The organism is Acidimicrobiia bacterium (genome assembly GCA_040881685.1).
Taxonomy (GTDB): domain Bacteria; phylum Actinomycetota; class Acidimicrobiia; order IMCC26256; family PALSA-555; genus SHVJ01.
The window spans coordinates 1-40,538 of record JBBECS010000035.1 but is presented as its reverse complement, the minus strand read 5'-3'; the positions used below and the strand labels follow the sequence as shown (position 1 = coordinate 40,538).

Below are 40,538 nucleotides of genomic sequence, written 5' to 3'. Positions count from 1 at the left end.
CCGCCGCTAGCCGACCAATTCTTCGCTGACGGCCCAGAGCCGGCGGGCGGCTTCGTCGTCGAGCGCCACCTTTGACGGGTCCGCGGCGGTGCACTTGTAGAAGTAGAGGCCGCTCACCCCGTCGACATCGGACGACGACGACAGCCAGATCGGGGTGCGGGCGCCGGCCTCCTGTGAGATCGCGAACGGTCGCACGAGCGGCATCCCGATCTTGCCCATGAGGCCGAGATCGCCATCCCGACCGAAGCGGCTCGCCACGAAGCCAGGGTGCAGCGAGTTGGCGGTGACGTCGGTTCGCTCGAGCCGGCGGGCCAGCTCGCGCGTGAAGTAGATGTTGGCGAGCTTCGACTTCCCGTAGACGTCGAAGGAGCGGTACTTGCGATCGGCTTGAAGGTCATCGAAGTCGAGCCCGCGTCGGGCCGACTTGTGTGCGTGCGACGACACCACCACCACCCGGCTGGGCGCGCTGGCGCGCAGCCGGTCGAGCAACAGGTTGGTCAGCAGGAAATGGCCGAGGTGGTTGACGCCGAACGTGGTCTCGAACCCGTCGGTGGTCTCGGTGCGCCGTCCGACCACGAGTCCGGCGTTGGCCACGAGCACGTCAAGCCGATCGCGCTGCTCGAGGATCTCGGCTGCGCACCGCCGTACCGACGCCAGGCTCGCGAGGTCCAGGGCCACCACGTCCACCGCGTCGCTGCCGCTGCGATCGCGGATCTCGGCCACGGCCGCCGCCCCTCGGGCCGGATCACGCGCGGTGATGAGCACCCGCCCGCCCTGCTCCGCCAACCCGACGGCCGTCTCCTTGCCGATGCCGGCGTTCCCGCCCGTGATGACGACGGTCTTCCCGGCCATTCCCATGCTCGGAGGCTAAATGAGCGGTCCCGGCTCGGCCGGAAAATCTGGGCACCGGGTGTAAGCGGGCCCCCTCCCCGTCGTTTCAGCCCACGTGTGGTGATCCAGCAGGAGGACTCACCGGCCCCGGTCGCGCCGGCTCCGGGGCCGATGGCGCCGTCCGCCCCGCCCCAACCCCACGGACCCTGCGTCATCGGCCCCGGCCGGCACGAAAGCCGAAAATGACCCGTTTCGAGATCTCGAGCGACCCCGGTACGCTCGCATCGGTCGTGGCGTCAGCCCGCCAGACTGAGGAGCGGTGGGGTCAGTCGAGCCGGTGCATCTCGAAACCGAAGACCCAGTGGTGCTGGATGACCGTGAACTGGTCGCCCGTGCCCGTCTCGACCCGAGTGCCTTCGGCACCCTGTACCGCCGCTACGTCGGTCGGATCTTTGCTTACGCGCACCGGCGCACCTGGACCCGCGAAGCAGCCGAGGACGTCACGGCGGCCACCTTCGAGCGGGCCTACCGCAACCTCGATCGCTTCGACGCCGAAGGCGCCGGCTTCGGCCCCTGGCTCTATCGCATCGCCTCGAACGAGCTCGTCGACCATTACCGCCGCGAGGGTCGCAGCCGCTCGCAGCGCGGCCAGCGCGCGCTGCGAGCCCTGGCCGACGAGCACTCGCATGACGACCTCGAGGGCATCGAACGCGACGACGAGATCCGCGACATGCTCACGGCGCTCGACACGCTGCGTCCGCGCTACCAGGCAGCGCTCACCCTCCGCTATCTCTCTGGCCTCAGTGCCGACGACGCCGCGGAGGCCATGGGTTGTTCGAAGCCGGTGCTCGCAGTGACGCTCCACCGGGCCCTGGGAGCCCTGCGTCGCGAGTTCGAGCGCAGCGGAGACGACGGATGAACGCAAGCCGCCGCGACGTCGAGACCTTGCTCGAGACCGCGGGCGCCCGCGCCGCGCCGCAGCCGAGCCCTGAGTTCGTCACCGGACTCGAGGCCCGTCTCCTTGCCGACGCCCGCCCTGCCGCTTGGGCCACCGTGGTCACCCCACTGCGGACCCGGTCGACCGGACGCCTCCGCCCGGCGCTCGCCTCGGTGGCTGCCGCCGCGGCTGCGGTGGTCCTCGTTGGATCGCTCGCCGGATGGTTCGGACGCGACAAGGCTCAGCCGCAACCCGCGATCGCGTCCGCCGTCGACACCACGGTCGTGCTTCCCGACGGCAGCGAGGTGGCGGGCCGCGACGGGCTCGATCTTCCCGACGGGACGATCGTGCGCACCGGACCTGATGGGCACGCCGCGGTGGGCAACGTCGACCTCGGTCCGTCCCAGGTGGCGGTGGTCAAAGCCGGCCGGCTCGAGATCTCGATCCCCGACGTCACCCTCCCGCCCGTGACCCTCCCGCCCGTGACCCTGCCCACGCCGCCGGGTCTCCCGGGCCTGCCGTAGCCAGCAAGCACCAACCCGCACCACCCCCCAGGCGGAGAACGCACAATGCCGGGGATTTTGGGCCTCAACCTCACTGGCAACAGGGCCGATCACGTCCACAGATGACCGCCATGCGCGCGAAGCGCTTCCCTTGGTTGCTGGCCGCCCTGACCCTGAGTGGCCTCGTGACGGTCGGCTGCGGCCGGCTGCCCACGCCGAGCGCCGGCCCACCCCCACCTCCATCGAGCCCGCCCGCGGCCCCTCCGGCGGCCCCGGGTTCCCTGACCATCAAGGGCCCGGCCCTCGTGACCCCGGCCCAGATGGCGGCCTGGTTCGCCGGCCGCCAGCCCCAACCGGGTGGCACCTACGTGGCCACCGTGCCGGTGGCCACGCTCACCCAGCTCTTCGTGGAGGAAGGCGCCTTCGAGGGTGTCCGCGGCGACGTGGCATTCGTCCAATCCATCCTCGAGACGGGTTGGTTCCGATTCGGCGGCAGCGTGCCCGCGTGGAAGAACAACTTCGCCGGCATCGGCGCGACCGACAGCGGCGGAACACCCGCGGCGTTCCCGAACGCGCGCACCGGAGTTCGCGCACAGATCCAACACCTGCTCGCGTACGCGGACGCGACGGCGACCACCTGCACGGTGCCGCCCCTGCATTTCTCGTGCGTGGACCCGCGGTTCCATCTCGTGACGCCGAAGGGCAAAGCCGCAACGTGGAACCAGATGGGTAACGGCAACTGGGCCACCTCCACTACGTACGCGCCGCGCATCCTCCAGCTCTACCGCGAGATGCTGACGTACAACGGAGTCACTCCGCCCTTCTAGGCCGCGCTCGCAGCAATGGGTGGGCGGCTGCCCTCCCTACCAAGAGATCTCGGCGCGGACGGGGCGATGGTCGGAACCAACGTTGCCGAGAATTGTTCCTCGGCGCGCTTTCATCTGCGGTCGTATGAGGATGTGGTCGATCTGACTGTGCGGCGAGCGCGCGGGCCACGTGCGCCCGCGCACTGCTCGACGCCAGCCGCGTAGGTACATGCGAACGCCTGGTCCCCAGAAGTTGCAGTCGCCGGCGATCACCGCGGCGTCGTCGGTGGGCGCGGCTTGTGCCAATTGGCGGAGCTGGAGCATCGGACCGTGGAGCAGGCGCGACGTCAAGTGGACCGCAACGACCTGCAGGGGCGAGCCCAGCACGTCGACCTCCACGTGCAGCGCGGTCCGCGCCGGCGCGGGGTCCCCCGTGGTGGGACCGAGCGGGATCGCACCGATCCGGCGTGCCGGGAGCTGGGTGAGGACGCCGATCCCCACCGTCCCTTCGCCGTTGCGAGCGATGTGCGGCCAGTGCTTGGTTCCTGTCGCCCGGCCGGTGGTCTCGTGGTGCACGGTGAGGCCCAGCGCGACGGCGGCGTCATCGAGTGGGCCGCGGCGCCCGTCGGGCCGCCAGACCTCCTGCACGACGATCACGTCGGCATCGAGCGTCCGCAGCGCGGCTTCCACGTCATAGGGCGTGCGCGGCGGGTGTGGCCGGGTCCTGAAGCCGTAGTGGGTGTTGAACGACGCGATCGACAGCTCGGGCATGTCATCTTTCCCGCTCACGGCCCGATGGGCCGGGCCGCTCGGGCCCCGCTTACGGGCGAGGCAGGGTACCTGCGCCGCCGACGCAAGCTCGGGCGCACCGTATCCGGCGCCGCGGCTTATGCGTGCTCGGAGTGGTCGGCGAGTGGGAGTCGCACGACGAAGCGCGCCCCACCGAGCGGCGCGTCGTCGACGGCGACCGCGCCCCCGTGACGATCGACGATCGCCTTGACCATCGAGAGCCCGAGGCCCATGCCGCCCGCGTCACGAACGCGGCCTTCGTCGAGGCGCGTGAAGCGATCGAACACCCGCGCCCGGTCACCGGCCGGTATGCCCGGGCCGTCGTCGTCGATCGCGAGCCAGGCTGAGCCGTCTCGCGTCGCCAGCGAGACGGCAACCTTCGACTGAGCGTGGCGACACGCGTTGTCGAGGAGGTTTCGCACGATGCGTGCGAGCTGGGGAGCGCTGCCGCTGACGCGGCCGGCCGATACATGACTCGCGTCGATCGGCACCCGCCGCACCCGCTCGGTCTCTTCGAGAACGACCTCGTCGAGATCCACGTCGACCCGCTCCGGCTCGAGGCTCTCTTCCGCGCGCGCGAGCTCGAGGAGCTCGGTCACGGCTTGTTCCAGGCGGGCATCCTCCTCGAGGACGCGCGCAGCGACCTCGGGCCATTCGGCGGCGCTGCCCTTGCGCAACGCCACCTCGACCTGGGCTCGGATCGCGGCGACCGGGCTGCGCAGCTCGTGTGACGCATCGGAGACGAATCGTCGCTGGCGCAGCGACGACTCCTCGAGTCGATCGAGCATCGAGTTCATCGTGCGGGCCAACCGTCCGATCTCGTCATCGGTATCCGGCTCCGGGAGCCGCCGGTGGATCGTGCTCGCGGTGATCTCGGCCGCCTCGGAGCGAATCGCCTCGACCGGGTGCAGCGCCCGTCCGGCGATCCACCATGTGAGCAGTGCGAGCAGCACGACGAGCACGGGCACGCCCACGAGCAGCGCATCGGTGATGCTGTCCACGGTGCTGTCGACCTCGGCGAGGGACCGCTCGGCGATGAGCGTCATCTCCCCGCGGGCCGTCTCGACGGTGCGCCGCGCCTGCACGAACGGATCCGCGCCTGGGCCGCGTGGCAGTGGCGCGCGCCCCGCGCCGGGCGAGCCGGGGAAGTCGATGCTGGCGCCGCCGGGGCCGAGCCCGCGGACGATGGGCTGCCCGCCGGGACCGTTGCTCGGGACGCGCACGTCTTCGGGCGGCGTGCCGGCCACCACCTGGCGCGCGACTTGATCGAGCACCTCCTCGTTCGTCTGCGCGATCTCGTCGGCAAGGTTGTCGTGGACCGACGTGACGAGTGCGAAGGAGGCGAACGCGAGCGCGACAGCGAACACACCGGCGGCCGCGAGGGTCACGCGGAATCGAACGCTCATCTCACGCCGGACTCGCAGCATCGGTGCAGAGCCGATAGCCGGCACCGCGCACTGTGCGGATCAGCTGTGTCGCGAACGGTTGATCGATCTTGCGGCGCAAGTAGCCCACGTACACCTCGACCACGTTCGGGTCGCCCGCGAAGTCCATGCCCCAGACGTGGTCGAGGATCTCCGGCTTCGACGCGACCGCGCCATCGCGGCGCACCAGGTACTCGAGCAATGAGAACTCGCGCGCAGTGAGCGCCACCTCTGCGTCGCCGTGGCTGACCTTGCGTGTAGCCGGGTCGAGTCGGATCGGGCCGAACTCGAGCACCGCCGGACGAGGTGGTGCGCCGCGGCGGAACAGCGCCCGCAGGCGGGCGAGGAGCACGACGAACGAGAACGGCTTCGAGAGGAAGTCGTCGGCGCCGGTGTCGAGCGCCTCGGCCTCGTCGTACTCACCGTCCTTGGCGGTGAGGATCAGGATGGGTGTCCAGACCCCTTCGTCCCGAAGGGTCTTGCACACGCGGTAGCCGTTCATTCCCGGCAGCAGCACGTCCAGCACGATCGCGTCGTACGAGCCTTCTCGGGCCCGCCACAGTCCGTCGACCCCGTCGTGGACCGCGTCGACATCGAAGCCCTCGGCGATCAAGCCTTCGGCGATCGCCTCGGCCAACCGCACCTCGTCCTCGACCACGAGCACCCGCATGTGGGGAATTGTGCCCGTCGGGACGGACGTCGACGGGTCGTTCCTGAGAGCCGTCTCAGGGTGGACTCAGGCGGCAGGCGGGCCGATCAGTTCCCAAAGGTTGCCCGCGGGGTCGTTGGTGAACACATGACGGTCACCGTCGAAGGTCGTCGTGTGCGGCGACTGTCCCGCGGCCTCGAGGCGTGCGATCACCGAGTCGAGCGCATCGTCGAGACGGATCGCCGTGTGTGCCCGGCCCGACGGCTTGTGGTCCGGGTCGACCGTGAGGTGCACCTGGTGTTCGTCGTCGGCCTCGAACCAGCGCAACGTCCCGAACTTCGCCGCCTCCGGTCCGGGGTCGGCCTTCCGGTACCCGAGCACGTTGACGAGCCATTCGGCTTCCGCGTCGACGCCGTCCCGCTCGTCGATCTTCGGTGGTACGCACAGGTTCACGTGGTGCATCGCAGGCATGAACGCGAGGCTACGCCTTAGGGTCGGAACCGTGCCCGAACCCACCGTGCCGGTCACCGGCGACCCCGCGGCAGACTCGCTCCTCGTCGAGAACCCGTTCGCGCTGCTCCTCGGCATGCTCTTGGACCAGCAGGTCCCCATGGAGTGGGCGTTCCGCGGTCCCTACACGCTGAACGAGCGGCTCGGAGGGCTCGACCCCGCGGCCATCGCGGCGATGGCGCTTGAAGCCGTGGAGGGCGCGTTCAAAGCGAAGCCGGCGGTCCATCGGTTCCCGGGATCGATGGCCAAGCGCGCGCATGCGCTCGCGCAGGTGATCGTGGACGAGTACGGCGGCGACACGGCGAAGATCTGGCTCGGCGCGAAGAGCGGCGCCGACCTCTACGCGCGATTGCACGCGCTCCCGGGATTCGGCGAAGAGAAGTCGAAGATCTTCATCGCGCTCCTCGCCAAGCGCCTCGGTTGGCAGCCGCCGGGGTGGGAAGACGCGGCGCGCCCGTACTCCGACGCAACCCCGCGCTCGGTCGCCGACATCGACTCACCGGACACGCTGGCGCGCGTCCGAGACTGGAAGCGCTCGCAGAAGGCGAAGGGCAAGACGAAGGCCGACTGAGCGTCAGCCCGTTCGGTAGATCTCGTCGAAGTGCCGGTACATCGGCTCGCCGTCGAGCACTGCGAGCAGCTTTTCGTGCCAAAGCTGGGTTTCGGGTCGATCGTTGTTCCGCGTGGCCTCCTCCGCAGCCGGCACGTCAGGGTCCACGATGCCGAACTCCGCTACGAGGAGGTACTCGCCCGGGTTCTCACGATCGGCGAGCACGTGACTGCCGATGTAGCCCATGATGTCGGCCGCGGCCTGGTTCTCGTCCCACGCGGCTGCGAGCTCGACGATCTGCTCGGGATGCTCGCATCGGAACGAGATGATCTGCGTGAAGTTCACGGGCATCAGCGGGCTGCCTCCCGTTCCTCTGCAGCGCGTTGCTGCATCTCCGACATGCCGGCTCGCTCGAAGACGCCGGCGGAGCCGCTCTCGCACGCCTCGGGTGACTTCGGCGGGATGCCCAGCTGCCCGCACATCTCGTCGATCGAGCGATCTGCAAGCGCGTGATAGTCGACCATGAACAGATCACGGTCGTATCGCTCGCACACAGCCTTGCCACGCCTGATCGCGTCCGCGATCCGGTAGTGCATCCCCGGAGCCTGGATGTTGTGCTCACGAACGTCGCGCTCGAAGAACCCGGCGTCCGAGATGTAGCCGGTCTCGAACAACCCCACGAGGGTCGCGAGCCACGCGAAGCCCTTCGGATCCGGATCGGCGCGACCGATGAACGCGAACACCTCGAGCTCGCCTTTGAGGTTCGTCCCGTAGTTGGCCAGCACGTGCACGAAGTCGTGTTGGGCGAGGTACGCCGACGCGCCGGTTGGTGCACCGGGAAGGGCGAACCCACGACCCTCGTACATGTCGAAGACGCCCCGGCCGAGGGAGCCGCTGGGCAGCTCGCCGAACGCGGCCCACCGGGCCTCGAGCTCAGGGTCGGGTTCCGGCGCCTCGAAGGGGTTGACCGTGCCCGCCCGGGCGCGGAGCACCTCGGTGTCCGCTTGCTGGAGGTGCTCGGTGAAGCCATTGCGGCGCAGGTCGATCCACGCGAGCCCGTGCGCGCCCTGCGCGTAACGGCGCGCAACCCGCACGAAGCGGTCGTCGATGCCCAGCGCCCGCGCGTAGGTGGCCACACGGAACGCGACTTCGGGGGGAAGCGGGCGCAACACCATCTCTCCGAGCACCATGTGATGAACGATGCGCTGTCGGTATGCCTCGTCGCGGCGCTCGAGGAGCGCGGCCAGCTCGTCCGCACCGAGGGGCTCCAGGTTCAGGTAATCGACTTCCACGCCCGTCAGGGCGGTTGCAATCGCTCGAAGCAACGCGGCTTGTACGTCGGTGAGCCCACCCTCCGGCGCAACCGCCGTCGCGATGCCGCGGGCGACCATGACGACCTCGTCCGCGTCGTCTGCGTTGCTCGGAACGGAGTTCGGAGTCGAGGAGCCCGCGGCCGTCATGCGGCCTCACTCTAGGAGCGCGAGTCACACGCGCAACAGGAGGTAAGATGGGCCTTGATGAGCGCCAGATCGTGCTCATCGGGTCTTCCTCGATTTCTCCGGAGGGTCCGGGCGCTATGCCGGGGACGACCTGAGGCCACGTCCTGTCCCCGCGTGGCTCGCCCGACAGAACCCCATTGGAGAAAGCGAGCTCTTCCCCGTGACCACCACCTTCGAGGCGCTCGGCGTCTCGCGCGACATCGTCGACGCGCTCGAACGCGAGGGCATCGACGCACCGTTCCCCATCCAAGAGCTCACCATCCGCGACGCGTTGGCCGGACGCGATCTGTGCGGCAAGGCCAAGACCGGCTCCGGCAAGACCCTCGCCTTCGGCATCCCGCTGCTCGAGCGCGTGTCGAAGGCGGAGGCCCGCCGACCCACGGGCTTGGTGCTCGTGCCCACGCGGGAACTCGCCAACCAGGTGTACGAGGTCCTCGCGCCCCTGGCCAAGCTCGTCGGCCGGCGTGTGAAAGCCGTGTACGGCGGGGTGGGGTTCGAACCGCAGATCAACGCGCTGCGCAAGGGTGCCGACGTGATCGTCGGCACCCCTGGCCGTCTCATCGACCTCATGGAGCGCGGTGAGGTCTCGTTCGAGGCCATCGACGTGCTCGTGCTCGACGAAGCCGACCGCATGGCCGACATGGGGTTCATGCCGCAGGTGCAGAAGATCCTCTACGGCATCAAGTCGAAGGAGCACCAGACGATGCTCTTCTCGGCCACCCTCGACGGTGCCGTGAAGATTGTCGTGAACCGCTACATGAACGATCCGGTCTTCCATGAGGTCGAGTCCGACGAGCCGACCGTGGAGGAGATGGAGCACCGGTTCCTCTTCGTGCACGAGATGGACAAGGTGAAGGTGCTCGCCGCGATCACCAACGGAGTCGAGCGGACGCTCGTGTTCTGCAACACGAAGCGCGGTGCCGACCGCCTCGTGACAAAGCTCAGTCGTGAGGGCGTGAAGGCTGGCGCGATCCACGGCGATCTCCGCCAGGGCGCGCGCGAGCAGGCGCTGGCCGACTTCATGGCCGGGAAGGTGCCGGTGCTCGTCGCCACCGACGTTGCTGCTCGCGGCTTGCACGTGGAGGGCATCGACGTGGTCGTGCACTGGGACCCGACCGACGATCACAAGAACTACCTGCATCGATCCGGGCGCACGGCACGCGCCGGCGAGTCGGGCGTGGCGGTCACGCTCATGCTCTGGAACCAGGAGAACGCGGTGCGGGTCGTGCAACGTCGTCTCGGGCTTTCCCTGCCGGTGGTGGAGGTCTTCTCCAACGATCCGCGTCTCGCCGACCTCAAGGCGTGGGACCCGACGCTCGAGGAAGCGAAGGCCGTCACCGCATAAGGCACCGCTCCTGGAGGGCCGCCGTGCGAGGATGGGTCCATGAGGCGAGCGCAGCGCCGAGAGTGGGAGTGATGGCCCGCATCTCCGAACGGCTGCGCGTCTCGCGCAAGATCGGTGCCATCGCCGAGTCGGCCACGCTGGCCGTCGACGCCAAGGCCAAGGCGCTCAAGGCCGCGGGGGAGCACGTCATCAGCTTCGGGGCCGGCGAGCCCGACTTCCCGACGCCGGCGAACATCGTCGAGGCCGCGATCGAGGCGTGTCGCGACCCGGCGAACCACAAGTACACGCCCGCGGCCGGTCTCCCCGAGCTGCGGGAGGCGATCGCCGCGAAGACCGCGCGTGACTCCGACTACGCATGCGAGCCGTCGCACGTGCTCGTCACCAACGGCGGCAAGCAGGCCGTGTACAACGCGTTCCAGGCGCTCCTCGACCCGGGCGACGAAGTGCTCTTGCCCGCGCCGTACTGGACGACGTATCCCGAGTCGATCGCGCTGGCCGACGGCGTGTCGGTCGTCATCCCGACGACCGAGGCGACCGGCTTCCGGGTCTCGGTCGACCAGCTCGACGCGGCGCGCACCGAGCGCACCAAAGCTCTGCTCTTCGTGTCACCGAGCAACCCCACCGGAGCGGTGTACCCGCGGGAAGAGGTGGAGGCGATCGGCCGCTGGGCCGACGAGCACGACCTCTGGGTCGTGACCGACGAGATCTACGAGCATCTCACCTTCGGCGAGCACCGCTTCTCGTCGATGCCGGGCGTCGTACCCGAGCTGGTGGGCAACTGCATCGTGGTCAACGGAGTGGCCAAGACCTACGCGATGACTGGTTGGCGAGTCGGCTGGATGATCGGCCCGGCCGACATCGTCGTCGCAGCGAACAACCTCCAATCGCATTCCACGTCCAACGTGGGCAACGTCTCACAGCGCGCCGCGCTCGCAGCCGTGATCGGCGATTTGTCGGCGGTTGCAGAGATGCGGACCGCGTTCGAGCGTCGGGGCCGCACGATGCACGAGATGCTCTCGAGCATCCCCGGCGTGGCCTGCCTCGAACCGCAGGGCGCGTTCTACTGCTTTCCGTCGTTCGCCGGGGTGATCGGCCAAAAGATCGCGGGGAGAACCGTCGACACTGCGCTCGAGCTCTGTGAGGTTCTCCTCGACGAAGCGCGCGTCGCGATCGTGCCGGGCGAGGCCTTCGGAGCTCCGGGGTACGCGCGGCTGTCGTTCGCGCTCGGTGACGACGACCTGGCCGAAGGTCTGGAGCGGATCGCTACGCTCCTTGGCTGACGTGCGCGTGCGTTTCGCGTCCGCAGTGCTGAGCTGTGTGCTCGCCGCCGCCGCTGTGCCCGCGTCGGCGGGGCGGGGCGCGCGCGACGCGAATGCGTGCAAGCTGCTCAAGCCGCGCGAGATCGCCGCAGTGTTCGATGCTGACGTGGGTCGGGGACGCAAGGGCGCGGTCGGCGCATCCTGCCTTTGGATGGTCGCGGGCGGTTCGGGCGAGGGTGGGGGCGAGATCGCCACGCTCGTCAGTCGCGGTTCGAGCGCACGGGAGGCGTTCGAGATCGCCCGCAGCTTCTCGGGTCCCGACGCGATCGCAGTCGATGGGCTGGGCCGCGAGGCGCTCTATGCGGGCGACGTCGCGACGCTCTACGTACTCGAGAGCAAGCGTCTCCTCTTCACGGTGCAGGGCGTCTTCGTCAAACCCAAGGGTCAGGTGGACGCAGCCGGCCTCCAGGCGAAGCTGGTCGCGCTCGCCGAGATCGCGGCCGAGCGCGTCTGACGTGCATGATTGAGGCCCGAACTGGAGGTGACATGAGGCCGAGGACGAAACCAACTGATCGCGTTGACGACGCTGGCCTGATCGCGTTGACGACGCTGGCGGCGATGATGTTGCTGATCGCACCGATCGGGCCCGCCGCGGCCTCGACCATTGGAAGAGCTGGTGGCAGTGACAAAGATCGCCCGCAAGAAGGCATGAGGGGCATACCCTCGACCCCGTGACGACGCGCGTCCTGGTCACCGAACAGCTGGCTGCCCGCGGCCTCGACGCGCTGCGCGGCGCGGGCTTCGAGGTCGATGAACGCCTGGGCCTCTCGCCCGACGAGCTGCGGGAGGCTGTCGCTGGCGCGGCCGCCCTCGTGATTCGGAGCGCGACACAGGTGGACGCCGCCGTCGTGGAGGCGGGCCGCGATCTCGTGGTCATCGGCCGCGCCGGGATCGGGCTCGACAACGTGGACGTGGACGCGGCCACGCGCCGCGGCGTGATGGTGGTCAATGCGCCGCAGTCCAACGTGCTGTCGGCCGCGGAGCACACGGTCGCGCTGCTGCTCGCTCAGGCTCGGAACATCCCCCGAGCTGATGCCGATCTCCGCGCCGGCAGGTGGAACCGGACCCAATGGGAGGGCGTCGAGCTCCACGGCAAGACGCTCGGCATCGTCGGGCTCGGTCGTGTCGGCGTTCTGGTTGCGCAGCGTGCTCTGGCGTTCGGCATGAAGCTGCTCGCGTACGACCCGTACGTGAGCGCCGAGCGTGCCCGTCAGCTCGGACTCGGGCTGGTGAGCGACCTGGAAGAGCTGGTGCGCCAAGCCGACTTCCTCACGCTGCACATCCCGAAGACGCCCGAGACGATTGGTCTCATCGGTCGCGACCTGCTCGCGCACGCGAAGCCCACCCTGCGCATCGTGAACACGGCGCGCGGGGGGATCGTCGACGAGGAGGCCCTCGCCGACATGGTGCGGTCCGGGCGGATCGCCGGTGCCGCCATCGACGTGTTCGAGACCGAGCCAACCACGGAGTCGGCGCTGTTCGGGCTCGACAGCGTCGTGGTCACGCCGCATCTAGGCGCGTCGACGGTGGAGGCGCAGGACAAGGCCGGCATCACGATCGCCGAGCAGGTGGTGCTCGCGTTGCGCGGCGAGTTCGTGCCCTACGCGGTCAACGTCGCCGCGACCGAAGCGAACGCCACGGTGCAACCCTTCCTTCCGCTCGCCGAGCGCCTGGGCCGGCTCTTCACCGCGCTCGCGGGTGGTGTTGTCGACACGTTGGAGGTCTCGTACGAGGGCGAGATCGCCGACTACGACTGTCGTGTGCTCACGCTGTCGGTCCTCAAGGGTGTACTGAGTGCCGTCGTCGACGAGCCCGTCTCGTTCGTGAACGCGCCCCAGCTCGCGGAGGCACGTGGGATCAACGTGCGTGAGTCAACGTCGTCTGCGGCACTCGATTTCATCAACCTCGTCACGCTCCGCGGCCGTACCGGGGATCGCGACGTGCACGTCGCTGGCACGCTCTTCGGCAAGCGCGCCAGGCCACGGATCGTGGGCATCCATGAGCACGACGTGGACCTTCCCCCGTCCAGTCACATGCTCGTCGTGCGCAACACCGACACGCCGGGGATGATCGGCACCGTGGGCTCCATCCTCGGTGCGGCCGGCGTGAACATCGCCGACATGGACGTCGGGGTCAACGCGGAGGGCGCAGCCGCCCTCATGGCACTTTCGACCTATTCGACGGTGCCGCCGGAAGTGGTCGAGCAGCTGCGCGCCGTCGACGGTGTGCTCGACGCCGACGCGATCGAACTCGACTAGCCGATCACGCGCCTTCCTCGTCGTCGGAGCGCGGTTGCGGGGGGAACGGAAACGGCTGCGGCTCCCAGCCGTGGTCGCGCTCCACCCGGTCGGCTTCGACGGCGCGCCAGATCGCGTATGCGGCACCGGCCATCAGCCCGAGCCCGAACATGCGCCGAAGCCATGGGTGCTTTCGCTTGGCCATCACGAAGATTGTCCCATCTGCGCGCGTTGTCGCTTGCCTTTTGCGCTGCGAGCGGCCATCATGGTCAGACCATGACGAAGGAACTGCGCGCCGCCATCTCGACGAGCCTGCTCCTTACGTAGACGCGGGCGCCTTCCGGTGCTCGCGTCCCGCCTCCTCGTGCCCTCGGGCCGGGGAGGTTTTTCGTTGCCCGAGAAGTGAAGGGAAGCGAGAGCGACATGACCCGCAACCAGGTCCGGATCTTCGACACGACGCTGCGTGACGGCGAGCAGTCGCCGGGCATCTCCCTCGACGTGGGCGAGAAGCTGGAGATCGCCGAGCAGCTCGCCCGGCTGGGCGTGGACATCATCGAGGCCGGGTTCCCGATCGCGAGCCAGGGCGATTTCGAGGCCGTGGAGGCCATCGCCAAGACGGTGCGAGGGCCCGTCATCGCCGGGCTCTCCCGCACCGGGTTCAAGGACATCGACCGGGCCTGGGAGGCGGTGCAGCACGCCGAGAAGCCCCGCCTGCACGTGTTCATCGCCACCTCGCCGATCCACATGAAGAAGAAGCTCCGGATGACCGAGGACCAGGTGAAGGCCGAGGTCGTCGCGGGGGTTGCCCGTGCCGCCGTGTACACGACCGACATCGAGTTCTCGCCTGAGGACGGCAGCCGCTCGGAAGTCGACTTCATGTGCGAGGTGCTCCAGCTCGCCGTCGACAACGGCGCGACCACGCTGAACATCCCCGACACGGTCGGCTACGGCGTGCCGGAGGAGTTTGGAAAGCTGATCGCGCACATCATCGCGACCGTGCAGGGCGAGTACGTCGTGTCCACGCACTGTCACAACGACCTCGGGCTGGCCGTGGCCAACTCGCTGGCCGGCGTGGCCGCTGGTGCCCGCCAGGTGGAATGTGCCGTCAACGGGCTCGGTGAGCGAGCCGGCAACGCTGCGCTCGAGGAGATCGTGATGGCGATCAAGACGCGCAGCGACTACTTCGGTCTGGTCGAGACCTCCGTGCACACCGAAGAGCTCGCGCGGACTTCGCGTCTCGTCTCGCGCCTCACCGGCTATCCCGTGCAGTACAACAAGGCGGTCGTAGGTCGGAACGCGTTCGCGCACGAAGCCGGCATCCATCAGCACGGGGTCCTCGAGGACCGCGAGACGTACGAGATCATCGACGCGACCACGGTCGGCCAGGACGCCGCGCAGATTGTGCTGGGCAAGCACTCCGGTCGCCATGCGTTTGCCGACACGCTGGAGAAGATGGGGCTGCACGTCCAAGGCGACGCGCTCAACCAGGCGTTCACCCGCTTCAAAGAGCTGGCCGACCGCAAGGTCGAGATCACCGAGGCGGACCTCGAGGCGATCATCGCCGAAGAGCTCGGCGCCGGCATCGTGCATCGGTACTCGATCGTGAGCTTCGATGTGCACGGCGGCACCACGAGCACGCCCACCGCGACCGTGGTCCTGAACGAAGGCGACGCCCGCGTGGAAGCCACGGCCGAGGGCAACGGCATGATCGACGCGGCGGTCGCGGCGATCGCCAAGGCCACCGGTGTGTCGGGCACGCTGCTGGACTTCAAGGTGTCATCGGTCACCAAAGGCGGTGACGCCCTCGGCGATGTCATCGTCATGCTCGACGCCGACGGTGCCAAGGTGTCGGGCCGCGGTGTGTCGACCGACGTCGTAGAAGCGTCAGCGCGCGCCTACCTCAACGCCGTGAACAAGCTTGTGCGCCTGCGTGATCGTGCCGAGCCGCGAGAGCGCACCGTGGGGCCATGACCGCGGATGTGAACCTCTGGACCTTGCCCCAGCACGCCAAGGACTACCTCCAGCGGCGCCGCGACATCCCGCACCGCGACGAGGGCTACGCAGCGCTGCTCGAGCACCTGCCCAGATCAGCGCAGCGAGTGCTCGACCTCGGGACCGGAGACGGCTACGTGGTCGGCCTGCTCCAGACGTTGCACCCCGAGGCCGAGTTCGTCGCCGCGGACTTCTCACCTGAGATGCTCCGACAGGCGCGCGAGCGCTTCGAGACCGACCCTCGGGTCGAGGTGGTCGAGCACGACTTCGACGTGCCGTTGCCGCCGTCGTGGGGTGAGTTCGAAGCGGTCGTGTCCGCGTTCGCCATCCACCACGTGCACGACGAACGCAAGCGTGCACTGTACGGCGAGGTGTTCAAACGCCTTCGGCCAGGTGGCGTGTTCCTCAACCTCGAGCACGTCGACTCGGCGACGCCCGAGCTCCATCGGGCGTTCCTCGACGCGATCGGATACGGCGTCGAGGGAGACGACCCGTCCAACAAGCTCGCCCCGGTCGAGGTGCAGCTTGGGTGGTTGCGCGAGATCGGCTTCGAGCACGTGGATTGCCACTGGAAGTGGCGTGAGCTCGCCCTTCTGGCGGGCGCGAAACCGGCGTAACATCCTGACCATGTCACGAGTCCAGCTGGCGCTCAACGTCGATGACCTCGACGCTGCGATCGACTTCTACACGCGGCTGTTCCACACGCCGCCGGCCAAAGTGAAGCCGGGCTACGCCAACTTCGCCATCGCCGACCCGCCGCTCAAGCTCGTGCTCGTCGAGGGCTACGGCAAGGGCGGGACGATCAACCACCTCGGTGTCGAGGTCGAGACGACCGACGAGGTCGCCGCGGCGAAGCAGCGCCTCACCGACGAGGGGCTCGAGACGCGCGAGGAAGAGGGGACCGAGTGCTGCTACGCGACCCAAGACAAGATCTGGGTCAGTGACCCCGCCGGCGCGTGGTGGGAGGTCTACACGGTGCTCGGCGACTCGGAGGTCTTCGATCCCCGCGACGCCGAGAAGGCCAACCGATAGAGCGACACGGCGTTGCCGTGCAGGATCGCGCGGGCGTTGTCGATGGGGACGCCGCGGAACTGGTGCTCGATCGTGGCGCGTGAGTTGGGCCAGTCGCACGTGTCGTGTGGGTAGTCGCTCGACCACATCACCTGCGTGGAGTTGAGCCGGTGGAGGTTCTCGAGCCCCACGCGGTCGGTGATGAACGTGGCCCACACGTTGCGGTGGAACAGCTCGCTCGGCAGCGTCTGCATGCGGGTGACGGCATCGGTCGCGAAGCGGTAGCGAAGGAACATGGTGTCGAGCTGCTCGAGCATCGATGGGATCCACCCGATGCCCGACTCGACGAGCACCATCCGTAGGTCGGGGACGCGTTCGAACACCCCGGAGAACAACAGCATCGACGCCATCTCGATCGCACGCGCGCCACCCTTCGACAACCCGGCGAGCGCCATGAAGGACGGCTCGCGCATGTCGGGATAGCTCGTGACCTTCGGGCGCACGAAGCTTCCGAGGTGCACGGCCACCGGCAGCCCGGTGTCAGCGACCAGGGTCCAGAAGCGATCGTCGTCAGGGTCGGGATCGAAGCTCCCGTTCGGGAAACGCGAGAGGATGAAGCCCCGGAGACCCAACGAGACGGCGGCCTCGACCTCGGCCATCGCGTCGTCGACACCCGCCGTGGGGATGATCCCGAGGCCGGCGAGGCGCCCTTCGCTCTCGGCGCAGAACTCGGCAATCCACTCGTTGTAGGCCCGCGCGCAGGCGAGCTGGAGCTCACGCTCCTTCCCGTAGACGCGTGCACCTTCGAGCGCGATCGACGGGTACAGCACCTGGGCATGGATGCCGTCGACGTCGAGGTCGGCGAGCCGGGCTTTCGGGTCAAACGCGCCCGGGCGCATGTCGGCGTACCGAACACCCTCACATCGGAACTGAGCGACGCTGAGCCCGGCGGTGGCGTTGAGGCCCAGAGGCCGAAGCCAATCACCGTTCTCGAAGCTCCAGCAGTCGCCTCCGTCGCAGTCGATGACCTTCGGGGCGCGGTCGCGCCATTTGGCGGGTACCCGGTCCTGCCAGAGGTCCGGCGGCTCGTTCACATGGGCGTCGGCGTCGACGACGGGGACGTCGAGGTCCCGGAAGCAGGTGAACGTGGAGGTCATGCAGGCTTCTCGGCCACGATCAGCGAGTAGCCGGCGATGCCGTCGCGCACGGCGCGCTCGGCCAGCGCCACCCGCTCGAGCGCGGTGTCGAAGTCGATGCTCTCGAGGGCCGCAACCTTTGCGATCCGAAATGCCTTGAGCCGGGCATCGATCTGATCGACCATCTTCGCGAGCGCGGCGTCATGCGCTTCCGTGCGCGTGACGCGCAGACCTGCCTGAGACAGCATCTCCACGTACTGCTCGACCGGACGGGCGTCGGCGATGCACGCCACCCAGCCCGCGAGCGTCCGGAGCTCTGCATCGAGGCGCTCGGAATCGAGCGCCACGTCGGTGATGCCGACCTTCCCACCGGGTTTGAGCACGCGCGCCATCTCGGCCGCGGCCGTGGCCTTGTCGGGGAACGTGCAGAACGCGCACTCGCACATGATCGCGTCGACGGACGCGTCGGCCAGCGGGATGCGCTCGGCGTCGCCGTGGTGAAACCGCACCCGGTCCGACATTCCCTGCTCCTCGGCGAGCACGTTGGCCTTGGCCACGGTGAGTTCACCGAGATCGACGCCGTCGACCTCGACGCCGAACTCGGCGGCGATCATGAACGCGGTCGTACCGGGCCCGCTCGCCACGTCGAGCACGCGCTGCCCTGGTGCCAATCCGATCGAGCGAGCGACGTGCCGGGTGAGCTCGAGCCCACCGGGGTGGTAGCTGTCACCGAGGATCAGCGCGACCGCGTCCTGCTGGTACGAGACCGCGCAGCAGGCCTTGATCTCCTCCGGCGTCATCTCCCCTTGTCGCAACCGCTCGGCCGCCGGGACCACATCCCGGGTCGACTCCGCAGGCTCCGTCTCCTGTGGTGACGAGCGGCGGAGCCCCTCGTCACCCGTCGGCCGCCGTGGCGGGACGCTTGTTGCTCCGATCGTGGTCACGACAGCTTCTTGCCGATGTTGCGGCCGGTGATCTCGACCTTCACGTGCGTTGCACCGTTCCCGTTGCCGCCGTTCCCTGATGCGTACGTCTTCGATCCGTACGGCGTCGGGAGGAGGATCTCCTGGAGCTCGTCGGCGTTCGGAACGATTGTCGGCACCTGTGCACCGCTGAGCTGCTCACGGACCTGCTCCCGATAGCCCACCGAGTTGTACGCGCAGAACGGGATCAGGCGCCCGTCGGGTGTGATCTCCTCGACGCAGCACTTCTGGAGCGCCTTGGTGTTCAACGTGTACGGGTCCTGGAAGTCCTGGATGACGATCATGAAGGCGTTGTCTGCCATGTCCTTCAATGCCTCGGGCAGGTCGATGCCACAGGTGGCGCACTCGAGTTGCTCGGCGGTCATCTCGGTCCCCGGGTTGGCGCTCGCGCTCCAGAGCTTCTCGAGCGCGTACCGCACGTCCATGTCGGGCATCACCCGGTTGCTGACGTAGTCGAGGTACTCGTCCACGTTCACGAGGCGCGGGATCGGGACCACGTTGTCGCCGTCGACCAGCGCGTACGTGATGCTCCGACACGTTGGGAAGCAGCACGGCACCGGCACGAAATCCGACACACGGAACCACTCCGGGAGCTGATCGGCGAGCGCGTGGATGATCTCCGAGTTCGTCAGGCGATTCGTCGGGTCGAACTCCATGTGACGACCGGAATGCGTGACCGGCTGATAGGCGACCGAGCGCACAGCCGGGTGCTTGATGCCGAACTGCACGATCTCGCCGACCTCGTCTTCGTTGAGGTCCTTCTCGATGGCGGCGACCAGCGTGACCGTGAGCCCGAACTCCGCGCAGTTGTCGAGCGCCTTCTGCTTGGCGTTGCGCAGGTCACGGCCGCGGATCTCGAGGTGGGTGCGCTCGTTGAAGCCGTCGAACTGCATGTAGATGTTCGGTGTCTGCGGGAACTGCGTCGCCAGCTTCTCGACGAACTTCTTGTCATGGGCGAGCTTGATCCCGTTCGTGTTGAGGTTCACCGTCTTGCAGCCCTTGTCGTAGGCCATCTGGATGAAGTCGAGGATCTGCGGGTGAATCGTGGGCTCGCCGCCGGAGTACATGACGACCTCGGGCTCGCCCTCGGCGCGCACGAACGCGTCGAGCGCGGTCTCGACCTGGTCCATGGTGAGGGAGAAGCCGTCGGGCTGCTTCGTGCCGGAGTCGGCGAAGCAGATCGGGCAGTCGAGGTTGCAACCGGTGTTGACCTCGATGATCCCGAGGCATGCGTGCTGCTTGTGGTCGGGGCAGAGACCGCAGTCGAGCGGGCAGCCGTGCTCGGTGTGGGTCTGCGTCTCGAGCGGAAGAGTCCCGGGCTTGTTGTAGCGGAGGGAGTCGAAGTACATCTCGGCGTCGCCGTAGATCAGCCCTTCGATCACACCGTGGTCGGGGCACGTGCGCCGCAGGAACACCTTGTTGTCCCGGACGTTCACCTCGGCGTCGAGCACGATCTTGCAGACCGGGCAGATGCTCTTCGTCGTCTCGATGAAGATCTCGTCGCGGTCGACGCGCTCACGCGGCGGGTTGCTGATCGCCATGGGTCCCCCCTGGTCGGGCCGTTGGTGGCGCCGAAGTATGGCCCTGGTTCGATGCCGGGCGAAATGGCGGATGACCCGCAGGACCCGCGGGATGAAGAGGGGGCGCCGCTCGATGCGGCGCCCTCCCCCTCCGCCGCCGGACCGGGGGATGACCCGGCGACCAGTGGTGTATCGGCGGGCGAGCGGATGCCCTGAAGACCCGGGATGGCAGGTGCCTCCCTGCTCGGCGGCCAGACTGGGGCTCATGGATGCCGTCAACACCGGGCCGATCGACCATCTGCTGCGCACGCTTTGGGAGCACAAGGGCAGCGACCTCCTGCTGGTCGCCGGCGCAGCCCCGACCGTCCGGATCGACGGCGAGCTTCGGCCGATCGGCGGTCAGGAGCCCTTGACGGCCGAGGGAGCGGACTCGTTGATCCTCTCGGTGCTCGGCCAGGAGCTCGGGGCGAGGCTTCGCGATCAGCGGGAGATCGACTTCTCGTTCGGCTGGGAGTGGCAAGCGCGGTTCCGCGGGAACGCCTTCCACCAGCGGGGCAGCATCGGCCTCGCGCTCCGCCTGATCCCGCGGGAGATCCCGACCTTCGAGCAGCTCGGTCTGCCGTCGGCCATCGAGCAGCTCGCCGCGGCACCACAAGGGCTCGTGCTCGTGACGGGGCCCACCGGCTCCGGAAAGTCGACGACGCTCGCCTCGATCATCCGCCACATCGCGGATCGGCGTGCCTGCCACATCCTCACGATCGAGGACCCCATCGAATATGCGCATAGCCACGGTCGCGCGATCGTGACGCAGCGCGAGATCGGCACGGACAGCGAATCGTTTGCGAAGGCCCTCCGATCCGCGCTCCGCGAGGACCCCGATGTGCTGTTGGTCGGCGAGATGCGCGACACGGTGAGCATCGAGACTGCACTCACGATCTCGGAGACCGGCCACCTCGTGTTCGCGACCTTGCACACGAACGACACCTCGCAGGCCATCGACCGGATCATCGACGTGTTCCCAGCAGAGCGACAGAGTCAGATCCGCGTGCAGTTCGCGGCAACGCTCCTCGGCGTCGTTGCGCAGCGGCTCGTACCCAAGATCGGTGGTGGACGTGTGGCCGCCTTCGAGCTGCTCCTCGCGAACACGGCCGTGCGTAGCCTCATCCGTGAAGGCAAGACCGAGCAGATCCGCAACTCGATCGCAACCGGCCAGCGCTCGGGGATGCAGACGCTCGAGATGTCGCTCACCGACCTTGTCGTGGCGGGAGTGATCGAGCACGACGCTGCGGTCGCGGTGAGCTCGAATCCTCGCGAGCTCGGCGTAGCGACGGGTGTTCCGCGCGACGCCGCGCTTGGCGGCTGAGTCGACGCGCGAAACGGCCGGGATGCTTGGGCATCCCGGCCGGTTCGTTGAAGATCGACTACAGAGTCGAGCATGCCGGCGTGGACGACACCGAGCCGTTACTCGCCGTGTAGCTGATCGTGTAGCCACTGCCGGTGCCCGGAACGCTCCGGAGGAATTTCGCGGTCACCAGAGCCGCCATGTTCGCCGCGTACGCGGAGTTCTTGGCGTAATACGCCTCGGACGCAGTGGCGACCGAGTTGACGTCTGCCTTGCAGGCAGACTGCTTGCCTTTGTCGGTCACCCCGCCCACCGCGAAGACCGCGACGGCCGAGAGGATTCCGAGAATCACGATGACAACCAGGAGCTCGACGAGGGTGAAGCCACCCTCCTGCTTCTGGCGGTCCCAGATGCGCTTCATCATTGGTTGGCCTCACCTTTCGTTTCAGCCCTGGGGCGGTAGAAACTGACCCGGCCCCACTCACGGTTTCGGCACCATGGAGACCCACTTGAGGGGCAAATCAGGCCCCTGACCTGCGGGAATAGGGTCTAGGCCTTGCGCCACGAGAGGACCGTGGCGGGGGTTCCCGCGCCGGTTCCGAGTTGCACGACGGCCTTGATCACGGTCGGCGCCTCCCCGGGGTCGAGTGGGTCTGCAGTCGCGGTGATCACGATCGTGCGCGGGGTCGCTGGTGTGCCCGGGTTGATGGTCGTGAGTGCTGAAGTCACCGGGGATTGGTTGTCGAAGTTGATGGTGATCCGCTGAGCCACGATCCCGTCCATGAAGACCGGGGCGTTCCCTGGGTTCTGGAGCGCGTAGATACCGTCGATGTTGCCGTTGGGCGTGTAGAGCAACCCATGGACCACCATCGTGGACTTGTTTCCGTCCATGTGCAGCACCTTGTCGGAGTTCCAGGCGACGTAGTTCGGCCCGCTCGTGCGAGGGGCATAGATCGACACCCCGGGAGTCCCCTCCGATGCGGGAATCGCTGGCACGCGAGCAAAGAGCTCGATCTTGTTCTTCATGTGGTCGTCGATCTCGAGCTTCGAGCTGCCGCCGAGCACGAACTCGACCCCCGAGCCGGTCGCCGAACCCGGTATCAGCGAGTTGGCCGTCGCGTCGGTGGCGCACGGCGTTGCGGTCGTGAGCGCCTGGGTCTCAGTAGGTCCGGGCTTGCCCCCGAACAGCTCGCCGGCCAAGTGGATGTTGCCGAGGTTCGGGAAGTAATAGACGCCACTCGCGAAGTAGTACTTGTTGTTCTTGTCGAAAGTCGGTGTAGCGGTGTACTTGCCCGGGAAGAAGATCGTGCACTCGCCCTGCACGATCTTTGCAGGGGCATCGGCCGTCGGCACGATCAATGTGGGCACGGGATCCGGTACCGGGAAACTCGCGGCAACACGACAGGTCCAGGCGCCGGTCACTGTGGGGTTCCCGGTGGATGCCGCATTGGACTTGCTGGCGCTGCAGTACTGCCCAGGGCTGTCGTTGTACTGGTCGAGGTTCCCGACGATCTGCACCACGGGCTCGTCGTCGTTGAACTCGAAGGCGCCGGCATTGAAGACGGGGCCACCGATCGACACCGAGTCGGCGAGCGTGTTGCCTTCCGTGCGGAACGAGTGGTCACGGTCTGCCGGAGTGCCGTTCGGGTTGTTGTAGCCAGTGACGACGAGCGAGTGCGTCGCCAAGCCACCGCCCGGCGTACCCGTGGAACCACTGAGCGTCTGACACGTGATGTGGACGGTGCGGCCGTTGATGGTCTGGTCGGGCAGGTTGGTCGGCGTACCGGAGACGGTCGGACAGTGCGAAGAGCTGGCGCGCAGCAGTTGCACGGCCACGTCGGCGCCACCGTCGGCGCCGTAATGCTTGTCCTGGCTGCCGCGGACGACCTGGGTGGTCTTGAAGCTCGTAAACGCCACCGTCAAGATCGATGCGGTGAACGTGCCCATCAACGCGAGGAACCCCATCGCGAGGATCAGCGATGTTCCGCCCTCGCCGTGGGCACGCGTGTGCGCGGACTTCGGTGTGGTGCTCACGGTGTCCTCCGGTAGCCCGACACCGAGAAGGTGTACGAGGTCGGGGTCGTGGGGGTGGACTTCTCGGTGATTGTCATTGTCACCTTGGTGCCCGATGTCGAGATCGCAGCAGCCGTGGAGTTGGCGAGGTTGCGCGCGATGACGTGCGTGGATGCCGCACCGCCGCCCACGCAGTAGTACCGAATCAACCGGTACTCACCAGTGGAAGCCTGCGAAATGGCGTATGCGGCCACGTACGTGGTCGCCGATCCGCCGGCAATCTCGGTGGCCCGCCACCTGATGCGCAAGCGGTTCCCGAGCCCGGAGCACTCGGTGTTGGCTGTTGGCGCGGCGACGACGTCACCCGACTGGTTCCCCGCACTGTGGAGGTCGGGCGGGAGCCACGTCGAGAGCAGCTGGGCATCGTTCGAGCCCGCGAGGCGGTACGACGTCTCGTCGCTCGTGCGCAGCCCGACGAACAAGCCGCCGGCGATCGGGACGAGGATGATTCCCATGATGGCCATGGCCACCATGAGCTCGATCAGAGTGAACCCGCTCTCGTGACGAACCGCGCGGCGAGTCATGACGAGTTCCGCTTCACCACATCGACGGACTCCGTCGATGCACCGCCACCGGGAGTTGACGCCGTGATCGTGATCAGCTGGAGCTTGCCGTCGATCAGGGGGCACGTGACGAACGCGCTCCCATCCCAACCCTTGACCGACGTGATCGTGACGTTCGACGCCGCCCAGCCGCTCGGGAGCGTCACGCCCTGCGTCGGGTTGTAAGAAAGCACGGTCACGAGCGGGCACGCGACGTACGCCTGGTTCTTCACCGAATCGGCCGCACTCACGAGCACGACGTCGGCATTTGCCTGCCCACGGTGTGTGCCGGAGAGGCGGATCGCCGTCGCGAACCCAGCGAGGAGCGCAGTAGCAGTGATCCCGACCACCGTGATGGTGATGAGCAATTCGACGAGGGTGTCCCCGCGCTCGCCCCGCGCGTCAAACGGGCGCCGACGGTTCATGATCAGGGGCTGGACTGGTTGTACACGCCGTACATCGCCTGCACGAGCGCGACGGCGACGAAGCCGACCACGAGTCCCATGAAGATGATCACCATCGGCTCGAACATCGAGGTGAGCTTCGCGAGCTTGAAGGTGAGTTCCTTCTCGTAGAAGTCGGCGGCGATGTCAAGCTGCTTGTCGAGCGTGCCGGTCTCTTCGCCGACTCGCATCATCTGCGTGACCATGCCGGGGAACAGGTCGGTCTCGGCGAGCGGACGCGCGAGGCCCTCACCGCGGAGCATGCGCTCGCTCGCGGGAATGAGCTCCTTCTTGAACACTCGGTTGTCGGTGCTGTCGATCGCCGCGTTCATCGAGTCAGCGATCGGGATGCCGGCCTGCACCATCGCGCTGAGGATCCGGCAGAAGCGTTCGATGACCGACGCCCGCGTGACGTCCCGCATGAGCGGGAGTCGCAGCGAGAGGCGGTCGCGAGTCTGGTGCCCAGGCTCGGATCGGGCGTAGAGGAACATGAGCACACCGATGATCCCCAACGACGCGAACACGAAGTGCCCGTATGAACCCATGAAGCCACCGAGGTCCAAGAGGAACTTGGTGGTCACGGGCAGCGTCGCGTCCATGCCCTCGAAGAACTCCTTGAACTTGGGCAGGACAAACCCGATCAGGACCACGACCGTCACGAGCGACATGACACCGAGGATGGCCGGGTAGGTCAACGCCGACTTGATCTTGCGGCGGGTCTCGAGGTCGCGGTCGATGTAACCCGCGAGCTGCTCGAGGACCACGTCGAGCTGCCCGCTGAGCTCAGCCGAGCGGATGATGCCCGGGAAGTACGACGGGAAGTGCTCCGCGTGCGCGGCGATCGTCTCGGAGAACGGATCGCCCGCCCGGAGCTGGTCCACCAGCTCGGCGAGCATCGAGCGCAACTGCGGACTTGCGGACTCGGTCGAGATCGCCTCGAGCGCGTCGATGATCGGGATGCCGGCGCGCAGGAACGCGCCGAGCTGGCGCGAGAGGTTGGCGATGTCGATCGGTTTGATCTTCTTCTTGGTGATCTCGATCTGCGTGAACTTCTTGCGCTCCTTCAGGGACCTGACCTGGAGCTGGCGGCCCAGGAGCTCGTAGCGCGCGCTGATGGCGCTCGGCGCAGAGATGGTCCCGGCCTGGCGGCCACCGCCAGCGCCGCTTGCGATGTACTTGAACGTGGGCATGGTGTCTGCCCCTTATCGAACGAACACGCTGCGGATGGCTTCGGCAACGGTCGTCACGTCCTGCTCGATGAGCCGCAGCACCTCGTCGCGCAGGGTCGTCATCCCCTCCGCGACCGCCATGGCGCGCAGGTCCTCGTGGCTCGCGTTGTCGACGACGAGCTCCCGGATGGCGTCGGAGACGCGCATCAGCTCGTAGACGCCGATGCGGTCGATGTAGCCACTGTGCGAGCAGATGTTGCAGCCCGTGCCGTGCCAGTACTGCTCCTTCACGCGGCCGGTGCTCTGCTCGAAGAACGTGCGCTCGGCCGGGGTCGGCTCATACTGCTGCTTGCACGACTGGCAGATGCGCCGCACCAGTCGTTGCGCCTCGATCGCGATCACCGACGACGTGATGAGGAACGACTCGATGCCCATGTCACGGAAGCGCTGGAGCGCAGTCGCGGCGTCGGTCGCGTGGAGCGAAGACAGCACCAAGTGACCCGTGAGCGCCGACTGAACGGCGATCCGAGCCGTCTCGACGTCACGGATCTCACCCACGAGGATCACGTCGGGGTCCTGGCGCAGGATCGACTTCAAGCCGTCGGCGAAGGTGATGCCGGCTTGCTTGTTCACCTGGATCTGGTTGATCGAGGGCAGCACGTATTCGACGGGATCCTCGATCGTGGTGATGTTGCGCTCCGGATCGTTGATCTCGGTCAGTGCGGCGTAGAGCGTGGTGGTCTTCCCGCTCCCGGTCGGACCGGCACAGATCACCATCCCGAACGGCGAGGAGACGAGCCGGGAGAACTCAGCAGCCGTCTCGGGCGTCATGCCGAGCTGCCCGAGCGCGCGGAGGCTGCGGGTCTTGTCGAGCAGGCGGAGCACCGCCTTCTCGCCCCAGATCGTCGCCGTCGTCGCGACGCGGATGTCCAGCGGCCGGTCGTCGACCATCGTCTGAATCTGGCCGTCCTGCGATCGCCGACGCTCGACGATGTTCATGTCGGCCATGACCTTGATGCGGCTGATGAGCGCGTCGGCCATGGCGGCAGGCACCGTGGTCACGTCGCGCAAGACGCCGTCGATGCGGAAGCGCACGCGCACCGAGCCATCTTGTGGTTCGATGTGGATGTCGGACGCGCGGTCGCGGACCGCTTGGGTGAGGAGCAGCGTCACGACCTGCACGACGGGCGCGTGGTCGTCCACAACGATCTGGGTCTGGGCCTCGACCCGCGGCCGACTCGAGGCAAAGTCTTCGAACGCGCGGACCTGCTGCTCGACACCGTCGAGTGCCAGGTATGCCTGGTCGATGGCGCGGCGGATCTCCGACGGCGGTGCGAGCACCACCGAGATCGGACACCCGGTGCCGGCTTCGATGGCCGTGCGCGTCTCGGCGGAGATCACCTCGGCCACCGCGATCTCGAGTCCTTCGGCAGTCTGGCGCACGGGCACGACCTCGAACCCGCGCGCGAGCGCTTCGGGGAAGCGCACGACGGCCGCAGGTTCGGGGACGGTAAGGCGCAGGTCGGCGACCTTGAGATCCTGTTGCTCGGCGAGCGTCTCGATGAGCTGGCGCTCGTTGATGGAGCCGAGCTCCACGAGCTGCGTGCCGAGTCGCTTGCCCGACGCCACCTGCTCCGCGAGCGCGTGGTCGAGCTGCTCGCGCGCGATCAGGCCACGGGAGATGAGTCGCTCGCCGAGGAGGCTGGTGCTGCCCGGGACGCCGGTCCGTGCGTGCACCGGCATCACATCGTCCAGCGAGCCGCCCGCGGCGGTCCAGTGGATCGGCGCGTCGACCGTGGCGGCGGCCGTGCGCTTCTCGGCGCGCTCGGCCCGCTTGGGTCGCGGGGGGCGCTCTTCCTCTTCGTCGTCCGCGACGACGATGTCGACGGCCTTGCGGCGCAGTCTCACCGGTTCCTCCTCGTTGGTCCCGTCCCAGTAGGCCATCGGCCTTGCTGGACAAGGGCTTGAGAGCCCACCAGGGAAACGGCAGGAGTCGGGCGTTCTAGCGCTCGCTGTGGCAGAACTCTCACGTTCTGTGGCAAAGGGGTGCGGATCGGTCCCGCCGGACGCCCAGATCACGGGCCACCATGGGCCGGTGTCGGGAGCGGAGATCGTGGGGGCACTGGCTGCCGGGGCCGTCGGGGCGTGTGTGGGGTCGTTCACCGGGGTGGCGATCGACCGCCTCCCTCGGGGCGAATCCCTGGGCGGGCGGAGCCGGTGCATCTGCGGCGTCCAGATCGGCGCCAGGGACAACCTGCCGGTGGTTGGCTATCTCCTGCGGCGTGGGCGCGCCCGATGCTGCGGAGCCCGGATCCCCTGGTGGTACCCCGCGGTGGAGGTGGCCGGGGCCGCCCTGGCGCTGGGCGTCTACGTCCTCCTGATTGTGTGAGTGCGGCGCCCGGAGCGCAGCGGAGGGCGCTCTGAAGTGAGGGAGCGTCCGCGACGGAGCGAGATCAGGTGACCACTGGCAACCAGGCGGCTCGGCCGGTTTCGTAGGCAGCGATCTCGTCGGCCTGCTGGAGGGTGAGCGCGATGTCGTCGAGGCCGTTGACCAGGCGGTGGTGGTGGAAGTCGTCGAGTGCGAACGGCTCGTCGAGGTCGAGCGCGGGGACGGCGACGCGGCGGTCGACCACGTCGACCACGATCTCGACCTGGGGGTCGTCCTCGACCGCGGCCATGATCCGGTCCACCACGCCCTGCGGGAGCTCCACGGGCACGAGGCCGATCTTCAGGCAGTTGTTGCGGAAGATGTCGGCGAAGCGCGCAGAGATGATGGCCTCGAAGCCGTAGTCCTCGAGCGCCCAGGGCGCGTGCTCCCGAGAGGATCCGGTACCGAAGTTCGGCCCGGCCACGAGCACGCGCACGTCGTCGCCCTGGTACTCGGGACGGTTGAGCACGAAGTCGCTGCTCTCGCGCCACTCCGAGAACAACCCTGCGCCGAAGCCGGTGCGCTCGACCCGCTTGAGCCAATCGCTGGGGATGATCTGGTCGGTGTCGACGTCGGAGCGGTTCAGCGGCACCGCCCGCCCCACGATCTGCTCGACGGGATCAGGCATCAGTCCTCGCTCACTCTCTGCGGGCCGGGATACCCGGCCCGCGGCGTTCGCTCACTGGGCGAGCACCTTCGCTCGCTCCGCTCGCTCCGGTGCCGCGTTGGCAGACCTGCTCACGGCAAGTCCTCGGGAGTCGTGAAGCGGCCGGCGATGGCCGTGGCAGCTGCCACGGTGGGCGACACGAGGTGCGTGCGGCCCCCCTTGCCCTGGCGACCCTCGAAGTTGCGGTTCGAGGTGGAGGCCGCCCGCTCGCCGGGCGCGAGCTTGTCGGGGTTCATCGCCAGGCACATCGAGCACCCTGACTCCCGCCAGTCGAACCCCGCGGCACGGAAGACCTCGTCGAGTCCCTCGGCCTCGGCATCCGCCTTCACCTTGGACGAGCCCGGCACCACCATGGCCCGCAGCCCGTCTCGCACGGAGCGCCCCCGAACCACCTCGGCCGCGGCCCGGAGGTCCTCGAGGCGCGAGTTGGTGCACGAGCCGATGAACACGGTGTCGACGGCGATGTCACGGATCGGTGTCCCGGCCTTGAGGCCCATGTAGCGCAGCGCGTGCATCGCCGACTCCCGCTGGCTCAGCTCCGGGAACGAGTCGGGCTCGGGCACCACGTCGTCGATGCCCACGGTCTGCGCCGGGTTCGTGCCCCAGCTCACCGACGGGCGGATCGTCGCCGCGTCGATCTCGACCTCGGTGTCGAAGCCGGCGTCGGGGTCGGTCGCGAGCGTGCGCCAGTCGTCCAGTGCGGTCTCCCAGTCCTTGCCCTTCGGGGCGAACGGCCGGCCCTCGAGCCACGAAAAGGTGGTTTCATCGGGTGCGACCATCCCCGCGCGGGCGCCAGCCTCGATGGACATGTTGCAGACCGTCATGCGGCCCTCCATCGACAGCCCGCGGATGGCCGAGCCGCGGTATTCGATGATCGAGCCGATCCCGCCCCCGGTACCGATGCGGGCGATGATCGACAACACCACGTCCTTGGCGGTCACGCCCGCGTCCAGGTCGCCCTCCACGATCACCGCCATCGTGGCCGGTCGGACTTGAGGGAGCGTCTGGGTGGCGAGCACGTGCTCCACCTCGCTCGTGCCGATCCCGAAAGCGAGCGCCCCGAACGCGCCGTGGGTCGAGGTGTGGCTGTCGCCACAGACCACGGTCATGCCGGGGAGCGTGAGGCCTTGCTCGGGGCCGATGACGTGCACGATCCCGCGCCGGGGGTCACCCATCCCGTAGAAGCGGATGCCGAACTCCTCGCAGTTCCTGGCCAGCACCGCCATCTGCTCGGCGGAGACCGGGTCGGGATGCGCGAGGTCGACGTCGGCCGTGGGGTTGTTGTGGTCGATGGTGGCGACCGCGAGGTCGGGGCGGCGCACGGTGCGGCCCTGGATGCGGAGCCCGTCGAACGCCTGCGGCGACGTGACCTCGTGCACGAGGTGCAGGTCCACATAGAGAAGGTCTGGCTCACCGTCGGCGCGGCGCACGACGTGGCGCTCCCAGACCTTGTCGGAGAGCGTTGCCATGCGGCGATTGTGGCACGGCCCTTCGCGGCGACCGCCGGCATTGGGGTGGCGGGAGAACCGGCCGGCGGCGGGCGACGGAGCGGGCGGCGGCACCGTCGACACCGCCGCCGGCGCGGCGAATCGGCAGCCCCGCCCCTTTCCTTACCCAGTCAGGGGCTTGACGCTCACCACCTCGACCTGAAACGTGCGGCGGGGGCCCTTGTAGCTCCTGACCTCGCCGGGGGCCGCCCCCATCAACGCCCGGCCGAGTGGGGACGAGGTCGAGAGCACGTCGTGCGAGTCGTGGCGCTCCTCGATCGACCCCACGAGGTAGTGGGTCGTCTCGGCATCGTCGTCCATGCGGACCTCGACGATCGTGCCCGGGGCGACCACGTCGCCCTCGGCGCCTTCGACGACGCGGGAGGCGCGCAGCATCACCTCGAGCTGGCGGATGCGGCCCTCGTTGAGGCCCTGCTCGTTCTTGGCCGCGTCGAAGTCGGCGTTCTCCCTGATGTCGCCATGCTCACGGGCCCGTTCGATCCACTGGGAGATCTCGTCGCGCCGCTCACCCGAGCGCCAATCCGCCTCCTTGCGAAGGCGTTCGTACGCGTCGGGAGAGAGATGCACCTCGTCCATGACCGGAGCGTAACCGCCGGTCTGACGCATTCCGGCGTGGAGTTCACTCCGGCTCGAAGAAGAGCTGGAGCTCCATCTCGCCCCGGTCGTCCACGGTCACGAACCCGGGGACCGAGGGGGCGTCGATGTCGTAGTCGGAGAACACGATCGGCAGTCGGCCGACCACCTGTACGCGCGTTCCATCCCAGCGAGCCTCGAGCGGGATCTCCACGTCGCGCGTCACCCCGTGCAGCGTCAGGTGACCGACGGCGGTGACCTCGACGGTCTCGCCGGCGGCGGGGAGCGTCCCGAGCTCGATGGGCTCGTCGAGCACGAACTCCGCGTTGGGGAACGTGTCGGTCTCCAGTCCCGAGGTGCGGATCCGGTTGTCGCGCCTCGACTCGTCGGACACCAGCGCCTGCACGTTGGCGGTGATCGTGACGCCGTCGACGGTGGTGCCCGAGATCGAGAGGCTGCCCTCGATCTCCGGAGTGCGACCGGTGGCGGTGCCGTTGATGGCGCCCGCCACGAACTGCTCCTCGACGCGGTAGCCGACGAACGAGTCGCCGTCGGACGAGCGCAGCGCGTACGTGCCGTCGAGCAGCCCTTCGGGCGCGTCGGCGCCCGTCGCCACCTTGGTCTGCTTGATCTTGGCGGGAGGAGCTGGGTCGTCCCGCAGCACGAGCCAGTAGAAGCCGAAGCCGGCGACCAAGGTCATGACGATCCCACCCGCGAGCAACCCGAGCTTCCTCACGACCGCTGACCTCCTGGTGAGGACGGGGCCCTTGGTACTACGTGCGAGCGCGCTCGACGGATCGGCACGGAAGCCGGTTGACCCACTCTCAGGCGACTGGGAGAATGGACGACCCATGGCGCATCAGCCCGTCATCGTCATCTCGTAGCGGACGCCGGCCACCGGCGTTCGCCCCCGACCGTCCACCTCGGTGGGCGGTTTTTCGTTGTCAGGACCGCAGCACCACACGGCGAGCACGCACAGGAGCGAAGTGACCCACAGGATCGGGATCATCGGGGGGGACGGGATCGGCCCCGAGGTCGTGGTCGAGGCCATGAAGGTGGTCGACGCGGCCGGGGTGGCCTACACCCCGGTGGCCTTCGACCTCGGTGGTGCCCGCTACCTGCGCGACGGCGAGGTGCTGCCCGACGACGACCTCGCCGCGATCCGTGGCCTCGACGCGGTGATGCTCGGCGCGGTCGGGACTCCCGAGGTGCCGCCCGGCGTGCTCGAGCGGGGTCTGCTGCTGCGGTTGCGCTTCGAGCTCGATCTCTTCGTGAACTTGCGTCCTTTCGTCGCCGGGCCGAGTCCTTTCAACGACGGTGTGGACATGGTTGTGGTCCGCGAGAACACCGAGGGTGTGTACGCAGGTGAAGGTGGCTTCCTGCGGAAGGGCACGCCGAGCGAGATCGCCACGCAGGGCTCGGTCAACACTCGCTTCGGTGTCGAGCGCTGTGTGCGGTTCGCGTTCGACCTCGCCAGCTCTCGGGGCCGCCGGCACGTGACCCTCGTGCACAAGACCAACGTGCTCCAGTTCGCCGGCGACCTGTGGCAGCGCGCGTTCGACGAAGTCGCCACGGAGTTCGCCGACGTCGGGACGGCCTACCACCACGTCGATGCGGCGTGCATCTACCTGGTGCAGGATCCGGCGCGTTACGACGTGATCGTCACCGACAACTTGTTCGGCGACATCCTCACCGATCTCGGTGGCGCCGTCTCGGGTGGGATCGGTCGCGCCGCGTCGGCCAACCTCAACCCTGCGCGCACCGGGCCTTCGGTGTTCGAGCCGGTGCACGGGTCCGCGCCTGACATCGTGGGCACCGGGCGCGCCGATCCGCGCGCGGCGATCGTCTCGGCGGCGATGATGTTGGAGTTCCTCGGCGAGAGCGACGCCGCTGTGCGGGTGCGTGAGGCCGTCGAGAAGTCCGATGACGTGACCGGAACGACGAGCGAGATCGGCGACACGATCGCCGAGCGAGTGCAGTAGCCACCAGGAAGAGCGAAGGGAAGCAGGGGCGCGATGCCGATCGAGAAGACCCAGAAGATCTGGATGGACGGGACGCTCGTCGATTGGGACGACGCGACCGTCCACGTCCTCACCCACACGCTCCACTACGGGTCGGGCGTGTTCGAGGGCATCCGTGCCTATCCGACGTCGCGCGGTCCGGCCGTCTTCCGTCTCACCGACCACATCCAGCGCCTGCAGGATTCGGCGTCGCTCCTGCTGATGGAGCTCCCGTTCTCGGTCGAGGAGCTGGTCGAGGCGACGAAGGAGACGGTACGGGTCAACGAGGTCGAGGGCTGCTACATCCGCCCCCTCGCGTACCTCGGGTACGGGGAGATGGGATTGAACCCGCTCCCGTGCAAGGTGAACGTCTCGATCGCGGTGTGGCCTTGGGGGACGTACCTCGGCGACGAAGGGATCAAGCGCGGCGTGCGCATGAAGATCTCCACGTGGCGCCGCATGGACCCGAACATCAACCCGGTCGCGGCGAAGGGCACGGGGATCTATGTGAACTCGAGCCTGGCCAAGGTCGAGGCGATCAAGGGTGGGTACGACGAGGCGGTGCTCCTGAACATGAACGGTGAGGTGTCGGAGGCCACCGGCGAGAACCTGTTCGTGGTCACGGATGGTGTGCTCCGCACACCGCCACTGTCGTCGGGCGCGCTCGAGGGCATCACGCGTGATTCCGTGATGACGATCGCTCGCGACCTCGGCTACGAGGTGCGCGAAGAGGCGTTGCTGCGGACCGACCTGTACCTGGCCGACGAGGCCTTCCTCACCGGCACCGCGGCGGAGGTTGTGCCCATCCGGGAGGTCGATGACCGCGAGATCGGCGACCCCGGTGAGCTCACGCGCAAGGTCCAAGAGACCTACTTCGCGACCGTCCACGGCGAGGTGGAGAAGTACGCGGACTGGTTGGAATATGTCCGTGAGTGAGTCTGCGGCACCAGCAAGCGTCGAGATCTACGACACGACGCTTCGCGATGGGTCTCAGCTCGAGGGGATCTCGCTGACGGTCGACGACAAGCTGCGCATCGCCGAGCAGCTCGACTGGCTCGGCGTGCACTTCATCGAGGCGGGCTGGCCGGGCTCGAACCCCAAGGACGACGAGATGTTCCGGCGGGCCGCCACCGAGCTCGTGCTCGACACCAGCACGCTCGTCGCCTTTGGCTCGACGCGCCGTCCGAAGGGCAAGGTCGACTCCGACGACACGTTGCGCAACCTCGTGGAGGCGGGCACGTCGACCGTGTGCATCGTCGGAAAGTGCTGGGACTACCACGTCACCGAGGCGCTCGGCACCACGCTCGACGAAGGGGTCGCGATGGTGGCCGACTCAATCGAGTTCCTCTGTGGCAACGGTCTCGACGTGTTCTTCGACGCCGAGCACTTCTTCGACGGCTATCGGCGTACGCCCGAGTTCAGCCTCCGCGTGCTCGAAGCCGCGGTGCAGCGAGGCGCGACGCGGCTCGTGCTGTGTGACACGAATGGCGGCACGCTGCCCGACGAGGTGGAAGCCACGGTGCGAGCGGTCGTGAGCTATTTCGGCGGCGACGTCGGGATCGCCGTGCACCTCCACGACGATGCCGGCACCGGTGTGGCGAACGCGCTCGCCGGGGTACGCGGCGGCGCGATGCAGGTGCAGGGCACGATCAACGGCTACGGCGAGCGGACCGGGAACTGCAACCTCACGACGATCATCCCGAACCTCACGCTGAAGATGGGGATCGAGACCATCCCCGCTGACCGGCTCGAGCGGCTCACGCCGGTGGCGCACCACGTCGCTGAGCTCGTGAACATGGCATTGAACCCGCAAGCGGCGTACGTGGGCGAGTCCGCGTTCGCGCACAAGGCGGGCCTGCACACCAGCGCGATCAAGAAGCGACCGGATGCCTACGAGCACGTTCCTCCCGACACGGTGGGCAACGGCACGCGGTTCGTGGTGTCGGAGCTAGCCGGCAAGTCGACGATCTTGCTCAAGGCCGAGGAGCTCGGGCTCGAGCTCGACGGCCCGCAGGTCAACGACGTCGTCGACACCCTCAAGCGGATGGAGCACGAGGGTTACCACTTCGAGGTGGCCGACGCGTCGCTCGAGCTGCTCATGCGGCGCGCCACCGGATGGGAGCAGCCGTGGTTCGAGGTCGAGTCCTTCCGCGTGATCACCGACGACCTCCAGACCGGGGAGGGTGACGCGACCGCGGGGGGTGTGAGCACTGAAGCGACGATCAAGGTTCATGTGGGGGGTGAGCGCACGGTCGCGACGGCCGAAGGCAACGGCCCGGTGAACGCGCTCGACACCGCGCTGCGCCGCGCGCTCGGTGGTCGGTACCCAGCGCTCGACCGGGTCCACCTCACCGACTACAAGGTGCGGGTCCTCGACACGCAGAAGGGCACGGGTGCGGTCACGCGAGTGCTCATCGACTCCACGAACGGCGATCGCACCTGGTCCACGATCGGGGTGAGCGAGAACATCATCGAAGCGTCGTGGCAGGCCTTGTACGACTCGCTCGTCTACGGGTTGTTGTTGGGTCAAGCCTCCGGCTGACCTACCCTCCGCACGCATGCCAACTGATCCGTACGTCGCCTCCACGCGCGACGGAGCGCCGAGGCAGGAGCCGAACCTCGCACCCGGCGTGCACTACCCGCCGGCGAAGCCCTGGCGGGCCGACCGGCCGGGCGACGTCCGAGGCGGCCAGCCTGCGGGCCGGTTCCTCGGGGCACCGGGACCGAACATCGGTTATGCGCTCTTGCTGGTCGGCCGTGCGCGCGATCGCATCGCACTGGCTCCTCATGAGCACGCCGCGGACGCCGCTTCGGTCATCGGCGAACTCGCCATGAAGCGGGCGGCTTCGGTCGGGCGCGCACCCGTGATGGTCGACGTCGAGTGCTCCATGCTCGTGCTCGGGTACCAGGGGGGTGTCGACCCCGACTTCGCCAAGTGGCGCGTGCAGCGTGTCGAAGGTGCGCACGAGGACTATCCCCGGCGCCGAGCGCTGTGCGACGCGGTCGACATCGACGCGCTCCGTCTCGCTCCGTCGGCGCTCACGCCCCGCGTGGCCGAGATCCGCGCCGCGCTGAAACAGCGAGCGGACGACGCCTGAAGGTTTTGGCGTCGCTGACTGTCCGTATGCGACAGCTATCGACGCCAAAAGGTTCTGGGTACCTGACACCTGTGTCAGGTGGATGGCTAACCTGACCCGGCCGTGGCCGAGTTCCTGCTGTCGCCGGAGCACGACGCGCTGCGCAGTGCCCTGCGCCGATTCGCCGAGGAGCAGGTCGCCCCGCACGCGGCGGAGGTCGACGAGTGCGCCGACTTCCCCTGGAAGTCGTTCGAGGCGTACCGAGACTCCGGCTTCATCCGCCTGCCGTACCCGGTCGAGCACGGCGGCGACGGCGGCGACACCCTGGCCTACGCCATGCTCGTGGAGGAGGTCGCCCGCGTCTGCGCATCCTCTTCACTGTTCGTCCTGATCTCCCGCCTGGCGTGCGAGGTGATTCTCCAGCACGGCTCCCCCGAGCTGCAGGCCCGTGTGGTGCCCAAGGTCGCGGCAGGGGAGTGGCAGGGCTCGTACTGCCTGTCCGAGCCGCAGGGCGGCAGCGACGTGGCCTCGATGTCCACGCGGGCGGTCCGAGATGGAGACCACTACGTGCTGAACGGGCGCAAAGCCTGGATCACCAACGCCGGGATCTCCGACTTCTACACCGTGTTCGTCAAGACGGACCCCGACTCCGCACGCCACGGGATCAGCGTGTTCGTCGTCGAGAAGGACTTCGCGGGACTCGCGATCGGCAAGATCGAGAACAAGATGGGCATGCGGGCATCTCCCACCGGCGAGGTGCTCCTCGACGACGTGTCGGTCCCGGCCGCCAACCTGATCGGCGAGGAGGGCGAAGCCTTCGGATTCGCCATGCAGGCCCTCGACTCCTCGCGCCCGATCGTGGGTGCCCAGGCCGTCGGCATCGCGCAAGGCGCGCTCGACGCTGCGGCCCGCTACGCCACCGAGCGCTCGCAGTTCGGCTCCCGGGTCGCCGACTTTCAGGGCATCCAGTTCATGCTCGCCGAGATGGCCACCAAGCTCGAGGCGGCTCGGCTGCTCGTCTACCGGGCGTGCTCGCTGCTCGACGCCGGCGGTCCCGGCACGTCGAAGGCCTCGGCGATGGCCAAGTGGTTCGCGTCCGACACCGCGATGCAGGTGACGACCGACGCGGTGCAGATCCTCGGCGGCGTCGGCTACGTGCGTGAGTTCCCCGTCGAGCGCATGATGCGCGACGCCAAGGCGACCCAGATCTACGAGGGGACGAACCAGATCCAGCGCATCGTGATCGCCCGCCGCCTCCTCGAGGAGATCACGGGAGGCTGAGGGTGCCGTACCCTCACCGGCATGCGAGTCCGGTTTTCACCCGCGCCGACTGGGTCGTTGCATGTGGGTTCGGCTCGTACCGCGCTGTTCAACTGGCTCTACGCGCGGCACCACGGCGCGGTCTTCGCGCTTCGGATCGAGGACACCGACCGAGAGCGGTCACGCGACGAGTGGGTCGAGGGAATCCCGGGGATCCTCGGATGGCTCGGTCTCGACTGGGATGAAGGGCCGATCCTCCAGAGCGACCGGTTCGACGAGTACCGCGCCGCCGCCGCCGATCTCGTCGAACGCGGCCGGGCATACGAGTGCTACTGCACGCCCGAGGAGCTCGAGGCGAAGAACGAGGCCGCGAAGAAGGCCGGGAGAACACCGGGCTACGACGGGCACTGCCGCGATCTCTCGGCGGATCAGCGTGCTGCGCTCGCCGCGGAGGGTCGGCCGCGCTCCATCCGGTTCCGCACGCCCGACGACGGGGTGAGCCGCTTCGTCGATGCCATCCGTGGCGAAGTGGCAGTCGAGTGGACGTCGATCCCCGACTTCGTGATCGTGCGCTCCGACGGCAATCCCATCTTCTTCCTTGCCAACGCCGTCGACGATCTTGCCATGGAGATCACCCACGTGATCAGGGGAGATGACCTCCTCGACTCGACCCACCGCGTCCTCGCACTCCGTGACGCGCTGGGAGGCGGGCCCCTGGTGTATGCGCACCTCCCGCTGATCCTCGCACCGGACCGATCGAAGCTGTCGAAGCGTCACGGTTCGGTCGCGCTCGAGGAGTTCCGCGAGGCGGGCTACTTGCGTGAGGCCGTATGCAACTACCTCGCGCTGCTCGGCTGGGCCCCGGACGATGGCCGCGAGGTCATGAGCATCGAGGAGATCGTCGCCGCGTTCGACCTCGACGGGGTGACGCACGCGGCGGCGGCGTTCGACCACAAGAAGCTCGACTGGATGAACGGCGAGTGGATCCGCCGGATCTCGCTCGACGAGCTGGAGGAGCGCGCCCTGCCCTTCGCCGAAGCCCGCTTCGGCGACGGCCTCGACCGGACGGTGTTCCGCGAGGCGCTGCGCATCGGTCAGGAGCGGGCCGTCACCCTTGTCTCGCTCGTCGATCAGATGGACTTTCTCTTCGTCGATGAGGGGAAGTTCACGATCGAGAAGGACTCCTGGGAGAAGTTGGCTGCGACGGAGCAGGTCGGCGAGATCCTCGATGCCGTCGCGACCCATCTCGAGAGCTGCGCGTGGCCCGACGATCGGATCGATCTCCGCCCCACACTCGAACCGCTCGGTGTGAAGCCGGGAAAGGTGATGCACGCCGTCTACACCGCGGTGGAAGGGCGCAAGGCCGGTTTGCCGCTGTTCGAATCGATCGTGCTGCTGGGTCGCGAGCGTGCGCTCGCGCGCATCCAGGCGGCACGGGCACGGCTCAACGGGTAGCGGCACCCGTGACCTGGCTCACCTGGACGGTCGTCCGGCGGGTCGTGATCGTGGTCGGCCTGGTCCTCGTCGCCTACTACGGCGTCACGTTCGTGCAGGTCATCGCCGCGGCCGACGATGACGATCGCCGCGTGCCCGAAGCGATCATCGTCCTCGGCGCAGCCCAGTACGACGGTCGCCCGAGCGCCGTGTTCCAGGCCCGGCTGGACCATGCGTACACGTTGTGGAGCGAGACTGGAGAGCCGAAGCCGATGATTGTCGTCACCGGCGGAAAGCAGCCTGGGGACCGCTTCACCGAGGCGCAGGCCGGCTACCTCTACCTCCGCGAGAAGAACGTGCCCGACGAAAAGCTCCTGCTCGAGGTCAACAGCCACAACTCGGTGGAGTCTCTCCAGGCCTCGGCGCACGTGCTCAACGAGCGTGGGTTGAACCTCGTCACGCTCGTGTCGGACCCGTTCCATTCGCTGCGCATCCGGCTCATCGCGGACGAGGTCGGCCTCGACGCGGTGACGTCGCCCACGCGGACCAGTCCGATCGACGGCTTCACCGAATGGAAGCGTTACGCCTCGGAAGCGCTGCGTGTGTCCGTCGGTCGCATCTTCGGGTTCGGCCGCGCCGTTCGCGTGGGGAAGCTCGTTCCGGGACTCGCTATCCTGGCCTCGGTCGGGGGTGGTGTAATCGGTAACACAGCTGGTTCTGGTCCAGTCGTTGAGGGTTCGAGTCCTTCCCCCCGAGCACCCCGGCGCCGCCGAGCAAGCGCTCTTCGGCGTCGGTTCCGGCCCCGTCGTCTAGTGGCCTAGGACGCCGCCCTCTCAAGGCGGAAACGGCAGTTCGAATCTGCTCGGGGCTGCAAAGTCAAGACGGGGGAGGCAGGCCTCCCCCGTCTGCCCCCTCCGGCGCGGCCCTCGTCGCGACCCTGGTGTTGCGGGGCGGCAAAGCCACCCCGCGGCGAACCTCTCGCTCCTTGCTCGAGGTCAAGAGCAGTCCACTTCGTCGCGAGTCACGCGCACGCGTTCGTCCCGCGTCGTAGACGCGCAGATCCTCGTCGCTCGCGCGGTTCCGGCGCGGATTTTGGCTCCCTGAGAAAAGTGGCGGATATCCACCACTTTGGTGGGTGAGTGCTTTACCGTTACTGCTTACGTGCGTGCGCGCGCTGCGGTGTGCGCGCGCCTGACCAGCAAGGGAAGCGATCACGACGCGTAGCCGATGTAGGTCAATGAAGCAAGCATTCCGGTGCGAAAGCCTCGAAATGCTTGACACGCCTACACGGATGCGTTCGACTTTGTTGAGCACGCACGACTCATGGAGGCAAGCGTGAACAAGTCAGAGGTCATCGACAAGGTTGCCGGCGAAGCCGGTATCGCCAAGTCGGATGCAGAGAAGGCAATCAACGCCTTCATCACCGTCGTTCAGGCCGCCGTGGCAGCAGACGACAAGGTCACGCTGCCTGGATTCGGCAACTGGTCGCGCTCGCAGCGTTCGGCGCGCACGGGCCGTAACCCGCGCACCGGCGAGCCTGTAGCGATCCCGGCCGCGAAGGCCGTCAAGTTCTCGGTGGGTGCCGACTTCAAGAAGCAGGTGAACACCTGAGACCGGGTCGGTCGAAGTCGATCGAACTCGGAGCAACACAACCAGCATGAAAGGTAGGTGACCGTGCCTCCGGCAAAGAGACGCACCGCACGCAAGAGTGCGGCCAAGAGGACGGCGGCCCGTAAGCCGGCGAAGCGTCGGGCGAAGAAGACCGCCCGGAAGTCGACGGCACGGAAGACCACCCGTCGTCGGAAGAAGTCGACCGCAGCGAAGGCGCCCGTAAAGCGTCGTCGTCGCAAGTCGACAGCTGCCAAGAAGGCTCCGGCCAAGCGCCGGCGTCGTAAGTCGACTGCGAAGAAGGCGCCCGTAAAGCGTCGTCGTCGTCGCAAGTCGACAGCTGCCAAGAAGGCTCCGGCCAAGCGCCGGCGTC

At 67.9% G+C, this 40,538-nt stretch carries 42 protein-coding genes and 2 tRNA genes; 22 read left to right on the top strand and 22 right to left on the bottom strand.

Annotated elements, in window-relative coordinates:
- Positions 1 to 6 precede the first annotated feature (6 nt).
- The gene (locus WEE69_08055; GenBank protein MEX1145241.1) at positions 7 to 858 is read right to left on the bottom strand and encodes an SDR family oxidoreductase; all 852 of its coding nucleotides are present in this window, start codon (positions 856 to 858) and stop codon (positions 7 to 9) included.
- A gap of 292 nt (positions 859 to 1,150) precedes the next feature.
- Here WEE69_08055 and WEE69_08050 point away from each other — a divergent pair, with 292 nt between their 5' ends.
- The 3 genes from WEE69_08050 to WEE69_08040 all read left to right on the top strand — a co-directional run bounded on the left by WEE69_08050 (position 1,151) and on the right by WEE69_08040 (position 3,098).
- The gene (locus WEE69_08050) at positions 1,151 to 1,750 is read left to right on the top strand and encodes an RNA polymerase sigma factor (GenBank protein ID MEX1145240.1); all 600 of its coding nucleotides are present in this window, start codon (positions 1,151 to 1,153) and stop codon (positions 1,748 to 1,750) included.
- Positions 1,747 to 2,292 (top strand): hypothetical protein, encoded by a 546-nt coding sequence (locus WEE69_08045; GenBank protein ID MEX1145239.1) that lies wholly within the window; start codon positions 1,747 to 1,749, stop codon positions 2,290 to 2,292. The genes WEE69_08050 and WEE69_08045 overlap by 4 nt, the downstream gene beginning before the upstream one ends.
- 284 nt (positions 2,293 to 2,576) lie before the next feature.
- The gene (locus WEE69_08040; GenBank protein ID MEX1145238.1) at positions 2,577 to 3,098 is read left to right on the top strand and encodes a glucosaminidase domain-containing protein; all 522 of its coding nucleotides are present in this window, start codon (positions 2,577 to 2,579) and stop codon (positions 3,096 to 3,098) included.
- A 36-nt stretch (positions 3,099 to 3,134) separates the two neighbouring features.
- Here the strand turns inward: WEE69_08040 and WEE69_08035 are convergent, their stop codons facing one another.
- From WEE69_08035 to WEE69_08020, 4 genes are all read right to left on the bottom strand, one after another.
- Positions 3,135 to 3,866, bottom strand: coding sequence for an endonuclease/exonuclease/phosphatase family protein (locus WEE69_08035; protein MEX1145237.1), 732 nt, complete (start codon positions 3,864 to 3,866; stop codon positions 3,135 to 3,137).
- Positions 3,867 to 3,964: 98 nt separating this feature from the next.
- On the bottom strand, positions 3,965 to 5,272 hold the full coding sequence (locus tag WEE69_08030) for a HAMP domain-containing sensor histidine kinase (GenBank protein ID MEX1145236.1): 1,308 nt from the start codon (positions 5,270 to 5,272) through the stop codon (positions 3,965 to 3,967).
- Between the two features lies 1 nt (position 5,273).
- A complete protein-coding gene (locus WEE69_08025) occupies positions 5,274 to 5,960 on the bottom strand; it encodes a response regulator transcription factor (GenBank protein ID MEX1145235.1) in 687 nt (228 codons plus the stop codon).
- A gap of 66 nt (positions 5,961 to 6,026) precedes the next feature.
- The gene (locus WEE69_08020; protein MEX1145234.1) at positions 6,027 to 6,410 is read right to left on the bottom strand and encodes a VOC family protein; all 384 of its coding nucleotides are present in this window, start codon (positions 6,408 to 6,410) and stop codon (positions 6,027 to 6,029) included.
- Positions 6,411 to 6,441: 31 nt separating this feature from the next.
- On the opposite strand from WEE69_08020, the gene WEE69_08015 reads away from it, so the two are divergent.
- Positions 6,442 to 7,020 (top strand): HhH-GPD-type base excision DNA repair protein, encoded by a 579-nt coding sequence (locus WEE69_08015; protein MEX1145233.1) that lies wholly within the window; start codon positions 6,442 to 6,444, stop codon positions 7,018 to 7,020.
- A 3-nt stretch (positions 7,021 to 7,023) separates the two neighbouring features.
- Here the strand turns inward: WEE69_08015 and WEE69_08010 are convergent, their stop codons facing one another.
- Together WEE69_08010 and WEE69_08005 are read right to left on the bottom strand one after the other, a co-directional pair.
- Positions 7,024 to 7,350 carry a hypothetical protein gene (locus WEE69_08010; GenBank protein ID MEX1145232.1) on the bottom strand — a complete coding sequence of 109 codons (327 nt, stop codon included), beginning with the start codon at positions 7,348 to 7,350 and terminating at the stop codon, positions 7,024 to 7,026.
- Positions 7,350 to 8,459: a hypothetical protein gene (locus WEE69_08005; GenBank protein ID MEX1145231.1), complete on the bottom strand. Its 1,110-nt coding sequence runs from the start codon at positions 8,457 to 8,459 to the stop codon at positions 7,350 to 7,352. The genes WEE69_08010 and WEE69_08005 overlap by 1 nt, the downstream gene beginning before the upstream one ends.
- 199 nt (positions 8,460 to 8,658) lie before the next feature.
- Between WEE69_08005 and WEE69_08000 the strand changes: the two genes are divergently transcribed.
- The 4 genes from WEE69_08000 to serA all read left to right on the top strand — a co-directional run bounded on the left by WEE69_08000 (position 8,659) and on the right by serA (position 13,420).
- Positions 8,659 to 9,843 (top strand): DEAD/DEAH box helicase, encoded by a 1,185-nt coding sequence (locus tag WEE69_08000; GenBank protein ID MEX1145230.1) that lies wholly within the window; start codon positions 8,659 to 8,661, stop codon positions 9,841 to 9,843.
- A gap of 71 nt (positions 9,844 to 9,914) precedes the next feature.
- Positions 9,915 to 11,123, top strand: coding sequence for a pyridoxal phosphate-dependent aminotransferase (locus tag WEE69_07995; protein MEX1145229.1), 1,209 nt, complete (start codon positions 9,915 to 9,917; stop codon positions 11,121 to 11,123).
- A 1-nt stretch (position 11,124) separates the two neighbouring features.
- Entirely contained in the window at positions 11,125 to 11,616 is a 492-nt protein-coding gene (locus tag WEE69_07990) for a hypothetical protein (protein ID MEX1145228.1), read from the top strand.
- 217 nt (positions 11,617 to 11,833) lie between these two features.
- Entirely contained in the window at positions 11,834 to 13,420 is a 1,587-nt protein-coding gene (gene serA, locus WEE69_07985; GenBank protein ID MEX1145227.1) for a phosphoglycerate dehydrogenase, read from the top strand.
- 4 nt (positions 13,421 to 13,424) lie between these two features.
- Here the strand turns inward: serA and WEE69_07980 are convergent, their stop codons facing one another.
- A complete protein-coding gene (locus WEE69_07980) occupies positions 13,425 to 13,604 on the bottom strand; it encodes a hypothetical protein (GenBank protein MEX1145226.1) in 180 nt (59 codons plus the stop codon).
- Between the two features lie 218 nt (positions 13,605 to 13,822).
- On the opposite strand from WEE69_07980, the gene WEE69_07975 reads away from it, so the two are divergent.
- Genes WEE69_07975 through WEE69_07965 form a run of 3 tightly spaced genes read left to right on the top strand, consistent with a single transcriptional unit; the run spans position 13,823 to position 16,423 of the window.
- Entirely contained in the window at positions 13,823 to 15,370 is a 1,548-nt protein-coding gene (locus tag WEE69_07975; protein ID MEX1145225.1) for a 2-isopropylmalate synthase, read from the top strand.
- Entirely contained in the window at positions 15,367 to 16,008 is a 642-nt protein-coding gene (locus WEE69_07970) for a class I SAM-dependent methyltransferase (GenBank protein MEX1145224.1), read from the top strand. Before WEE69_07975 ends, WEE69_07970 begins: the two co-directional genes overlap by 4 nt.
- A 10-nt stretch (positions 16,009 to 16,018) precedes the next feature.
- Entirely contained in the window at positions 16,019 to 16,423 is a 405-nt protein-coding gene (locus WEE69_07965) for an ArsI/CadI family heavy metal resistance metalloenzyme (GenBank protein MEX1145223.1), read from the top strand.
- Here the strand turns inward: WEE69_07965 and WEE69_07960 are convergent.
- Genes WEE69_07960 through WEE69_07950 form a run of 3 tightly spaced genes read right to left on the bottom strand, consistent with a single transcriptional unit; the run spans position 16,360 to position 20,062 of the window.
- Positions 16,360 to 17,559: an amidohydrolase family protein gene (locus tag WEE69_07960; GenBank protein MEX1145222.1), complete on the bottom strand. Its 1,200-nt coding sequence runs from the start codon at positions 17,557 to 17,559 to the stop codon at positions 16,360 to 16,362. The two genes, WEE69_07965 and WEE69_07960, sit on opposite strands and share 64 nt — an antisense overlap.
- A complete protein-coding gene (locus WEE69_07955; protein ID MEX1145221.1) occupies positions 17,556 to 18,482 on the bottom strand; it encodes a methyltransferase domain-containing protein in 927 nt (308 codons plus the stop codon). Before WEE69_07955 ends, WEE69_07960 begins: the two co-directional genes overlap by 4 nt.
- Positions 18,479 to 20,062 (bottom strand): radical SAM protein, encoded by a 1,584-nt coding sequence (locus WEE69_07950; protein MEX1145220.1) that lies wholly within the window; start codon positions 20,060 to 20,062, stop codon positions 18,479 to 18,481. Before WEE69_07950 ends, WEE69_07955 begins: the two co-directional genes overlap by 4 nt.
- A 244-nt stretch (positions 20,063 to 20,306) precedes the next feature.
- Between WEE69_07950 and WEE69_07945 the strand changes: the two genes are divergently transcribed.
- Positions 20,307 to 21,404: a type IV pilus twitching motility protein PilT gene (locus WEE69_07945; protein MEX1145219.1), complete on the top strand. Its 1,098-nt coding sequence runs from the start codon at positions 20,307 to 20,309 to the stop codon at positions 21,402 to 21,404.
- 58 nt (positions 21,405 to 21,462) lie between these two features.
- Here the strand turns inward: WEE69_07945 and WEE69_07940 are convergent, their stop codons facing one another.
- The 6 genes from WEE69_07940 to WEE69_07915 form a co-directional block, all read right to left on the bottom strand.
- Positions 21,463 to 21,807, bottom strand: a complete 345-nt coding sequence (locus WEE69_07940) for a prepilin-type N-terminal cleavage/methylation domain-containing protein (GenBank protein ID MEX1145218.1) — start codon at positions 21,805 to 21,807, stop codon at positions 21,463 to 21,465.
- 125 nt (positions 21,808 to 21,932) lie between these two features.
- Positions 21,933 to 23,417 carry a hypothetical protein gene (locus WEE69_07935; GenBank protein ID MEX1145217.1) on the bottom strand — a complete coding sequence of 495 codons (1,485 nt, stop codon included), beginning with the start codon at positions 23,415 to 23,417 and terminating at the stop codon, positions 21,933 to 21,935.
- The gene (locus WEE69_07930; protein MEX1145216.1) at positions 23,414 to 23,980 is read right to left on the bottom strand and encodes a prepilin-type N-terminal cleavage/methylation domain-containing protein; all 567 of its coding nucleotides are present in this window, start codon (positions 23,978 to 23,980) and stop codon (positions 23,414 to 23,416) included. Before WEE69_07930 ends, WEE69_07935 begins: the two co-directional genes overlap by 4 nt.
- Entirely contained in the window at positions 23,977 to 24,423 is a 447-nt protein-coding gene (locus tag WEE69_07925) for a type II secretion system protein (GenBank protein ID MEX1145215.1), read from the bottom strand. The genes WEE69_07930 and WEE69_07925 overlap by 4 nt, the downstream gene beginning before the upstream one ends.
- 2 nt (positions 24,424 to 24,425) lie before the next feature.
- The gene (locus WEE69_07920; GenBank protein ID MEX1145214.1) at positions 24,426 to 25,631 is read right to left on the bottom strand and encodes a type II secretion system F family protein; all 1,206 of its coding nucleotides are present in this window, start codon (positions 25,629 to 25,631) and stop codon (positions 24,426 to 24,428) included.
- 12 nt (positions 25,632 to 25,643) lie between these two features.
- A complete protein-coding gene (locus WEE69_07915) occupies positions 25,644 to 27,518 on the bottom strand; it encodes an ATPase, T2SS/T4P/T4SS family (protein MEX1145213.1) in 1,875 nt (624 codons plus the stop codon).
- 187 nt (positions 27,519 to 27,705) lie between these two features.
- Here WEE69_07915 and WEE69_07910 point away from each other — a divergent pair, with 187 nt between their 5' ends.
- Positions 27,706 to 27,999, top strand: a complete 294-nt coding sequence (locus tag WEE69_07910; protein MEX1145212.1) for a prepilin peptidase — start codon at positions 27,706 to 27,708, stop codon at positions 27,997 to 27,999.
- Between the two features lie 64 nt (positions 28,000 to 28,063).
- On the opposite strand, the gene leuD is transcribed toward WEE69_07910, so the two are convergent.
- The 5 genes from leuD to WEE69_07885 form a co-directional block, all read right to left on the bottom strand.
- Positions 28,064 to 28,666 (bottom strand): 3-isopropylmalate dehydratase small subunit, encoded by a 603-nt coding sequence (leuD, locus tag WEE69_07905; GenBank protein MEX1145211.1) that lies wholly within the window; start codon positions 28,664 to 28,666, stop codon positions 28,064 to 28,066.
- Between the two features lie 110 nt (positions 28,667 to 28,776).
- Positions 28,777 to 30,174: a 3-isopropylmalate dehydratase large subunit gene (gene leuC, locus WEE69_07900; GenBank protein ID MEX1145210.1), complete on the bottom strand. Its 1,398-nt coding sequence runs from the start codon at positions 30,172 to 30,174 to the stop codon at positions 28,777 to 28,779.
- A 141-nt stretch (positions 30,175 to 30,315) separates the two neighbouring features.
- Positions 30,316 to 30,789, bottom strand: coding sequence for a transcription elongation factor GreA (greA, locus tag WEE69_07895; GenBank protein ID MEX1145209.1), 474 nt, complete (start codon positions 30,787 to 30,789; stop codon positions 30,316 to 30,318).
- Positions 30,790 to 30,832: 43 nt separating this feature from the next.
- Positions 30,833 to 31,522, bottom strand: a complete 690-nt coding sequence (locus WEE69_07890; protein MEX1145208.1) for a YceI family protein — start codon at positions 31,520 to 31,522, stop codon at positions 30,833 to 30,835.
- Positions 31,523 to 31,645: 123 nt separating this feature from the next.
- A complete protein-coding gene (locus WEE69_07885; GenBank protein ID MEX1145207.1) occupies positions 31,646 to 31,795 on the bottom strand; it encodes a hypothetical protein in 150 nt (49 codons plus the stop codon).
- Between WEE69_07885 and WEE69_07880 the strand changes: the two genes are divergently transcribed.
- From WEE69_07880 to WEE69_07840, 9 genes are all read left to right on the top strand, one after another.
- On the top strand, positions 31,773 to 32,768 hold the full coding sequence (locus tag WEE69_07880; GenBank protein ID MEX1145206.1) for a 3-isopropylmalate dehydrogenase: 996 nt from the start codon (positions 31,773 to 31,775) through the stop codon (positions 32,766 to 32,768). The genes WEE69_07885 and WEE69_07880 overlap by 23 nt on opposite strands.
- Positions 32,769 to 32,801: 33 nt before the next feature.
- Positions 32,802 to 33,722 (top strand): branched-chain amino acid transaminase, encoded by a 921-nt coding sequence (locus tag WEE69_07875; protein MEX1145205.1) that lies wholly within the window; start codon positions 32,802 to 32,804, stop codon positions 33,720 to 33,722.
- Entirely contained in the window at positions 33,715 to 35,328 is a 1,614-nt protein-coding gene (cimA, locus tag WEE69_07870) for a citramalate synthase (GenBank protein MEX1145204.1), read from the top strand. The genes WEE69_07875 and cimA overlap by 8 nt, the downstream gene beginning before the upstream one ends.
- A gap of 16 nt (positions 35,329 to 35,344) precedes the next feature.
- On the top strand, positions 35,345 to 35,884 hold the full coding sequence (locus WEE69_07865; protein ID MEX1145203.1) for a hypothetical protein: 540 nt from the start codon (positions 35,345 to 35,347) through the stop codon (positions 35,882 to 35,884).
- Positions 35,885 to 35,986: 102 nt separating this feature from the next.
- Entirely contained in the window at positions 35,987 to 37,144 is a 1,158-nt protein-coding gene (locus WEE69_07860; GenBank protein ID MEX1145202.1) for an acyl-CoA dehydrogenase family protein, read from the top strand.
- Positions 37,145 to 37,165: 21 nt separating this feature from the next.
- A complete protein-coding gene (gene gltX / locus WEE69_07855) occupies positions 37,166 to 38,578 on the top strand; it encodes a glutamate--tRNA ligase (GenBank protein MEX1145201.1) in 1,413 nt (470 codons plus the stop codon).
- A gap of 663 nt (positions 38,579 to 39,241) precedes the next feature.
- Positions 39,242 to 39,313, top strand: a tRNA-Gln gene (locus WEE69_07850).
- 42 nt (positions 39,314 to 39,355) lie between these two features.
- Positions 39,356 to 39,428, top strand: a tRNA-Glu gene (locus WEE69_07845).
- Between the two features lie 464 nt (positions 39,429 to 39,892).
- Positions 39,893 to 40,168, top strand: coding sequence for an HU family DNA-binding protein (locus WEE69_07840; GenBank protein ID MEX1145200.1), 276 nt, complete (start codon positions 39,893 to 39,895; stop codon positions 40,166 to 40,168).
- The last annotated feature ends 370 nt before the right edge of the window (positions 40,169 to 40,538 follow it).

Excerpts from the sequence above, each read along its gene's own strand:
- WEE69_07930 (MEX1145216.1), bottom strand. The coding sequence starts at position 23,980 with ATGACTCGCCGCGCGGTTCGTCACGAGAGCGGGTTCACTCTGATCGAG.
- WEE69_07950 (MEX1145220.1), bottom strand. The coding sequence starts at position 20,062 with ATGGCGATCAGCAACCCGCCGCGTGAGCGCGTCGACCGCGACGAGATC.
- WEE69_07885 (MEX1145207.1), bottom strand. The coding sequence starts at position 31,795 with ATGATCCCGATCCTGTGGGTCACTTCGCTCCTGTGCGTGCTCGCCGTG.
- WEE69_07945 (MEX1145219.1), top strand. The coding sequence starts at position 20,307 with ATGGATGCCGTCAACACCGGGCCGATCGACCATCTGCTGCGCACGCTT.
- WEE69_07920 (MEX1145214.1), bottom strand. The coding sequence starts at position 25,631 with ATGCCCACGTTCAAGTACATCGCAAGCGGCGCTGGCGGTGGCCGCCAG.
- leuC (MEX1145210.1), bottom strand. The coding sequence starts at position 30,174 with ATGGCAACGCTCTCCGACAAGGTCTGGGAGCGCCACGTCGTGCGCCGC.
- WEE69_08020 (MEX1145234.1), bottom strand. The coding sequence starts at position 6,410 with ATGCCTGCGATGCACCACGTGAACCTGTGCGTACCACCGAAGATCGAC.
- WEE69_08045 (MEX1145239.1), top strand. The coding sequence starts at position 1,747 with ATGAACGCAAGCCGCCGCGACGTCGAGACCTTGCTCGAGACCGCGGGC.
- WEE69_08025 (MEX1145235.1), bottom strand. The coding sequence starts at position 5,960 with ATGCGGGTGCTCGTGGTCGAGGACGAGGTGCGGTTGGCCGAGGCGATC.
- WEE69_07875 (MEX1145205.1), top strand. The coding sequence starts at position 32,802 with ATGCCGATCGAGAAGACCCAGAAGATCTGGATGGACGGGACGCTCGTC.
- WEE69_07975 (MEX1145225.1), top strand. The coding sequence starts at position 13,823 with ATGACCCGCAACCAGGTCCGGATCTTCGACACGACGCTGCGTGACGGC.
- WEE69_07960 (MEX1145222.1), bottom strand. The coding sequence starts at position 17,559 with ATGACCTCCACGTTCACCTGCTTCCGGGACCTCGACGTCCCCGTCGTC.
- WEE69_08010 (MEX1145232.1), bottom strand. The coding sequence starts at position 7,350 with ATGCCCGTGAACTTCACGCAGATCATCTCGTTCCGATGCGAGCATCCC.
- WEE69_08030 (MEX1145236.1), bottom strand. The coding sequence starts at position 5,272 with ATGAGCGTTCGATTCCGCGTGACCCTCGCGGCCGCCGGTGTGTTCGCT.
- WEE69_08005 (MEX1145231.1), bottom strand. The coding sequence starts at position 8,459 with ATGACGGCCGCGGGCTCCTCGACTCCGAACTCCGTTCCGAGCAACGCA.
- WEE69_07970 (MEX1145224.1), top strand. The coding sequence starts at position 15,367 with ATGACCGCGGATGTGAACCTCTGGACCTTGCCCCAGCACGCCAAGGAC.
- WEE69_07925 (MEX1145215.1), bottom strand. The coding sequence starts at position 24,423 with ATGAACCGTCGGCGCCCGTTTGACGCGCGGGGCGAGCGCGGGGACACC.
- WEE69_08055 (MEX1145241.1), bottom strand. The coding sequence starts at position 858 with ATGGGAATGGCCGGGAAGACCGTCGTCATCACGGGCGGGAACGCCGGC.
- WEE69_07865 (MEX1145203.1), top strand. The coding sequence starts at position 35,345 with ATGCCAACTGATCCGTACGTCGCCTCCACGCGCGACGGAGCGCCGAGG.
- WEE69_07995 (MEX1145229.1), top strand. The coding sequence starts at position 9,915 with ATGGCCCGCATCTCCGAACGGCTGCGCGTCTCGCGCAAGATCGGTGCC.
- greA (MEX1145209.1), bottom strand. The coding sequence starts at position 30,789 with ATGGACGAGGTGCATCTCTCTCCCGACGCGTACGAACGCCTTCGCAAG.
- WEE69_07940 (MEX1145218.1), bottom strand. The coding sequence starts at position 21,807 with ATGATGAAGCGCATCTGGGACCGCCAGAAGCAGGAGGGTGGCTTCACC.
- leuD (MEX1145211.1), bottom strand. The coding sequence starts at position 28,666 with ATGCCTGATCCCGTCGAGCAGATCGTGGGGCGGGCGGTGCCGCTGAAC.
- gltX (MEX1145201.1), top strand. The coding sequence starts at position 37,166 with ATGCGAGTCCGGTTTTCACCCGCGCCGACTGGGTCGTTGCATGTGGGT.
- WEE69_07965 (MEX1145223.1), top strand. The coding sequence starts at position 16,019 with ATGTCACGAGTCCAGCTGGCGCTCAACGTCGATGACCTCGACGCTGCG.
- WEE69_07980 (MEX1145226.1), bottom strand. The coding sequence starts at position 13,604 with ATGGCCAAGCGAAAGCACCCATGGCTTCGGCGCATGTTCGGGCTCGGG.